This is a genomic window from Exiguobacterium sp. s149 (assembly GCF_018618395.1).
Classification (GTDB): Bacteria; Bacillota; Bacilli; order Exiguobacteriales; family Exiguobacteriaceae; genus Exiguobacterium; species Exiguobacterium chiriqhucha.
This window is the reverse complement of record NZ_JACSLZ010000001.1, coordinates 1-57340: the sequence shown is the minus strand read 5'-3', so window position 1 is coordinate 57340 and position 57340 is coordinate 1. Positions and strand designations below refer to the sequence as shown.

Below are 57340 nucleotides of genomic sequence, written 5' to 3'. Positions count from 1 at the left end.
CGACGCGATGGCTCTCGGTCTTTCGGTCGTCGACCCGGGTCATCATGTCGAGAGTGTCATGAAGCAGGGAGTCGTCGACGTCATGCGGCAAAAAGGAGAACGTGCGAAGCTCGATGTCGAATTCTTCGTGTCCGAAGCCGATACGAATCCGTTTCGTTTCTATTGATTATGCGAAAACCCCGTCCTCTCACGAGGACGGGGTTTGATGTCACTTACGGAGCGCCTTCACTTTCGGGAGGATGCTACGGAGTTCGAGATAAGGGGTCTTGTCATGTGTGCTCAAATCGAGCGGGTCATATTGGCTCAGGAAGTCGATCACTTTCTTCGTGATCGGCGTCGGTGTAGACGCACCTGACGTGACGGCGACCGTCTCGACACCATCGAGCCAAGCAAGGTCGAGCTCGCTCAAATCACCGATGCGATAGGCATTCGTGCCGGCAATCTCTTTAGAAACTTGGGCCAGGCGGTTCGAGTTATTCGATTTCGGGTCGCCGACGACGATTAACAGTTCGCAATCGCCGGCTTGTTCGGCCACCGCTTCTTGACGGACTTGCGTCGCGTTACAGATTTCATTATGCACTTCGACATGCGGATAACGCTCTTGAATCATTTCAATCAAGGCCGAGACGTCCCATTGACTCATCGTCGTCTGGTTCGTGACGAGGATTTTCGTCTCATAGAGATGGGCTGGCAACGCCTCGAAATCTCGTTCATATTGTACGAGATGAACTTTGCCCGGGGCGACGCCCATGGCACCTTCTGGTTCCGGGTGTCCGTGCTTCCCGATATAGATGACCTCATAGTCGAGGGCCGTCTTTTCACGAATCAAATCGTGCGTGACCAAGACGTCTGGGCACGAAGCATCGACAATCGTCAATCCCTTCTCGATGGCACGTTTACGTACGAGCGGCGAGATGCCGTGAGCGGTAAAGACGACCGTACCGCGGTCGATGGTCTCGAGTGCTTTCATGCGATCCTCGCCGTCGACCGTCTTGACGCCGAGGTCCTCGAACGCTTGGGTGACATGTCGGTTATGGACGATCATGCCGAGTATATGGATAGGACGCGGTAAATCTGGGTTGGCCATCGCTTCGTTGGCGAGCTTCATGGCATCGACGACGCCGTAGCAGTATCCGCGTGGACTGATTTTTTTAACTTTCATTTTTTAAGGAACGCTCCTTTCGCGATGCTTTCATACGTATTAGTCTAACATTGTTTCGAAAATACGAAAAGAATTGCGTGTATTCATGCTATAATCTTAAGGTTAGAAAGGAGGGACACCGTGGAACGCTTGAGAACATTGCTTGAAGTTCGAAAATCGTACTTCTTTCAGATTACATTTATTATCTTCATTATACTAGGACTTGTCATCTCTTCACTAGCGTTCTCTGCCGATCGTGTGACGGTGTCCCGGGCGGAAGAGCTAGCGAAAGAACAATTTGATTATGCGATTGACGGGAGTATCGAGAACCTAGAGACGCGACTCGGTAAACTGTATGAAGACTTGGTCTATCTCGGCGCCTACGTCGGAAACGAGACGTATATCGAAGAACGGATTCGAACCGGCTATTTGAATCAGCGCACGAGCTTTACCTCGATTTTTTATTACGATTTACAGGACGATGCCTTTAAATGGTACTCGCAACGTCGAGTGCCGACCACGACACTGAAAGCCGATGCAAAGTTTAACGAAGTGCTCAACGGTGGAGGCAACGACTTATTCATGAGTGAACCGATTTCCATCTCCGGTGACGTCGGGACGTTTTTGTACGTACCGGTCCTTGAGGATAACCGGTTGGTCGGGATGTTCGGCGGCAGCATCAGCGTGCTCAATTCCGATTTATATCGACGCATGCTCGAATCGGCGAACGACGATATGATTCTTTACTTGTTGAACGAGCGGGGCGAGGTGTTATCGACGTCGTTCAATCTCGTCACGGACGCGGAACGTCGTCTGCCTCGTTCGATTATCGAGGCGACGGACGACTATGCGGTCCGGACGATTTTCAGCACTAAGGATGACGTCATCATGTATGAACCGGACGCCCGCGTCACCGGCTGGAGCGTCCTCGCCAAACATAGTACTGATTCTGTGTACGAGGCGGTCTATGCGACGCGCTGGCAATATTTAATGATTACGCTCGTCACGTTCTTTTTAAGTATCATGGTCGGTTTGCTCTTGTCGAAGACGTTGACGAGCCCGCTCCTCGAGCTCGTGCAAAACATCAAGAAGCAGCAGTCGCTCGAACCGATTCAACTAGAACGGACCGGCTCCAAAGAAGTCGAGACGTTGCTTGATACGTATAACGACTATTCCCGCCGCATGGAGACGGCACGACGGGAACAGCTTAGCCAGCAACAATTGTTGCTTCAGCAAGAGAAGCTCGCCTCGCTCGGACAGCTTGCGGCCGGAATCGCTCATGAGATCCGCAACCCGCTCACACCGGTCCAAATCACGTTACAGATGGTGAAAGAGGGGCATAGCAGCCAAGAAATGCTTGACCTCGCCCTCTCAGAGCTCGACCGGGCCAACCATTTGATTACGACGATGCTCACGCTCGCCAAGCCGGATCAGGCGAAACTGCAAGAAGAATGGCTCGATATGACAGAGTTTGCGAGTCGCCTTGAATTCTTGCTCGACGCCGAGTGTTATAAACGGGTCACGAATTGGGAGTTGAACTTCCCGAACGACATGCCGCCGTTTTACTGCTCGAGCGACATGCTTATTCAAATCATTTACAACTTGTTCAAAAATGCGGTTGAAGCCGTCGACTCGAAAGGGGCCGACGGGAATGTGACGGTCACCATTCAGTTCACGGAGCGGGATTATCGCTTCTTGATTGAGGATAACGGCATCGGCATGACCGAGGCTCAAGTCAAATCGGTCGGATCGGCGTTTTACACGACGAAAGAGAACGGCAACGGCTTAGGTCTCTACATGATCCGCGAATACTTGAAAGCCGTGAACGGTGACATGAACATCGAGAGCGTTGAAGGAGAAGGTACGGCCATGATAATTAAAATCCCAAGGCGGTCGCACCCATGACGAAAGGATTCAAACATTACTGGTTATGGCTACCTGTCGTCTGGGCGTTGACGATTTTACTGATCACCTCGATTCAATTGCCGGAACGTTCGAGTGAGAATAACGAAGTCGGTTTCGTCTTCGTCAGTGAAAAGCATGAGCACGCCAATAAATTGTTGGCCGCTTTTGTCAGGACGGCGAATCAAAAAGGGTTCATCCCTGTCCCGACGACGAGCGAGGATTCACGGGTGTTAGAGAAAGAGAAGTTGGACGCCTTGATTGACCGCGGGGTCGAAGCGATTTTTGTGACGACGCTCGACGAGGCGTTCATTCGTCCGTCGCTCGAGCGTGCCGAGCGGGAAGGGATCCCGATTATCGCGATTGACCGCATGATTGACCATGAGAGCGTCTTGACGTCCGTCATGTCCGACAACGTCGAGATCGGCCGCATGGCGGCGAACCATATCGCCGCCCAACACGCCGGGCTCGACCGTCCGATTCGAGTCGTCGAAGTGCGCGGGACGGCCAAAGTCCGCTCGACGATTGACCGAAGCCTCGGATTGACGGAATATGATAAGGCGAACGACAACCTTCAAGTCGTCGCTTCCATCACCGGAAACTATGATACGTTCCAAGCGGAGATTGAGATGTCACGTTGGCTCGAGGCTGACATCCCGTTCGATGCCGTCTTCTCGCATAACGATGACAATACGTTCGGTGTCGTCCGTGCCCTTGAAAGTCATGGGCTCAGCGACAAAACGCTCGTGTCGGTTGACGGGGTGACAGAAATTTATCCGCTCATCCACAACGGCAAAGTGAATGCGACGGTCGTCCAATCTCCGAACGAGATGATCGAGGTCGGATTTAAAGCGCTCGAACTACATTTGAGCGGCAAAAAAATCGCACCACACTACTACACATCGAGCTATTTATATGAAGGGCTCGCAAAAGATTAATTGACAAATGATTAGATTCCGCTATGCTAGGAAAAGTGGAAAGAAACAGGAGGTGTATCGATTGAACAGCTTCCAACAGTTCAAATTGTTACCGTTTATCGTCGATGCCTTGACAGAAAAGCGCATCACAGTACCGACGGACATTCAGGCCCGGATTATTCCGGCTGCGATGAATGGCCGCGATATCATTGGGAAATCACAAACCGGGACGGGGAAGACGCTTGCGTTCCTTTTACCTATTTTAGAAGCAATCGATCCGAAAGAAGAATCGGTCCAAGCCATCGTCGTCGCACCGACGCGCGAACTCGCTTGGCAGATTCACGAAGAGTTGAAAACACTCCTCGTCAAACAGCCGGACTATATTAAGACAAGTCTGATTGTCGGAGGAACTGACCGGGAACGACAAATCGACAAGATGAAAAACCCACCACAACTGATCATCGGGACACCAGGTCGTTTGCTCGACTTGATGAAAGTCCAAGCGTTATTCCCGCACAAAGTCACGCACTTCGTCGTCGATGAAGCTGACCAAATGCTCGACATGGGCTTCTTGCCTGAAGTCGACCGCATCGCGCAGGCGTTGCCAGAGAAACTTCAAACGATGGTCTTCTCAGCGACAATCCCTGAGAAGTTACAGCCGTTCTTGAAGAAATACTTGCACGACCCACGCTACGCGGAAGCGAGTGAAGAGCACCGTGTCGTTCCGAAAATCAAGCATCACGTCATCCCGGTCCGTCACCGTGACCGTAAGGCGTTGACGGTCGAAATTGCAAAAACGATTAACCCGTTCGTCTGTCTTGTGTTCACAAACACGAAACAAGATGCAGATGAGTTGGAGACGTCGTTCCGCGAGGCGGGACTCAACGTCGGCACGCTTCATGGGGACATGCAAGCCCGTCGCCGGAAGCAAGCCATCAAAGACATTAACGACGCGAAATATCAGTTCGTCATCGCCACCGACTTGGCGGCGCGCGGCATCGATATTAAAGGTGTGTCGCACATCATCAACTTCGGGATTCCAAAAGACCTTGACTTCTATACGCACCGCGTCGGCCGGACGGGCCGCGCCGGTGAGACGGGTGAAGCGTACACGTTGTATGAAGATCACGAGAACGGTCCGATCAATCGACTCGAAGAGCGTGGTTTCACGTTCAAGCACGTCGATGTGAAGAACGGGTCACTTCAAGAGATTAAGACACGCAAACGCCGCACGACCGACCGGAAGATGAAAGTCTCGCAAACGGCGCACAGCCGGATGGCGGGCGAAATCAAGAAGGCGAAGAAAAAGGTCAAGCCTGGTTACAAGAAGAAGTTCAAGTATAAGTTGAAAGAGACGGCCTCACGTGAGCATATGCAGAGCCAACGTCAGGAACGTCGCGAAGTTCGTAAGAAGAACCGTCGCTAAGCAAAAGAAGAATCGACTTCGTGGAGTCGATTCTTCTTTTTGTGTACACTAAAGACAGATGAGAATGAAGGAGAAATGACTATGTTAAAAATTGGTTCCCACGTTTCAGTTTCCGGTAAGAAGATGTTGCTCGCAGGAAGTGAAGAGGCCGTATCTTACGGTGCCAACACGATGATGGTGTATACGGGTGCGCCCCAAAACACGCGTCGCAAACCGATTGAAGACTTGAATATCGAGGCGGCGCTCGTTCATATGGTGGCGCACGACATCGAGGAAATCGTTGTCCATGCCCCTTATATCATCAACTTGGGCAATACGACGAAACCCGAGACGTTTGAACTCGCCGTGTCGTTCTTAGCAGCCGAGATTAAACGGGCCGAGGCGCTCCAAGTCGCGCGCCATGTCGTGCTCCATCCCGGTGCCCACGTCGGTGCCGGTGAAGAGGTCGGACTCGCCCGCATCATCGAGGGCTTGAACGAAGTGCTCACTGGCGATGAAACAGTTAAAATCGCGCTCGAGACGATGGCTGGGAAAGGCAGCGAGCTCGGCAAGACGTTCGAGGAGCTGGCGACCATCATCGATGGGGTGACGCATAACAATCGCCTGTCGGTCTGCTTCGATACGTGTCACGTTCATGACGCAGGTTACGACCTCGTCGGCGATTTGGACGGCGTCATCGAACAGTTCGACCGAATCGTCGGACTCGAGCGTCTCGGTGTCATCCACGTCAACGATTCGAAGAACGTTCGTGGCGCGAAGAAAGACCGACATGAGAATATTGGATACGGGGAAATCGGATTCGAGACGTTGAACCGCATCATTCATCACGAGGCGTTCACCCACTTGCCGAAAATTTTAGAGACACCATATATTCCAATCAGTGAGAAGACGAAAGTGGCACCATACAAGCAGGAAATCGAGATGTTCCGGGCGAACCGCTTTGACGCCGAATGGCGCGAACAGTTTACGCTCGCGCACCAATAAGATGAGCCTCATTCGGATCGACCCGAACGTATATGATGTCTGGTCTGCGCTTCCGACATATTTTCAAGAAGCGAGCCCGTTTTATGTGGAAGGGCAAATTGACGAGGCGACAGCATGGATCGAGATTCTCGAGTATGGAATCGTGGCCGAAGTCGAAGTCATGCTCGTAGAGACGACGCAGCGCCCGTTTGACCGTTATTGGCGGATGGAGGCAACGCCCGAGGTGACGGCGTATAGTCTCGTTGATGTGGTCGGCCTCGACTTCCATCATCCGCTCCTCCGAGCCGGGATGTATGACGGGGATACTAACGATGTCATCCGCGCGAAATGGGAACAAGGATACCGCGTGCCTTCTGCCAAGTGGACCCGGGAGTCGTTTCGCGCCCACTTGGCAAACGAACAGGCGATGTTACAACTCGCCCCGACGACTGTCTGTGAGGCATGCGGGGATGATTTGAATCGTTTTGGAGCATTCGGGGTTCGTCTGATGGAGTATCATTTTGAAGCAGGAAGCGGCACATGGCTATGCCCCACGTGTCACAAAGCAAGACATTACGATATGTAAAAAAAAAACGGAGCCCAGGGGCTTCGTTTTTTGAATTAAAATGGCCAGTTCGCGAGTGCGAATTGATATACTTTCATCCCAAGAAACACGCCGAAGATGCCGATGACACCAGGTAAAACGGGTGGAGCAGGGAGCGGCAACTTCAAAGCGGTGAAAATCATGCCACAAATAAGACCAGCGAGCAATGACAATAGGATTTCTTGCATGAATGATTCCTCCATAATCGAAATGAAAACGCTTTATTAACAGGTAACCGAGTTCATTATACAATGTTCATTCTCGTTTGAGAAGTCTAACATCAGTCATCTGTCATTTTCTCATTTTCAGCTCGTAAGCGAAGGACTTCCCGTTCGGCCCAGTTCGAAGGTTCCCGTTCGAACACGCTCGGAATGTTGTTCCAACGACCGCCCGTATATTGATGGATGATGATTTGTGATTGAATTTGTTCTTGTCCGGCTTCTTGTTTCAAATACACATAACTGCCGTCAGCACGCTGGATTCTGGCTTTCACGTTATCGACGAGTTGCAGCGCGAGCATGTCTTTAATGTACGACTTATGTCCCGCATCGAGGATTGGGAAGAGAATCTCAATCCGTTTGCGCATGTTACGGGTCATCCAGTCGGCAGAGGAACAATATAAGTCTTCTTTCCCGTTTTGATAGAAGTAGAAGATGCGTGAGTGCTCCAAATAGCGATCGATGATGGAGGTGACACGGATGTTTTCCGAGATGCCTTTAATGCCTGGACGCAAACAACAGATGCCGCGGATGATTAAATCGATTTTGACGCCGGCCTGTGAGGCGTCATATAGTTTCGTGATAATTGGCTTGTCGGTGATCGAGTTCATCTTGGCGACGATGCGGCCGTTGCCGTATTTCTCGTGCAACTTAATCTCGTCCTCAATCTTTTGAAGGAAGAAGTCGTGCATGTCGTCCGGTGACGTCTCGAATTTATGCCACGACGGACGTTCTCCGTACCCCGAGAGCCAGTTGAAGAAGTTGGTCGCGTCCTCGGCGAGTTCTTCGTTCGTTGTCAACAAGCCGATGTCCGTGTACAGCTTGGCGGTCGAGTCGTTATAGTTGCCGGTACCGAGATGGACGAACCGTTGCAAGACACCGCCTTCAAGAATACGGACGACGAGCGTGATTTTCGAGTGCGTCTTTAACTCTTTATAGCCATAAATGACGTGGGCGCCGGCTTTCTCGAGCTGTTTTGCCCATTGGATATTCTTCTCTTCATCGAACCTGGCCTTCAATTCGACGAGCACCGTCACCTGCTTCCCGCTCTCGGCGGCATCGGTCAGCGCCTTGATAATCGGCGAGTCACCGGACACCCGATATAACGTCTGCTTGATGGCGAGGACGTTCGGGTCTTTGGCCGCCTGGGCGATGAAGCGGACAACCGGGTCGAACGAATGGTACGGATGGTGGAGCAAGTAATCTTTTTTCAGTACCGCTTGGAACAAATCTTTCCCCGGTTCAAGTCCTTCCGGGACGAACGGAATGAGCGTCTCGTTAATCATCTCATCATACTCAATCCCGATTTTATTATAGACACCGAACAAGAACGTCAAATCGATTGGACCATCGACGAGGAAGATGTCCCGGTCATGAAGGTCGAGCACGTCCTGGAGCATGAAAAACAGCTCTTTACTGAGCGACCGTTGCTGAACCTCGAGCCGAATCGCGACCCCGTAGCGTCGTTTCTTCAACTCTTTCTCGATTTGTTTCAAGACGTCGCGGCTACCTTCCTCATGGAACGGCATATCCGCGTTCCGTGTGATCCGGAACGGCATAGTCGACTCGACTTCAAAACCTTTGAACAGCGAGTCGATGAACTGGATGATGACGTCCTCGAGCAACATCAAATCGGTATGGTCCTCGTCCTCTGTCGGCAATTCGAGATAACGCGGCAACACGGCAGGTACCTGGACGAGGGCGAGCCGTTTTTTGCCTTCATCGGTCGAGGCGATCTCGACGGCGATATTGAGTGATTTGGACAACAGCATCGGGAACGGTCGATAAGCGTCGACGGCAATCGGCGTCAACACCGGGAAGACGTGGGTCCGGAAGTATAACTTGACGAAGTCGAGCTGTTCTTTGTTCAAATGTTTCGGCCGTAGGAAGCGGACGTTCTCCGAGGCGAGCTGTTTGACGATTTTCTTATATGTCGCGTACTGGACCTCCACGAGTTCCTGAGCTTTGATGGAGATGGCTTTGATTTGCTGTTTCGGTGTCAACCCGGCCTTGTCTTCCGGACGGTTGAAGCCGGCGAGCACTTCATCTTTCAATCCGCCGAAACGGACCATATAAAACTCATCGAGGTTCGAGCTGAAGATGCCGAGAAACTTCAGCCGTTCCATGAGCGGATTGCGCTCGTCCATCGCTTCTTGCAAGACGCGTTCGTTGAAGCTCAGCCAGCTGAGCTCACGGTTATTGAAATGTTCGGGTAAGTAGATGGTCATGAATCTCTCTCCTCTACGCGTAACTCGATTGATTGGTCAATCGCACGTTCCAAATGTTTTTTATGGCGGATGCCGCGCTGCAGTTCAAAGCGCGGGGATGTGTGCGTATGAAGCGTGAAGACAAGTCCTTCCTCGGTCGAGGATACGTCGACGTTCTCTACGACTTGACGTTCGGTCAAATCGAGCGCGTCGACGAGCTTGACGATGGAGCCGAGCAGCTCTAAGCTCTTCAACATCTTCGAATCGAACCATTCGGGGAAGCCTTCGATATGTTGTTCGAGCAGGCGTCGTGATTTATATGACGTCACCAAGGCGAGGGCGAGCCGGTCCTCGTTGTTCATCCCTTTAAAATCGTTCGTCGTAATCAAGTGGAACGTGTGGTCGCTCTTGTTATTATGGTCGATATATTCCCCGAAATAAGCGAGCCGGCACGCCCCTTCTAAAAGACCGGGTTCGAACGGTTTCGGCTTAATCGTCTTCGTCTCAATCAAACCGGTGTAAATTTGGCGGGCGAGATGAATCAAGTGTTGATGACGAACCGGGTCGACGGCATACTGCTTCTCGAAATGACGGAAACTTTCTTCTTTGACGTCACCGAAACGGACCAGATTGTTTTCCTTTAAGTAGTACTCATAGAACAAGCCCTCGCGTAGTCCGTTGTTGCTCATCATGAACTCAGGAACTTTCAAATACTTCGCCAGTTCATCGATGGCGGTCACGGCCGGGGCGATGATGTCCATCCGGTCTTTCGACAAACCGTCGAGACGCCCAAGTTGTTTCGGCGACATTTGAATGAGTTCGTCGACGACATCATGCAGGCGGTCGGCCCCGAGCGTGTATTGATGAATTCCCTCGAGTGGGAACAAGGACATCGACTGTTCGACCCGAACGAGGTTTCGAGCCGTGCCTCCGACACCGACGAGCGGTATACCGTGCGGCTCGAGCCAGTCGATCTCTTTGAACGACTTTTTCAAGAACGTCGTCAATTGTTTATGCTCGTCTTTCGTAAGCGTGTCACCCTTCATGAAGTCCTCGGTCAATGTGACGGCTCCGAACGGGAAGCTGTGATAGAAGACGAGTTCACGATCTTTGAAGTAGGTCACTTCCATTGAACCACCGCCGATATCGACTGAATAGCCGTCCTCGATATACGTCGAGTTGATGATGGCCGAGTAGCCGTAAAACGCCTCCTCATAGTCGCTCAACAACCGAATCTCCATGCCGGTCGCTTGCCGCACTTCTTCTAAAATGGCCTCGGAATTGCTGGCGTTGCGGATGGCGGCCGTCGCGACGGGCAACACTTCTTTCACTTCGTGATGCTCGTTCAAGCGATTAAAGTGATTCAGCGTCTCGATGAGCGCCTCGATGCCAGAATCGGACAGTTCATTGTCATCGGTGATATGGCTCGACAGCCGTGCCACTTCTTTCACGTTCAACCGTTCAAAATACTGACCGTGGCCGTTCACTTCAAAAATGACGTTACGAATCGAGTTGGACCCGATATCGATGACTGCTAGTTTTTTCTCCACGGAAAAACCCCCTCTGCGTTATCTCTAGTGTACAACGAAGATCATAAAATTACATACGGATTTCAGTTCGTGCGCCGCCAATCGGCTCGCATTGCCTCTATACTTGAAGCATAGACTGATATTCTGTATAATACAGACGCCAAGCAAGTAGAAATGATTACGATTTATCACACGAGAGAAGGGTAGCTTATGACGACATCCGTCGTAAAATTAAATCATGTTTCCTATCATTACGATGGGACCGCCGCGCTACAGGACGTGTCCATCGATATTAAACAAGGCGACTTTGTCGCCGTCGTCGGGGAGAACGGTTCCGGCAAATCGACGCTGATTCGGACGATTCTCGGATTGTTATCGCCGCAAACCGGATCGGTCGAACTGTTCGGCCGTCCCCAAGGACAGTTCAAAGACAAGTCTCGTATCAGTTACGTTTCCCAAAAAGCCGCGTCGTTTAACTCAGGATTTCCGGTGACAGTCGAGGAAGTCGTCGCTATGGGCCGTTACGGACGCCTCGGTCTGTTCAAACGGTTGAACATCGAAGACAAGGCGGCCATTCAAAATGCACTCGAGACGGTCAATATGTGGCAGTTTCGACATCGGAAAATCGGCAGCCTGTCCGGCGGGCAACAACAGCGCGTCTTTATCGCTCGAGCGATCGTCAACCAACCGGACTTGCTCATCTTGGATGAGCCGACGGTCGGGGTCGACCAAAAACATTTGCGTGATTTTTATGAGGTGCTCCATCTGTTGCGCGAGCACACGTCATGTACGTTCATTCTCGTGACCCATGACTTGAACGTCGTCACCGACCTCGTCACGAAAGTCGTCCATCTCGATCACGGACGTATGGCCTGCAACTGTGGCTTGAAAGAATATAGTGAGCTCGGCGAATTGACGGCGATTAAACCGTACCCGGTCAAAGTGCTCGTCCATGAAGGTACGTCATGATCACGGATCTGTTCACGTACAGCTTTTTACGTTATGCGTTCATCGCAGCTGTCGTCATCGGGTTCACTGCGCCGCTCATCGGCTCGTTCGTCGTCGTCAGACGGATGAGCTTGATTGCCGACGCGTTGTCCCATATGACGCTTGCCGGAATCTCGTTCAGTCTGTTCCTCGGACAGTATATTCTGCTGTTCAGCGACTTGAACCCGCTTTACTTGGGGACGCTCGTCTCCGTGCTCGCCGCGCTCGGCCTCAATTGGCTCCGCGGAAAATACGTCCATTTCCAAGAGTTGTCGATTCCGATCATGATGTCGGCTGGGATGGGGCTCAGTGCGATCTTTATCTCGTTGTCGCGCGGGTTTTCCATCGATTTGTCGACGCTCCTGTTCGGGTCAATCTCAGCGGTCAGTCTATCAGACATCTGGATGATTTTGGCGGTGGCTGGTTTCACGCTGCTCGTCATCATCGTGTTCTATAAACAGCTGTTGTTCTTGTCGTTCGATGAAGAACAGGCGAAAGTGTCGGGGCTGCCGAGTACGATGCTCCACGTGCTGTTCATGTTCGTCGTCGCGCTCGTCATCGCCGTCAGCATGCGCATCGTCGGCACACTGCTCGTCTCGAGTCTGATCACATTACCGGTAGCGGCTGCGCTCCGGTTCACGAGCAGCTTCAAGCAAACGATTCTCTGGTCAATCGTGTTCGGAGAAGTCGCGACGATTGGCGGACTCATCCTCGCCTATGAGCTCGATGTCGCCCCGGGTGGTGTCATCGTTCTGCTCGCCGTTATGATTTTAGCCGTCGTCATGCTGGCTGAACGACTCGGACTCGCTCGGAAGAAGGAGGTTCGTTATGAAGGAAACTGAACAATTGACCCGTCTGCAATCGTCGTCGCTCAAAGTGACACCGAAACGGATTGAGATGTTTGCCTTTCTCGCGGCGGAAGAGCGTTACGTCAGTGCCAAGGATGTGCTCGACTATATGCGCGCGAAACATCCGACGATGAGTTTTGACACCGTGTACCGCAACTTGAAGTCATTCGCCGAGGAAGGATTGCTCGAAGCGACCGAATTGAATGGAGAGAAGGCGTTCCGCGTCACGTGCGGGTCGAATCATCATCATCACCATTTGATTTGCCGCGGTTGCGGTAAGACGAAGCTGCTCGAGCTCTGCCCGATGCGCTATGTCGAGACGCTCGATCCTGATTTTGAGGTCGTCGATCATAAATTCGAGATTTACGGGTATTGTAAACAATGTAAGTGACGAGAAGGGATTGTGGATGCAATCCCTTTTTTGTCGAATCAAGAGAGGGGGAGTCGAGATGATTTACACCGCAGCCGAAACCAAACAAGCCGATACGACGGCGCTCCGGCAAGGGATGCCGGCCGACGTGTTAATGGAACGGGCAGCATCGGCCGTGGCGGCCCGTCTGACCTTCCGGCCACGCTCGTCGGTGCTCGTCATCTGCGGCGCCGGCAATAACGGTGGGGACGGCTGGGTCGTGGCTCGAGAATCGGCACAGCGAGGGTGTGACGTCTTTGTCTATGCCCCATTTGGCGAACCGAAGTCTTCGGAAGGGGAACGGCATGCGGCGTATGCGCGCCGTTTCGTCACCATCGTCGAGGAGCCCCGAGACGCCGATTATGTCGTCGACGCCTTGTTCGGGGTCGGATTCCGTGGTCCGGTCACCGGAAAGGCGAGGGACGTCATCACTTGGATGCGTGAACAGTCGGCGCCGGTCATGGCGATCGATGTGCCGTCCGGTGTCCCGAGTGATGAGGCGTCAGAATTTGACGGACATGCGGTTAAGGCGGATACGACGTTTTCGCTACACGGCTATAAGCGGAGTGCCTTTTTAACACAGACGGCCCCATATTATGGGACGGTCGAGGTAGTCGATATCGGACTGCCTCACACGTCTGAATGGCGCGTGTTGACGGAGTCAGACTTTGACCGGGATTTGCTCGAGCGCGACCCGTACGGTCATAAGAATCGATATGGGCATGGATGTTTGATTGGCGGGAGCCGTCATTTGATTGGAGCCCCGTTCTTGGCGGCCCGGGCGGCGTTACGGACTGGCATTGGCTTACTGGACTTGGCCATCCCATCGGAGGCGCACATCATGGCATCGAGTTTACCTGAGGCGATGTATTATGGCATCGATGAGTTGCCGGACAAGGAGTATGCAGCTACGGCGATTGGGCCAGGTCTCGTCGACGATGAACGGTCGGACCGTTTATGGCAAACCGTCAGTCGTCAATCGAAACCGCTCATCGTCGATGCGGGCGCCTTGACGACGGAACATCTCGCAGCGGAAGGTCCTCTCACGTTGACGTCGCACCCGGGAGAGTTCGCTCGCTTGACGGGACGGTCCGTCGCCGAGATTGAAGCGGACCGGTTCCGTATCGCGTCAGACTTCGCACGGCAACATGGGATTCACCTCATCTTGAAAGGGACGCATACGCTCATTGTCAAACCAGACGGGACGGGAGCGGTCAATACGATTCAAGCCGCGGCGCTCTCGAAAGGAGGGAGCGGCGACGTGTTGACCGGAATGTTGCTCGCGCTCTGGGCGCGGACGGACCGAATTGACACCGAGTCGTCCCCGAACGAACAAGCCGTCCTATGGCACGCCTTGGCGGCACAAGCCGCGAGTCGGCAGATGCATCCGGCGAGTGTCCTCGCAACAGACGTCATCGAAGCAATCGGACACATATAAAAAAGCCCTGTATACAGTGGATATTCCTATCCAACGTATATGGGGCTTTTTTTAAATGGTGATGGACTTGGTCGTCTCGAAGCGATTGACGATGTGGAGCGCCTCGTTCCAAGATGTGATCCGTTTCACCCCATCCGGTAACGGTTTGCGATTATACGGCGCGTCGAACAATAGGACCGGGATGGTCGTCTGTTCATGGATCGAGATCGCGTTCTCATAACGGTCCTCCATGAATAGGTCGAGTTCGAGCTGTTTGACGACGCCGACCTTGTCATGGCTCCCTGTCATGATGAGCGAGTCGAGTGGGAGTTCATGCTGCCGAATCCACTCCTCGGTGACGGCGCGGACGGCTTCGCTGCGGGCCGTGACGTAATGGAGGCGGTGCGACTTGCGCATATTCCATAAGACGGCGTTCACTTCGGAATGCGGAAGTGAGCGACGATAAATCGCTTCCTCATGACCTTGTTCAATCATGAAGCGCCAAAACGCTTCTTGTGTCATATCTGTATAAGTATGCAGCTCGTATTCGGTCGCCTGATGATAATCGATGGCGTATCCGAGCGCATCGTTCATATAATGAAAACAACTTTGCGGATCCGTGACGGTTCCGTCGAGGTCAATTCCAATGTGCATATTCGTCCCTCCTTGCTCATAACCCTTATTGTACCAAAAGCCCGCTCGGTTGCAACCGAGCGGGCAAAGGATTAGTTAGATTGGTTGGCGAGCTCTTGCTCTTCAAGTTCACGTGCGGCCAATTTTTCGGCGACGATGGCGTCGATTTCTTTTTTCAATTCTTCGACCATCGTGGCTTCCGGTACTTTCCGGATGATTTTCCCGTGACGGAAGAGAAGGCCTTCGTTGCGGGCGCCGGCGATCCCGATATCAGCTTCACGAGCTTCCCCAGGTCCGTTTACTGCACAGCCGAGGACGGCAACTTTAATGTTGACGTTGATGTTTTGGATATACTCCTCGACTTCTTTAGCGATTGAAATCAAGTCGATCTCAATGCGACCACATGTTGGGCATGAGATGAGTGTCGCTGCGTTAGCCGCGAGACCAAACGATTTGAGCACTTCTTTGGCAACTTTGATTTCTTCGACCGGATCGTCCGATAACGAGACGCGGACCGTCGAACCGATACCGAGCGAGAGAATCGCACCGAGGCCAGCTGCTGACTTGAGTGAGCCTGAGAAGAGAGGACCCGACTCGGTGATCCCGACGTGGAGCGGGTAGTCAAACGTCTTGGCCGCGAGCGTGTATGCTTCGAGGGCGAGGTTTACGTCAGACGCCTTGAGCGAGATGATCGTGTTATAGAAGCCGAGATCTTCCAAAATCTTGACGTGGTGCATGGCACTCTCGACCATCCCTTGGGCCGTCGGGTAACCATATTTCTCGAGAAACTGCTTTTCGAGCGAGCCGGCGTTGACACCGATTCGAATCGGGATACCTTTTGCTTTAGCAGCGTTGACGACCGCTTCAACTTTCTCGCGGCGACCGATGTTACCCGGGTTGATGCGGATCTTATCTACACCGCTCTCGATGGCTTTGAGCGCCAGTTTATAGTCAAAGTGAATATCGACGACGAGCGGGATATTGATGCGGCTCTTGATTTCAGCGAGGGCGTCAGCCGCACGCTCGTCAGGACAAGCGACGCGGACGACTTGGCAACCCGCTTCTTCGAGACGTAAAATCTCAGCGACGGTTGCTTCGACGTCATGAGTTTTTGTTGTCGTCATTGACTGGATGACGACTTCATTGGATCCACCGATGATGAGGTTGCCGACACGGATCGGACGGGTTAATGAACGATGCAAAATTTCTGACATATACGTAATCTCCTTCTTTTGGAAAGGTTCCAATCGATTTCAGATGAGTGGTTTCCTTATTATCATAACGAAATGTTTGTGAAAAAGCACCCAGCAAGCGCTTGATCGGTGTGCTCTTACGAAACGCTAACGTTATCTTAACAGATGCTTCATAATTTTCCACCGTCTGAAGACCGATATATTCAATGAAATGACGTGTGAAGAGGTGGAATGAAGGATGTTGAAGCGATTTAAACGATTGAAGAGGATGAAGCGTCGAAACGAGTGGACGATGGCAAGTCGGTTGACTTGGACGTTGATGCCAATCATGCTCATATCATTTTCAATTGTATTCGGTTGGTTCGCCATGAAAGCCGAACAGTTGATGACCGACGAAATCGAAAAACGGTTGCATCGAGAAGCGACTGTGATGCGGGAGACAATCAAGACGACGTATGGGGCGTATGTCGCGAACGAAAAGATGTTAACCCGTTCTTTAAAGTCGACGTATATGCAACAGGCTTCGATCCTAGCTGCAGACGGACTCGAAGCGAGTCAGTATTTGGTGACCAATGATAATATCGAAAAATTGAGCGGGAAAAAAGTTGAAGACCGGTTTAGCAATCGCCTAGATGAGATTTTAGTGGAAGACGTGAGTGTCAGTGATCAACATGATGAGTTTATCGTTGCGACGCCGATTCCTGAACTTCAGGCTCATTACATCATTGTTGTGACGAAACAGTCGGTACTCGGTTCGATGTGGGCACTACGAGAAATCGTCTTCGTTGGCCTGATCAGTATGCTCGTGTTCATGATTGGCTTGTTTGCCGTCATGATTCGTCATGAGGTCAAGCCGTTGACGCAGTTTGCCGAACGATTGCGTGAGTCGGTGGCGACGCGCTCATTCACAGCAGTCACATTAGACGCCAACTCAATTGAAATGCGAAGTCTAGAGCAGGCATACAATACGTTAATTGGATTATGGACGCGCTCGCTCGTGACGATGACCGAGACGTCAACAGCATTCGAATCAAGCTTGCCGCTGTTCAGAAGACAACTGGAGGCGAATGAACAGCAAATCGTGGGCTTTAAGGAAGTAGCGGCCACGGTCGCGCTGACAAGTCAGTCTTACCAGTCGTTCACGACCGAGTCGACCCATCGGTTTACCGATATCGCTGCCCACGTTCGTTCATTCGAAAAAGATATCGCTGCAATCGATCAACGGACAGAGTTACTAAATCGAACGATTGCGTCAGAAATGGAATCGTTCTCGAGCGTCAAAGGAGCGAGTGAATCGTTTGCCATCAAAGCGGCAGCGGTCCAGCAACGATTATTAGACAGCGAGGCGACATCAGAGCGAGCGGATGATGCGCTAAAGAAAATCCTTTCTGTCGCGGCTGCGACGAAAATGTTAGCGCTCAACGCCTCGATTGAAGCAGCACGTGCCGGTGAACATGGTAAAGGATTTGCCGTTGTCGCCAGCGAAGTCGGACAGTTGGCGAAAATAACGAACGAATCGACGTTATCCGCTGTGGCTACGATTGAAGCCATTCGGCAAGAACTAAGCGAAGTGTTCATGGAAATGGAACGCTTCGAATCCGACATTAAATCATTAGGGGCGGCATTGCGTAATGTCGAAGCGGGGATCGAGAAAATTGATCATGAGGTCACAAAACAAATGAGCCAATTCCAAGCGATCACGGAACAGACATCGCTGACCGGACAGCAGTTGCTTGAAATGGCGGAAGCGAATGGTCAATTGACCGAAATCGGAATGATGCTCGAGCAAAAACTGCATGACTTACAAGACGGTGTCGAAGAATGGACGGATACACAACGAGCTTTACAAATGGCAGGAACCCATCTCGGCAATCAAAGCGAACGTCTTCACGACGTCTTGCATGATTTGGCACCACTCCAATAAACAAGGCCGGACGAGCGCATAGAAGCGTTCATCCGGCCTTGTTTTATGATGTTCGTTTAATCGGGATTAGCGATAATGGAACGACTACATAAATGAATAATAGAAGAATCCCGAACCACGACGCGGACGGCGAAACGTGATACAGGACGACGAGACTGACTGTCGGAATGAGCGACATCGCGACCGCATACGGCCAAGCTTGGCGATACGGCCACATCTTTTTCGTACGCCATTTCGTGACGAGTTGGACGAGGAGGGCACTGAGGGCGACGAGTCCCATATAGAAGAAGAAAATCGCAAACGCATGTAAGAACAACCACATCGGCCAAAAGAAATTTGGTTGTAACACGATGTAATCGAGTGCCGTGACGGTCAACGTCAACACTAAACTCGCCATCATATAGGCGTGGAGTGGGGCCAAGCGGAGACGTAACGCCTGCTTGGACGGGTAAAGGCTATGGCGGATAAACTGAATCGTTGTCTTGAACATAAATGGAACTCCAATCTGTTATAGTACAAAACTAGAAAAACAAACAAAAATCATACAGTGGTTTAATAAAACCTTAACATTAAACCTGTTTACATCGAATGGGTGATGCGGGCATAATGAGTAGGGCATTAAAAACCAAGCAAACACAACTAATTCACAATCAAAAGGAGTACAAAAATCGTGGAATACAATTTGCAAGAAATGTTATTCATGTTTTTTGGAGGATTAGGGATCTTCCTCTTCGGTATCAAATCGATGGGAGACGGCCTCCAAAAGTCAGCAGGTAACCGCCTGCGTGACATCCTTGATAAGTATACATCGAATCCGTTCCTCGGAGTACTAGCTGGTATCATTGTAACAGTCTTGATTCAGTCATCGTCAGGTACGACTGTCATCACGGTCGGTCTTGTCAGCGCCGGGTTCATGACGCTCCGTCAAGCAATCGGGGTCATCATGGGGGCGAACATCGGGACGACAGTGACCGCGTTCATCATCGGTTTCGATGTCGGCGCCTACGCGTTGCCGATTATCGCTATCGGTGCGATTCTTCTTTTCTTCTTTAAAAAAGAGAAATTGCAACATTTGGGTCAAATCTTCTTCGGTTTCGGGATGCTGTTTTACGGTCTTGAACTTATGGGAAGCGGCATGAAGCCGCTCCGTTCGAGCGAATACTTCATCGACTTGACGCAATCGATGAGTGACAACCCGTTCCTCGGTGTCGTCGTCGGTACGGTGTTTACCGTCATCGTTCAATCGTCATCAGCAACGATCGGGATTTTGCAAGAGTTGTATGCCGGTGGATCAATCGACTTGGACGCGGCACTTCCGGTCTTGTTCGGAGACAACATCGGGACAACGATTACAGCGGTACTCGCTTCAATCGGTGCTTCGGTAGCAGCCCGTCGTGCGGCAGCAGCCCACGTCATCTTTAACATTGTCGGGACGACGATCTTCATGATCTTGTTGATCCCGTTCACACAATATATTTACTGGATCACAGATGTTTTAGCGATTGAAGACAAGATGCAAATCGCCTTCGCCCACGGGACGTTCAACGTCGTCAACACGTTCATCCAGTTTTGGTTCATCGGAACGATTGCTTGGATCGTAACGAAAATGGTTCCTGGTGAAGATTCAATCGTCGATACGAAAGCACAGCATTTGGATCCAATCTTCATCCAACAGTCACCATCGATTGCCGTCGAACAAGCGAAGTTTGAAGTCATCCGCATGGGCGACTTCGCAAAACTTGGCCTTGATGAAGCGCGCAACTACATGACGACTGGCGATAAGAAACATGCCGAGAAGTCAGCGCACATTGAAGAGGCGCTCAACTCGCTTAACTCAAAAATCACAGATTACCTCGTGAAACTCGCTGCCGTTGATTTGACGGAGCAAGAATCACAAGAACATAAGACACTCATGCATGCCATCAACGATATCGAGCGAATCGGTGACCACGTCGAGAATATTATCGAATTGATCGATTATAAGACGGCGACACGTGTCACACTATCGACCGGTGCTCAGAAAGAGTTGACGGAAATGTACGATTTGACACGGGCCACGCTCGAGAAGTCACTTCAAACGTTGGCGAGCGGAGACATGGTCGAAGCGCGTCAAGTCATCGAGATGGAAGCGAAACTCGATATGCTGGAGCGTCAGTTCCGTAAAAATCACGTCGTCCGCTTGAATACAGGCGAGTGTGACGGCCAAGCCGGAATGTTCTTCGTCGATATGCTCTCGAACTTGGAGCGAATCGGTGACCACGCCATGAACATCACAGAAATCACGCTTGAAGATAGAAACGAAGCAACAGTCTAATCCAACGGTCCTTCCGGCTCATTTGAGACGGAGGGACTTTTTGGTTCAATGTGACTTTTGATTGACAGTGACGCGTTCATTCAGTATATTATTACTGTATAACAACGTGGCGGTGTAGCTCAGCTGGCTAGAGCGTACGGTTCATACCCGTGAGGTCGTGGGTTCGACTCCCTCCGCCGCTACCAATAAAGGACCCTTAGCTCAGCTGGTTAGAGCAGACGGCTCATAACCGTCCGGTCGTAGGTTCAAGTCCTACAGGGTCCATTTTGTGAACAGCTTTCTGATGAAAGCTGTTTTTTGTTTTCATTTTTAGTTTTCAAACTCGAAGTCCTGGGTAAATATCCGTTAGCATTTTGTTTTTTGAAAAATATGAAATGAGGCGAAGCGAGATGGAACGAAATCATACGATGATGCAATTTTTTGAATGGCACGTCCCGGCTGACCAGAAACATTGGAAGCGATTGAAAGAACGAGCTTCTGAATTGAAGGAAGTCGGAATTACCGCATTATGGTTGCCCCCTGTCACGAAAGGACAGAGCGACGAGGATACGGGATATGGCGTGTACGATTTGTATGATTTAGGGGAGTTTGACCAAAAAGGAACGGTCGCGACCAAATACGGAACAAAAGAGGAATTACTCGAGGCGACGAAGCATGCCCAAGAACTTGGAATGCAAGTCTATATGGATGTCGTCTTAAACCATAAAGCCGGGGCTGATGCGACCGAGAAGTTCGATGTGCTCGAAGTTGACCCGGAAGATCGCACGAAAGTGCTGTCAGAAGAGCCGTTCGAGATTGAAGGGTGGACCAAGTTTGATTTCGAAGGTCGAAACGACAAACATTCCTCTTTCAAATGGAATTTCCATCACTTTAACGGTACAGATTATGACGCTGCGAACGACCATAGCGGTATCTTCTTCATCCTCGGTGAAAACAAAAAATGGAACGACAACGTCGATGACGAGTTCGGTGTCTATGACTATTTGATGTTCGCCAATATCGATTATCACCACCCAGAAGTCCGTGAAGAAGTTCTCAGCTGGGGTAAGTGGTTCATCGAAGAGACGCAATGCGACGGGTTCCGACTCGATGCCATTAAACATATCAACTATGATTTTGTAAAAGAGTTCAGCCAGAAAATGAAAGCCGAAAAAGGCAACAACTTCTACTTGGTCGGTGAGTTCTGGAAGTCAGAGCTCGATGCATGCCGTGAGTTCCTCGACAACATCGATTATCACGTCGATTTGTTCGACGTGCCGCTCCATTACAACTTGCAGCGTGCCTCGACGGAAGGGGAATCGTTCGATATGCGGACGATCTTTGACGATACGCTCGTCCAGTCCCACCCGCTCCACTCGGTGACGTTCGTCGATAACCACGATTCACAACCGGCGGAAGCACTCGAGTCATGGGTCGAAGATTGGTTCAAACAAATCGCCTACGGTTTAATCTTGCTTCGCCAAGACGGGTACCCTTGTGTGTTCTATGGGGACTACTACGGCATCAACGGACCGCACCCGGCCGATGGGAAGAAAGTGGCAATCGATCCGCTCCTTTATGCACGCCGGGAGAAAGCGTACGGTCAACAGGACGACTACTTCGATGACGAACACGTCATCGGTTGGGTCCGTCAAGGTGTCGAGGAGATCGAGCGTTCGGGTTGTGCTGTCCTCATCTCGAACAGTGAAGCAGCCGAGAAACAGATGTTCGTCGGCGAGCACCGTGCCGGCGAGAAATGGGTCGATTTGACACAGACCGTCGATGAGGTCGTTGAGATTGATGAAGATGGAAATGGGGTATTTAAAGTAGCGGCAGGTTCGATTTCGGTTTGGGCGTTACCTGAACAAGACGTCGAGTGAAGCATTACAATTGAGTCGACCGTCACAAATCTGTTACATTTAAAACGAACGTTGTTCAAACCAATTTAAGGGGGATTTTAGTTATGGCTAAATTTGAATTACCACAACTTGATTACGCATACGATGCACTTGAACCACACATTGACGCACGCACGATGGAAATCCACCACACGAAACACCACAACACGTATGTCACGAACGTAAACAATGCACTCGAAGGAAAAGACGTGAACTACTCTTCACTCGAAGAGTTGCTTCAAAACCTCGATTCACTTCCTGCTGACATTCAAACAGCGGTCCGCAACAACGGTGGCGGTCACTGGAACCACTCATTCTTCTGGAAATTGTTGAAGAAGAACGAGAAAGGTGCTCCGACGGGCGAACTCGCTTCTGCAATCGACGAAGCGTTCGGCAGCTTCGACGCGTTCAAAGAGGAGTTCACGAAAGCAGCGACAACACGCTTCGGCTCTGGTTGGGCTTGGCTCGTCGTGAAAAACGGCAAACTCGAAGTCACATCGACTCCAAACCAAGATTCACCGATCATGGAAGGCGTTCAGCCAATCCTCGGTCTCGATGTTTGGGAGCATGCGTACTACTTGAACTACCAAAACCGTCGTCCGGATTACATTCAAGCGTTCTTCCATGTCATCGACTGGGATTACGTCGCGAAGCTCTACGCAGACGCAAAATAATGACACAGTCCCGGGATTCGATTGAATCTCGGGATTTTTTCTACATTTCATTATTTTGTAAACAAATTATGATATAGTGAAAATCGAGTCGAAAAATAGAAATAACACTGACATATACGTCACCTATACTTATAGAAGGAATTGAATCAGAAAGGAGACAACTGAATTGGCCAGAAACCGTGTGAAAGTGCCGAAGAAACGGCGCAACCACCTTCCGTTGCGATTGAACTTATTGTTCTTTATCGTCTTCATCTTATTCGCGACACTCATTTTCCGTTTAGGCGTCGTCCAAATCGTCAACGGTGAGTTGATTGCCCGTGAAGTTCAGAAGACCGAATCAAGCAAAATCAAGTACGAGGTACCGCGCGGTAAAATTTATGACCGCAACGGCCAAGTGCTCGCCGACACCATCTCGAACTACTCGGTCATGTATCGCCGGTCGCAAGTGACGAAGACGGAAGAGCGCCTCGAAGTCGCCATCAAGCTCGCGGAAATCGTCGATGTGCCGGAGAAGGACCGCAAAGTGACGGAGCGGGACCGCAAGGATTATTGGATTGCCATCGATCCGGAGCGCTCGCAAGAACGAGTCCAAAACCTACTGGCTGATTTATCGGAAGAGGAACGGGCCGCCTTGTCGAACCAAGACGTCGACCAGTTGTTGCTCGATTCAATCACGGACGCCGAAATCACGTTCGATGATGCGACCGAAGAAATCATCGCCATCAAACATAACATGGAGTCGGGCTATGCGCTCGACCCACAAGTCATTAAAATCGGGGCGTCTCCAAAAGAGATGGCACTGATTGAAGAAAACTTGGAGTTGCTTCCAGGCGTCAGTGTCGAACCGTATTACCAACGGGATTATCCGTTCGGCGAGACGTTCCAAAGCTTCCTCGGAAGTTATCGTCAAATCCCGGCCGAACAACGCGCCTCGTATCAAGCGAAAGGTTACGGTTTGAATGATCGGGTCGGAACGTCTTATCTCGAACAACAGTATGAGGACGTGCTACGTGGGACACCAGCCTATGACGTCTTCACGACGTATAAAGGGGAACCGGTCGGAGAACCGACCCGCGTCAGCGGAAACCCAGGGAAAGACATCATCTTGTCGACGGACATCGAATTCCAAAAAGAAATCGATGAGATTTTGAAGAAAGCGATTCGAGCCGGCCGTTCGGGCAGCCCGCACTTTGACCGAGCCTTCGCCGTCGTCATGAACCCGCAGACGGGAGAATTGCTCGCCCTCTCGGGACAAGAGCTCGACTATGAAACGAACGAATTCAAAGACGTCTCGACCGGGACGGTCCTGCGGGCGAGTCAAATCGGCTCGACAATCAAGGGAGCGACGGTCGCGTTCGGACTTGAAGAAGAAGTCATCCAACCGGGTGAGTATATTTATGACACGCCGATCCGTATCGGTTCGTCACTCAAGTCGTCGTACCGGAACATGGGCAACATCAACGACCTTGATGCCCTCGCCTTGTCATCGAACATCTATATGTTCCAAATCGCCCTGCGGCTCGCCGATTACTACTCGACCGGCCAAATCGTCGGAGAGAACGTGACCGAGGCATTCAATACGATGGAACATTACTATAAGCAGTTCGGACTTGGAATCGAGACTGGGATCGACCTCCCTTATGAATCAATTGGATTCCGTAGCGTACCGGACCGTGTCACTCTCCTCATGGATATGTCGATCGGCCAGTTCATCTCGTACACGCCGATTCAGCTGGCACAGTATACATCGACGCTCGCGAACGGCGGATACCGGATTCAACCGCATCTATTGAAAGAAATCATCGAACCGGGCTCGCTCGACGAGTCAAACAAGCAAGTCGTCAGCACGTTCCAACCGAACGCGCTCAATAAAGTCGATATTCGCGATGAATTTCTGCAACGGGCGCGTCAAGGATTCCGGCAAGGAGTTGAGAGCGGAACGTCACGCATCCTGCAACAGACGGGAATCACGGCGGCCGGTAAGACCGGTACCGCTCAGGCAATCGCGGAAGGGCCAGATGGCCAGGCGAAGCGAAATGCGAACGGAGAACCGATTAAGACACTCAACTCGAACCACGTCGGTTGGGCGCCGTATGATGACCCGGAAATCGCCTGGGCCATCATCATGCCAGGCCTCGAGGCGGAAGGAATCAACACCCGTGTCGCGCACGATATCATGAAGGCGTATTTTGATTTAGAAGACGTCCAAGCACAGATTCAGTAAAGAAGTCACTTCGGTGGCTTCTTTTTTTCGTCTTTACAATTCTTTTACGTTCCGTTTATTTCTCGTTAATAGTAGTTTATTAGGATGTTAATTGTAGGACAGAACAACGAAGCCACAACATAAATCAAAGCAAACTCAAGGAGGACGTCAGAAATGTCTTGGATGAAAAAATCAGCTTTAGTCGCTTCAATTACTTCGGTGGCCGTTATCGGTGCCGCGTGTGGGAACAATGAAGAGGGCGGCGCAGCCGACGGTGAAGGACTTTCAGGTAAAGTCGTCATGGACGGTTCGTCAACAGTCTTCCCGATCATGGAAGCCGTAGCCGAAGAATATTCAGCTGAACAGCCAGACGTTGAAGTCACGGTCGGTGTCTCTGGTACGGGTGGCGGATTCAAACGTTTCGTAACAGGCGAGACGGACTTCTCGAACGCATCACGTGAAATCAAAGAAGAAGAAGCGGCTGAAGCCGAGAAGAACGGTGTCGAGTACACGCAACTCGCTGTCGCACTCGATGGTCTTTCGCTCGTCGTCAACCCAGAGAACGATTGGGCGCAAGATATCACGATTGAAGAACTTAACAAGATGTGGACAGATACAAATGTGAAGACATGGAAAGACGTTCGCTCAGACTGGCCGGATGAAGAAATCTCATTCTTCTCACCAGGTAAAGACTCAGGTACGTTCGATTTCTTCAACGAAGCGGTCCTTGAAGACACGGACATCCGTGAAGACGCACAGTTGTCAGAAGACGACAACGTCCTCGTGACTGGTGTCGCCGGCACGAAAGGTGCAATCGGATTCTTCGGTTACGCATACTATATTGAAAACCAAGATACGCTTCGCGCGTTGAACGTCGAAGGCATCGAGCCGACGACTGATACGATCAACGATTTGTCTTACCCGCTCTCACGTGAGATTTACACATACGTGAACAATGCGTCATTGAAAGACAAGCCACAAGTCGCCGACTACACACGCTTCTTGAATGAAAATGCGGCGGTACTTGCTGAAGAAGTCGGGTATGTCGGAATGGAACAAGCACGATATGATGAGAACGCTGAAGTAATCGACGAGATTGCTGGCGAATAATAGCGCAGAAGGCAGAAGGTGAGAGTCGCTCTCGCCTTCTCGCCGTGCTTTCTAGTATGAAGAGGTAGGGAGCGATACACGAGATGAATCAACCAAACAAAGGGTTCTCAATTCGAGAGATGATTGAAACCAATAAGAAAAAGAAATATAGTACGACGAACGTGTTTGATAAAGTCATGCCGTTCTTATTATTCTTGAGCGCATTCGTTTCGGTCGTCACGACGGTCGGCATCGCGTTCACACTCGGTTTCGAACTGTTCAAGTTTTTTGAGCGCGTACCGGTCGCCGAGTTTTTAGGCTCGACGGAATGGTATCCGCTTAGTGCCGATCAACGTTTCGGCGTCTGGGCCCTCGTCATGGGAACGCTCCAGATTACGGTCATTGCCATGATTGTTGCTGTACCGCTTGGTTTGGCGTCAGCGATTTATTTGAGCGAATATGCGTCTGAACGTGCTCGCACGATTTTGAAGCCGATTCTTGAAGTACTCGCCGGTGTACCGACGATTGTCTTTGGATTTTTCGCCTTGTCGTTCGTCACACCAATCTTGCAAGCAATCATTCCTGGATTAAAGATTTATAACGCGCTTAGTCCGGGGATTGTCGTCGGGATTATGATTATCCCAATGATTGCATCGATTTCGGAAGACGCGATGAGCGCCGTTCCGAAAAAGATTCGTGAAGGTGCGCTCGGCCTTGGCGCAACACGTTTGGAAGTTGCCATCAAAGTCGTCATGCCGGCCGCGCTGTCAGGGATTATCGCCTCAATCGTCCTTGGGATGAGCCGTGCCGTCGGTGAGACGATGATCGTAACAATCGCGGGTGGGTCACAACCGAACTTCGAGTTCAACCCGCTGAACGCGATTCAAACGATGACGGCTTATATCGTCCAAATCGCCAAAGGTGATGCAGGCTACGGAACAATCGAATACTATAGCATCTATGCGGTCGGCGCATTGTTGTTCATCTTTACGCTCGTGATGAACTTATTCGCGAACTGGGTGACGCGCCGCTTCAGAGAGGAGTACTAATATGGCATTGCCGAACAGTGAGTTCAAGAATACGAAGAACTTGATGGACCGTGATTCCGTTTCACAACGGATTAAACGTCGTCTCCAATTAAATGAAATCTTTAAGTACGTCTTTTTAGCAGGACTCGTCTTTGCCCTGCTCGTATTATCGACGTTGATTTATGACGTCGTCTCTAAAGGTGGCGGCTGGGTGAACTTGGACTTCCTCCGCAACTTCCCATCCCGTCGTCCGGAACAGGCCGGTCTCTATCCAGCCTTGATCGGGACGTTATGGTTGATGTTCCTCATAGTGCCGATGGTATTTATCGTCGGTGTTGGTGCCGCGATTTATCTTGAAGAGTACGCGCCAAAAAACCGTGTCACGTCATTTATCGAAGTGAATATTTCGAACTTGGCTGGTGTTCCGTCAATCGTTTTCGGATTGCTCGGGTTGACGATTTTTGTGCGTGTAATGGAACTCGGAAACTCGATTATGGCCGGTGCCTTGACGCTTGGGCTGATGAGTTTACCGATTGTTATCGTCGCGTCACAAGAAGCGCTCCGTTCCGTCAAGATGGAATTGCGCCACGCGTCGCTCGCACTCGGAGCCTCGAAGTGGCAGACGACGTTCAACGTCGTCTTGCCATCGGCGATTCCAGGGATTATCACGGGAATCATCTTGGCCATATCGCGAGCAATCGGGGAAACAGCCCCATTGATCATGGTCGGAGCGGCGACGTTCATTTCGACGACGCCGAGCAATGTGTTCTCTGATTTCACAGCGCTCCCGATTCAAATCTACAACTGGACGAGCCGTCCGCAAGCCGAATTCCAAAACTTAGCCGCTGCCGGAATCATTGTATTGATGACGATGTTGATCATCATGAACTCGGCTGCCATCTATATCCGTAACAAGTACACGAACCGACATTAAGTCATAGCAGTAAACGAGGAGGACTCTCGAGATGATGAAACAAAAAGAACTCAAAGGAGATCATGAAGTGAATACAACGACGACTCAACCGAACGAAACGGTGATGCAAAAAGAAAGTGCCTATGTCGTGAACAACTTGAATTTATGGTATGGCGACGATCAAGCGTTGATCGACGTCAACCTCGACATCAAGAAAAACGAAGTGACGGCCATCATCGGTCCGTCGGGTTGCGGGAAGTCGACGTTCATCAAGACGTTGAATCGGATGGTAGAGCTCGTGCCGTCTGTCCGTACGAACGGTGAAATCTTGTATCATGGTCGCAACATCTTTGACCGCGATTATAAAGTCGAAGATCTTCGCACGTCGGTCGGCATGGTGTTCCAACAGCCGAACCCGTTCCCGAAATCGGTGTATGACAACGTGGCGTACGGGCCACGTACACACGGCATCAAAAACAAAAAAGTACTCGATGAAATCGTCGAGCGCTCGCTTCGCGGCGCCGCGATTTGGGATGAAGTGAAAGATCGCTTGAACGAGAACGCCTATGGCCTCTCGGGTGGACAGCAGCAACGTCTCTGCATTGCCCGCACACTCGCCATCGAACCGGACGTTATCCTCATGGATGAGCCGACGTCAGCGCTCGACCCGATCTCGACATTAAAAGTCGAAGAGCTCGTCCAAGAGTTGAAAGAGCAGTACTCGATTATCATTGTCACGCACAACATGCAGCAAGCAGCTCGTGTATCGGATAAGACGGCGTTCTTCTTGAACGGAGAAGTCGTTGAGTTCGATGCGACCGATAAAATCTTCTCGAATCCAACGGACAAAAGGACTGAAGATTACATTTCTGGCCGGTTCGGTTAAGAAGGGGAGACAATCATGGCACAAAATCGCACATTTTTTGATACGAAGTTAAACGAATTAGAAGACAAGGTCGTTCGCTTGGCGAATTTGACGATGCGTCAAACGGCTACGGCTATCGAAGTGCTTGAAAAACATGACCTCGTACTCGCTCAGGCGGTCATCGACAACGATAACGAACTCGATGACCTCGAGCTCGAAATCAATGACGAGGCGATTCTGTTGATTGCGAAACAACAACCGGTCGCGACCGACCTTCGTCGCTTGATCGTGACGATGAAGTCGGCGACAGACCTTGAACGCATCGCGGACTATGCGACAAACATCGCCAAAGCCGTTGCGCGCATCGAGCACGTCCCGTACGTGTTAGATATCAAGCCGCTCAAACAGATGGCCGAGCAATTGATTGACATGCTCGAGCTGGCGACTCGTGCTTATCGTAAAGGCGAGGTCAGCCGGGTGCGTGACTTGAACGAGATGGACAAAGTCATCGATGACTTGAACTTGCAGGTCATCAAACAATACATGGGATCTGTGCCGACGATGGCTGTCGGGACGAACGATGTTTATGAGTTTTCGAACATCGCACGCTATTTAGAACGCATGGGCGATCACGTGACAAATTTTGGGGAACACCTCATTTTCCTCGAAAAAGGGAAACATTATGATTTAAACCAGTAAGAAGAGTGGTAAAGAACAACAGACCAGTTGTTCTTTACTTTTTTTTGTGCAGGAATTCACGGGTTGGAGGCGAATAGTAGAACACATGGATTTTTTTTAGGAAGGGAGCCACAAATAGATGGAAGAGAAAATCGTTTCCTTGAAACAACAAGGACTAACGTTAAAACAGATTGCAGAACAATTAGACATGCCAATCGGGAAAGTCCAGTACGCTTGGCGCAAATGGCGTTCCCAACACGGTGAACCAGCCAAGCCTGTAGCCGCCGCTCCAAAAAGAAAGACCGAAGGGAAGAAAGCAATGACACCGAAATCGAAGCAAGTACCCGCCTCATCTGGGACGCAGGTCGCTTCGACGCTGCAACATGAGCTGCCAGTCCAATCACCGCTGTTAGATAAAGGTCCAGACGGATTCTGGAAGCTCCCAGACCGCTACGATCAAGATGTGATGCATGCGGTCGTTCAATCGCCGAACGCGGTCTACGTCTTCTGGGAAGTGTCGGACAGCGTCAAAGAGACGTTGTCGATGCAGTTCATGCGTCCGTGGGAAGATTTGCCGAAGGCGTTCCGGATCCTCGACGTGACATTGCTCGATTACGCGAGCGGACATGCGAACCGGTCGTATACGTTCGAATTGCCGGAGATGACGAACAGCTGGTTCGTTCGACCGCTCGATCCGAACACGACGTACGTGTTCGAGTTTGGGATTCGGACGATGGAAGGGGAGTTCCTTCCGTTGCTCGCAACTTCACCGATCGACACGCCACGGGCGGAGCCGGCCGGCCATGGTCGTTTCGCCGAACCGGTTCGACGTTGGCAATACGGGGAAGTCGAGTCTCCTGAACTGCTCGACACGCTACCTAAATATTCTGCATACCGATTCGTGCGCTGAGGAGGATTTATTTGATGAAACCAGGTTATTTTTCACTCGTCCTTCATGCCCACCTTCCGTACGTGCGACATGAAGAGAAACATCGCTTAGAAGAGAGATGGGTGTATGAAGCCATCTCCGAGACATATATCCCGATTCTTTGGCAAGTCGACCGTCTGCAAAAGCCGCTCCATTGGACGGTCAGCATTTCACCGCCCGTCGTCGAGATGCTCGCCGATCCGCTCGTCCAAGACCGTTACGTGGAACATTTGGATGAGATGCTCGAATTGATTGGCATCGAACTCGCTGAAGAGCGGAGCGAACCAGAAATCGAGACGCTTCACTTTTATCGTCAGCGCTACACCGATTTGAAAAACACGTTCCTGCATTGGGAAAAGAACTTGAACCATGCGTTCCGTACATATCGTGAGCAAGGGTTCATCGATATGGTCACGTGTACGGCGACACACGGCTTCAACCCGCATTTGTTCACGGAACAGGCCGCTCGCGCGGAAATCCGTACCGGCTTGAACTGTTTCGAGCGTCATTACGGGTTCCGCCCGACCGGAATCTGGTTACCGGAGTGTGCCTATACCCCGGGTGTCGACCGCATCTTGTATGAAGAAGGTGTCCGCTATACGTTCGTCGATGAGCACGCCTTGCTCGATGCCGATCCGACGCCGGACAAAGGCATCGGGGCACCGGTCTACTCGCCGCATGGCGTCGCTTTGTTCCCGCGTGACCAAATCATCTCCGGGAAAATTTGGAGCTCGATGATCGGGTATCCGGGCCATCCTGACTATCGCGAGTTTTATCGTGACCTCGCCTATGATCGTGACTGGACGTATATCGAAAAGTTCATGCACCCGGAAGGCATTCGTTTTGATACAGGCTTGAAGATGCACCGCATCACCGGCGACACGGATGAGAAAGACTATTATGTCCGTGCCTGGGCCGAACATCAAATCGACAACCACGCCCTTGATTTCGCACAGACGCTCGAAGGGCATCTCGAGGCCCACGGTGGACAAATGTTCCCGCCGTTCCTCGTGACGGCACCGTTTGACGCCGAGCTGTTCGGTCATTGGTGGTTTGAAGGACCTGAATTCCTCGGCAAAGTCGCCGAGCGGCTCGAAGAGTTCGGGATTGAGACGATTACGCCAGCGCTGTTCCTCGAGCGCCACTTCCAAGACCTCGAGACGGTCCACGTCTCGATGAACACGTGGGGACGCAAAGGCTATGGTGATGTGTGGATCAACGAGCGCAACGAGTGGATGCTCCGTCACTTGCACATGATGGAGACACAGCTCGTCAAAGACGTGGCCGATTATCGTCACGCTTCACCGCTCGTCGATCGGGCGCTCATTCAACTCGTGCGACATTACGTCCTCGCCGTATCGAGTGACTGGGCCTTCATCCTCGACGGACAGACGACGGCCCAATATGCAGCCGAACGCTTCCGCGAGCACACACGCCTGTTCGCTGAGCTCGAGACCGCCCTGTATCAAGACAAGTTATCGGATGAACTGCTCGCCGACCATTATCGCGCGTATCCGTTCCTTGATGATGTGGACATTGACATCGACACGTTCCTGTCTCCGCACGACTATTACGTGACTGAGGAACGTGGCAGTGAAGGCGAGGCGATTCTCGTCTTGACGCCAGAATATACAGGCAACGTCATCGGTGATCTCGGACGCCGTGTCATCGACGAGGTCGAAGCCCGGGCGGCGGAAGGCGAGACGGTGTACGTCTTGACCCCGTTCAAGGAAGGGTTACCGGAGTATGAACGTCACAACCACGTCCACGTGTACCGCGTCCGTCTGACGAGCCCGTTCTTAGAGCACGTGATGAACCAAGTCGCGGCCCAAAACGTGGCATACGTCAAACTTGCGCATGAGCTCGTGGCCAAAGTTCCGTTCAAAGCAATCCATCAATTTGATTGGATGACGATTCCTGCGGCACGTTCGCTTGCGAAAGCACTACAAGTTCCGTTATACTCAACTATGTTGTCCTTTGAAACGACCCGCAATCCGCACGGACACGGCGGTCTGTTCGATGCGATTCACCGAATCGAGAACAGCGTCCTCGCTGAAGCCGACACGGTGTACATCTGCGAACAACTATCGACTGAGGAAGTCGGAATGCGCTATGCGATTGGTGATAACGTAAAAACCTGCCTGCCGCTCGATGCTTCGCCATACGGGCAAAAACGTTTGAAAAAGAACACGAAATAACCTTGCTTTTTCAAATAAAAATTGGTAGGATAATTGAGTATGCTTAGACTGTAAAGCAAAAGCACTTGATACAACATTAGTAAGATGGGAGTGAAAGAAATGCGCGTTAAAATCACACTAGCTTGCACAGAAACAGGCGATCGCACGTACATCACGAAGAAAAACAAACGTAACAACCCAGAGCGCCTCGAATTGCGCAAATACAACCCACGTCTCCGTCGTCACACGCTTTACCGCGAAGTGAAATAATGAGACTGGCCGTCACTCATGTGGCGGCCTTTTTTTTGAACAAGGGGGAATTGAAGTGATTGAAAAGAAACAACTTCGGCAAGACGTACATCGTCAAATCCGTGAACTCGACGACCGGTCGGACCGGGACCGCGTCATCATACATACATTGACCGAACTGAAGGCGTGGCAAGAGGCGGACACGGTGGCTGTCACGCTCGCCCTCGATTTAGAGATTGATACGTTGCCGCTCATCCGCTTAGCATGGAAGGCAGGAAAATCAGTGTTTGTGCCGAAAGTTACGAAACAGGGACTCACGTTCCATGAGATTCATTCGCTAGAAGACCTCGAGCCGGGCGTCATGAATATATTGGAGCCGACGACTGAAGCGACGATGCGCTCGATTGACGTATGTATCGTCCCCGGCCGCGTGTTTGACCGGTCCGGCTATCGAATCGGATGGGGAGGCGGCTATTATGATCGCTACCTCGCCACGTACAATGGGACGACCATCGCGTTGGCCTATGACGTTCAACTGCTCGATGAGATCCCGATTGAGCCACACGACATTCCTGTCGAATTCATCGTGACGGAAAGGGAAACGATTTTATGTTCGCCATCTTCGTTGTAACTTGTTTGGTGGCCTTTGCCGGCTATCGATTGCGCTCGTTGACCCGCTCCGGTGCCGTCTTAACGGTCGTGACTGGGACGGTCATCGGCTACAGTTTCGGTTGGTTCGGGCTCTATTTACTCGGTGTCTTCTTCTCGACATCGTCGCTCGCCTCGAAATATCGTGCCCGGGACAAGGCGCCTGTCGATGAGATTGTTGAGAAATCGGGTCCCCGTGATTTCGTGCAGGTGCTCGCCAATGGGGGTGTCGGCATGGTGACGGCGCTTGGAATGATTCTTGCGCCAAACGACGCCTGGTTATTCGCCTATGTCGCCTCGATTGCCGCGGCGACGAGTGATACGTGGGGATCTGAGTTCGGCGTCCTCGCCAAGCAGAAACCGCGCTCGATTCGGACGTTCCGTGAAGTCGAACCGGGAACGAGTGGTGGGGTGTCCGTGTTCGGTACGGTCATGTCGATTGTCGGGGCAACGGTCATCATCCTCGCCTTGCTTCCATTTATCGAGATCGATGTGACGTTCGCGCTCGTCTTGATCGCCCTTGGATTGAGCGGCAGCGTCGTCGACACATTGTTAGGGGCCACGGTGCAACGGAAATACCGATGCCGTGTGTGCGGCAAGTTGACCGAGAAGAAAATGCATCATCGTGAGCCGGCGGCTTATGTGTCGGGCTGGCGTTTTCTCGGCAATGACGCCGTCAACTTTTTGTCGATCGCCGCGGCCGCGACGATTAGTTTCCTCTTGTTACGATGAGGGTAGTACAGAAAATGTAGATGTTTCAAACGAATGTGAATTTCGTCACAATATCGCCAAAGTGAAAACGGTTTCCTTAGTAGTGAGTGTTTGTGAATGATGTTACAATCTTTATGTAACAGACATAACAAAAACATGAAACAGATTGTTCGAAGGGTGGAGAATCAATATGGAAACATTAAATCATGCAAAAGTAACACGCGTCGCGCTCGTCGGTGCCGGAGCGGTCGGTGCCAGCTTTGCGTACCAATTGACGACAGCAAGTCTTTGTGAGGAACTCGTCATTATCGACATCAACAAATCGAAGGCGGAAGGCGAAGCGATGGACTTGAACCACGGCGTCTCGTTCGCTTCTTCACCGATGCGCGTCTGGGCAGGGGACTATACGGACTGTGGTGCAGCAGATATCGTCGTCATCACTGCCGGTGCACCACAAAAACCGGGTGAAACTCGCCTCGACCTCGTCGAGAAGAACGCCAAAATCATGAAATCGATGATTGGGGACATCATGGCATCTGGATTCGACGGCATCATCATCATCGCCTCGAACCCGGTCGACATCATGACACATTTGGCTTGGAAATACTCAGGTTTACCGAAGCACCGCGTGTTCGGATCAGGAACGGTACTCGATACGTCACGTCTCCGGTACATGCTCGGTGACTATTTCAACGTCGATCCACGCAACTGCCACGCCTACATCATGGGTGAGCACGGAGACACGGAATTCGCGGCCTGGAGCAACGCCCGCATCTACGGGAAGTCGGTCGAGCAGTTGCTTGAAGAGAACGACGAGTATACATGGGAAGACCTCGAAGACATCTACGTCAACGTTCGGGACGCGGCGTACCACATCATCGAGCGCAAAGGCGCGACGTACTACGCCATCGGCCTCGGTTTGCTCCGTCTCGTCAAGGCCGTGCTCCGTAACGAGAACACGTTGTTGACGGTCGGCGCACATTTAGATGGTGAATACGGCTTGAACGATATCCATATCGGTGTACCGGCCATCATCAACCGCCAAGGAGTCCGTCAAGTCGTGGAAATCGAGTTGTCAGACGAAGAAAAACAAAAGATGCATCATTCGGCAGAAGTGTTATTGAAAACGATGCAGCCTGTCTTATAAAAACGATTACTCGTTCTGTCATGACCGTAGTTGGCTCCCGCCACTACGGTTTTTTTTTGGCTGACGGAAGAGCGGGGCAGATTGGGGCGATGCTCGATTTTGTCGTCCCGCCTAAATTCCTTTAGAATGAAAGTATGGAAGGAGGTGAGCCAACATGACAGAACCAGCTTGTTTTTGGGAAGATGTATATCGTGCCGTCGAAGCAGGAGGACGCATCGAGGGCGTCTTAGAGCCGTCGCGGGCACTTTTATTGTTTGACACGAAAGCGGGGGATGTCTATCACCTCTACATACGGACAGATAAGGCGTGGGCGAACCATGTCGCCTTGGACGTCGAGGCGGTCATGAACTCGTTTCGCTTGGCCCGAATCGGCCGCGAGAAGCTCCATGTCCACATTTATGGGGACCCGCTCGTCGATGAAGAGCGTCTGTCGTCGCTCACGTTCCCGATTGCGGCAAAAGTGAAGCTCGAGATGCGGCCGTGCGCCGAAACGGAAACGTCATATCGCCCGCGTGCAGTCGCTCTCGACCAACAACGAAAAAATGAACTGAAGCAACGGTTCGCCTTTGGGAAGCCTCAGTTCGTCTATGCGATCATGTTTGTGACGTTCCTCGTCATGTGGTTCGCCGAATCAATCGGCTCGACGCTCGATCCGAACACGCTCATCCGCTTCGGTGCGAAAGTGAATCCTCTCATCGACGAAGGAGAATGGTGGCGTCTGATCACACCGATGTTTCTTCATATCGGTTGGTTCCATTTCGCCATCAACATGTTCGCGCTCTGGTCACTCGGCCCGCTCGTGGAACGAATGTACGGGTCGACGCGTTTCGCCACCATTTATCTGTTGGCAGGTGTCATCGCCACGGTCGCGTCGTATGCGTTCAGCGAAGCCATCTCGGCCGGCGCGTCCGGGGCATTGTTTGGGCTTGTCGGCGCACTGCTCTATTTCGGACTTCGCGACCGCTCCTTATTTATGAAGACACTCGGCCCTCCACTGTTTATTATGTTAGGATTAAACGTGGGACTCGCTTTCGTCCTTGGCGCTAGTTTGGACCATTCCGCACACGCGGGTGGACTCGTCGGGGGCTTTCTGATGGCGGGAGTGGTCGGCTTACCGGATGAACACGTGAAGAAACGTCGCTTGCTATTTGCTGGGGTCGTGTTCGTGGCGTCCGGCGCATTATTTTGGCTCGGCTACAATCGATGACAAAGGAGTAAGGGTATGATTGAAACGTTGAAGCAATTGGTTGAAATTCCAAGTCCGTCCGGGATGACGGACGAGGCGATCGGATTCGTCGAACAAGAACTGACTGCACTCGGGATCCCCACGAAACGCTTGAACAAAGGAGCGCTTCTGGCGACATTTGAGGGCAAATCGGATCGTGCCCGTCTGTTGACGGCCCATGTCGATACGCTGGGCGCGATGGTGAAAGAAATCTTGCCGAGCGGCCGCTTGCGCTTGACGCAAGTCGGCGGATACGCCTGGACCGCAATCGAAGGGGAGAACTGTCTGGTTCATGCCGAGACGGGTGCGCCGATTGAAGGAACGATTCTCATTCATCAATCGAGCGTTCATGTCTATAAGGACACGAATAGCGCCGAACGGACGGCGTCAACGATCGAAGTGCGCTTGGACGCGGACGTCCATACAGCCGAAGACGTGAGGACCCTCGGTATCGAGGTCGGGGACTTCGTCTCGTTCGACCCGCGCTTCCGTCAGACCGACGCCGGTTATATCAAATCACGTCATCTCGATGACAAGGCGTCCGTTGCCATCTTGCTCGATTTGGCGAAAGATCTGGTCGGGGCGGAGTTGCCGCACCCGGTCCATTACTTGATCTCGAACTATGAAGAGGTCGGGTTCGGGGGCAATGCCGGGATTCCCAAAGCGGTGACTGAATATATCGCTGTCGATATGGGTGCGCTCGGGGACGGCCAACACTCGGACGAGTACACAGTTTCGATTTGTGCGAAAGATTCGTCAGGCCCGTATGATCTCGGGTTGCGCCGTCAATTCACCGCGTTATGTCGGGAACATGACATTGCCCATAAAGTCGATATCTATCCGTACTATGGATCGGACGCATCGGCTGCAATCGGAGCCGGCTACGATGTGCGCCACGCGCTCGTCGGACCAGGCATCGAGTCGAGCCATAGCTATGAGCGGACGCATCTCAAATCGCTCGAAGCGACGCGGGAACTGCTGTACCGTTTCGTGCTCACCACGATGGAGGACGAACGATGAAGAATTTTTATGACGTCCAGCAATTTTTGAAATCGTTCGGCACGATCATTTATATCGGGGAGCGCGATGCCGAGATCGGGCTCATGATGATGGAACTCGATGAGTTGCATGCGGGCGGAATGATTGAACAACGGGAATATGACACGGCCAAGATTATTTTGACCCATGAATTGAAAAATTCAAGAGATTGACAGAAAACCCCTAGTGCAAAGGTTTGCACTAGGGGTTTAATAGTGTAAACTATGGGATGAAAGCGATTTAATCGAGACGAGGAGTGGAACACATGAAGTGGTTATTAGGAATCGACATTGGTGGAACGACGGTGAAGATGGCCGTCCTCGATATGAACGGGATTATTTCTGACAAGTGGGAGATTACAACGGATATTCGTGAGAACGGGGTACATATTCCGACTGATATTGCCGCTTCATTCGAAGCCTATTTAGAAACGTCGGGCAAAGCGAAGCAAGATTTCGCAGGAGCGGGCATCGGGGCACCAGGCTTCGTCAATTTTTCAGAGGGTGTGGTCGAATATTCACCAAATATCGGCTGGAAAAACTTTGCGCTCGTCAGCGAGTTCGAGAAAGCGGTCGGTTTGCCGGCCGTCTTAGAAAATGACGCCAACGCTGCCGCACTCGGTGAAATGTGGAAAGGGGCAGGCGAAGGCGCGTCAGAATTGCTCGCCATCACGCTCGGCACAGGCGTCGGCGGCGGTGTCATCACGAACGGCAATATCGTCCACGGGGCTGCCGGTATGGCTGGGGAGATTGGCCATATCACGGTTGAGCGTGACGAGTCGAAAGCCGTCATGTGTGGCTGCGGCCGTAAAGGTTGCATCGAGACGATTGCTTCGGCTACAGGTGTCGCCCGTCTGGCGCTCCAAAAACGTAAAGGTCGGACGACGTCATTGAACGAACTAAACGAAGTGACGGCACGCGATGTATTCGAAGCGTATAAAGCGAATGATGTCGTTGCGACAGAAGTCGTGAACGAGATGACCGAATATCTCGGATTGACGATTTCGAATATCGCCAACACGTTGAATCCGAAGATGATCGTCATCGGCGGAGGCGTCTCGAAAGCACGCGAAGCACTCCTCAAGCCGCTCGATGAGCAATTCAAACGGTTCGCCCTCGAGCGCGTCTATGCGTCGACGGCGTTCAAAATCGCGGAACTCGAGAACGATGCGGGTGTCATCGGTTGTGCGTGGCTCGCTCGTAAACACTTTATCCCGACTCGTGTATAACGTTTGTCCATGTACGCCTGCGATTTGACGCAGGCGTGTTTTTTATTTGGAACGGGTATGGGATAATGTAAAATTTGTAATGACGGAGTTGATTTTTTGTTAAAAAAGGGGTAAGATTTGGACTTGATACCGGACTGTTATCGTACGTGAAATGGATAACAAGCCAATTGGACTTATAAAAAAATAGGGGGACGCGAATCAGTTCATATCGTCGCCCGTTGAACAGAGGAGGAGGCCGTCAGATGAAGTCATCTCAGAGCTTCTCGAAGCTTACTATGCGACTGAATGATACGGTCCGCGCTTCGTTTCATGAATATCGGTTATTTTGGATTTTCTCGCTATTACTTTGGACGAAGACGTACGTAGTTTACCAATTTTTCTTCAATATCCCGATTGAAAACACCGCTCAGGCATTCATTTTGCTGATCAGCCCGATCAGCTCCACTCTATTCCTATTCGCGTTCAGTTTCTTCTTTAAAGGAAATAAGCAGAAATGGGTCTTGTACGTGCTGTATGCCGCAGCATCGTTCATCTTGTTTGCGGATGCCGTCTATTACCGCGAGTTTACCGACTACTTGACGATGCCGGTCATCTTGCAACCGTCGAACATGGAGACTTTGTCGACATCGTTCACGTCACTGTTGGAATGGAAAGATTTGATTATCCTCGGGGACGTTCTCGTCTTGCCGTTCATCCTATGGCGCATCAACGCGACAGCGACGGCGGCCTCTCATCGGAGAGCGCTCGTGACGTTCGCGACGGCCGTCGTCGTGTTCTTGTTCAACTTGTCCCTCGCTGAAACAGAGCGTCCGGAACTGTTGACTCGTTCGTTCGACCGAGAACTGTTGGTCAAGAATATCGGGACGTTCAACTTCCACGTCTACGATGCGATGCTCCAAACGAAAACGTCGGCCCAGAAGGCGATGGCTGATGGGTCAGAACTCGCCAAAATTGAGAAGTACACTCGTCAACACTATGCAGCACCGAACCCGGACTACTTCGGGAAATATAAAGGCAAGAACGTCATCGTCGTCTCGTTCGAGTCGGCCCAAAACTTCACGCACAATATGAAAGCGTCGAACGGTGAGTACATCACACCGAACTTGAACAAACTGATCGAAGAGTCCCACTACTGGCCGAACTATTACCATACGGTCGGTCAAGGGAAGACGTCGGATGCCGAGTTCGCACTCGACAACTCGCTATACGGACTTCCGCGTGGTGCCGTCTACTTCACGAACGCCGATAACGAGTATCAGGCACTCCCTGAATTGATTAAGGAAGATAATTACTACTCGGCCGTGTTTCATGCGAACAACAAATCGTTCTGGAACCGGGACTTGATGTATAAAAACATCGGCGTCGACCGGTTCTTCGATGAGAAGAGCTATGACCTCGGCAACCCCGAGGACATGACTGAATGGGGACTGCTCGATGACAGTTTCTTCGAACAGTCGATTCCGATGCTCGAGGAGCTACCAGAACCGTTCTATGCGAAGTTCATCACGCTCACGAACCACTTCCCGTACACGATGCCGAGCGAGGACTACGAACTCGTGCCCAAATTCGAGACGAGTTCGACGACGCTTAACAACTTCCCACAGGCGCTCGCGTATCAAGATTACGCGCTCGGCTTGTTCATCGACGAGTTGAAGGCGAACGGTATGTGGGACGACACGATTTTCGTCGTCTACGGTGACCATTACGGAATCTCGACGAACCATAATGACGCGATGGCCGACTTGCTCGGCAAAGACGAGTTGACGCCATACGACGTCGCCAAGCTCCAGTCCGTCCCGTTCGCGGTTCATCTACCGGGACAAGACAAAGGTGAAGTGCACGAGACAATCGGCAGTCATGTCGATATGAAGCCGACAATCTTGCACTTGCTCGGGATTGACACGTCGGACACGGTAGGTTTCGGAAGTGACTTGTTATCGGAAGACCGGACGAGCCGCGCCATCTTCCGGGACGGTACCGTCATCACCGACGAATACGTCTGGACGCAATCGACATGCTATGACGCTTCGAGCGGTGAAGTCGTCGAGGACGTCTCGCTCTGTGGACCGGATAGTGCAGAAGCAGAGAAGCTTCTCCAAATGAACGATGATTTGATTTACTCAGATTTGCTCCGCTTCAAAGAGCAGACCGAACAATAACCAATAGCGCCGTCCCGCTTAGCCGGGACGGCGCTATTGGTTATACAAAAAAAGACGACCAGAGTCGTCTTCGTGCTCATTAGCCTGGGATTCCACCGTAAATCAATGTCGCGACGCCGAAAAATCCGAATACGAGTACAGTGACCGCGGCGAAAGCAAGTGGAAAGAATTGGCGCTTCTTAAACGAACGGGCCATTCCCCAGATTGCAACGAGTGCAACGATGAGCGAGATCCATCCAAATGGTTCATACAAATGCATGACGAGTTCCCCCTTTATTATACGTCATGAAATTCATAAAAATTTCACTGAAATATCATTATTATTTTATCCGATAATGTAGACGCTGTCGAGAAAAGAAAGCCTCCGCTACAATTTTGCCACAATATCGATTAGAATGATGGGGGAGGTGTTCTGAATGAACATAGTAAGAATCACATCGGGCCTGGCCCAAGAGAACGGATACGTACTCGAAAAAGAAGGTACGGTCCTCATCGTCGACCCGGGCACGGATGACCCGAAATTCTTCGAGGCAGTGGAACGATTCGGTGGCTTGAACGCCATTCTGTTGACACATGCCCACTTTGACCATATCGGGGGAATCGATGCCTTGCGTGACCGTTACAACGTCCCGGTCTACGTCCATGAAGCGGAACGGACGTGGCTGATGGACGACGAGAAGAACGGGGCGGCGAAGTTTCATCTGCCAAGTGCGGCGATGCGACCGGCCGAACGGATCTATCAAGGCAAGACGCTCGAAATCGGTGCGTTCACCATCGAGTTGCATCACACGCCGGGTCATTCGCCGGGTAGCGTCACGCTTCACTTCCCGACCGAACGCATCGCCTTCTGTGGGGATTTGATTTTCAAACAGTCGGTCGGACGGACCGATTTGTACGGTGGTGACCAAGCGACGTTGCTTGGATCGATCGATCGCATGCGTCAGTTATTACCGGGTGAAACGGTGCTCTATTCAGGTCATGGGCCGAAGACGACGCTCGAGGCCGAGATTCGGACGAATCCGTTTTTCGACAGATAACTAAAAAAAGATTGTCTCACGAGGAGACAATCTTTTTTTACATTTGGAAGTTACTCCAATACGTGAAGACGACGAAGAAGACAGTTAAATAAGCGCCGAACACGTATACATACGTTTTTTCAGTGAGTTTCAAGTAGCCTAGTGCGACGAAGAAAATAGTTTGAGCTAAAAAGACAAGACCCATTACGACGAAGTCACCACTATGTTCGCTACTGCTTTGATCTCCACCGAGTGCGCCTACGAAAGCAAGCGCCGCGATCAACCCAGTCCAAAAGCCTAGGACACGGAACATTCTCGCCATGTTAATCCCCCCATACGTGCATTATTCCATTCTCATTCACTATTTTACCAACACATTCAGAAAAATGCTATGAAAACGTGTGAATTGAGCAAAATAATCGTGAAAAATATGTGAAATGAAAACGTTGGGCAAGGTTGTACAAAAAAATTAAAAAACTTGTACAAACTATGTACAAAACGGGTATAAGGTTGTATAATCAACTTACACACATCGAACGAATCGTTCCACACATTATAGAGGAGGTATTGAAATGGCAAATGAATTGATGTTCTACACGTACCCGAGCTGTACTTCATGCCGTAAGACGAAAGCGTTTTTACAGGAGCAGCACCTTGAGGTAAGCGAGCGCCATATCTTCCGCAACGCTCCGACCGTGGACGAATTGAAGACGCTATTGGCACTGAGCGAAAACGGAGTCGACTCGCTTCTCGCAACGAGAAGTCAGGCGTTCAAGCAATTAGACATTGACGTCGAAGATTTAAAGCTGAGCGAGTTGCTCAAGTTGATGAGCGAAAATCCGAAACTATTGAAACGCCCGATTTTGACGGATGGCAACGAAGTCATTGTCGGTTATGACAAGGCGACAATCGAAGCGTATGCCCGCCGTTTCGAATCGACAACTGCAAACGTTTCATGACGCAAGTCCACTTTCCAACGAGTGGGCTTTTTTTTATGCTCATGTTGAGGTGGCGGAGATGATGCGAATAGTTGAGCGAGTGATTGATGCGGCACGTACGTTGCAGGCAAGTGATGTCCATTTCATGCCGTTAGAGGACGAGGTGATGATTCAAGTACGGCATGGGGCACACTTGCAACGATTGGAGATGATGACACACACAGACTATGAACGATTGACCTTACATATGAAGTATTGGTGCTCATTGACGGAAACAGATCATCGCGTGCCCCAGTCCGGTATGTACGCCGGGTCAGTTGAGGCAATCCGGGTTACTTTCCTACCATCGTTCGACCGTACGCTCATGTCGTGGCGGCTTCCGAACCCCTCGTTCCACTTAGCGGAGTTGTTAGATGACAAGGACGTCCATCGGTTCAACGAATGGTCGACGTTGAGGCAAGGTCTGCTCTTAATCGGGGGCGCGACCGGGGCGGGGAAGACGACCGTCCTATATGCGTTTTTACAAAGTTTGGCCGGTCGACGCATTGTCACGATTGAGAACCCTCCGGAGAAGCAAGTGCCGGGCGTGATTCAACTCGAAGTCAATCCGAAAGCGGGACTCGACCATCGCACGTTGCTGAAAGAGACGCTCCGGGCCGATCCGGATGTGATTGTCATCGGAGAAATCAGGACGAGTGAGGAGTTGAGGGTGGCGCATGATGCGGCACTCAGCGGTCATATGACGATTGCGACGTTCCATACGGCGAGTGTGACCGATGGCGAACGGCGACTCGAACAGCTCACGGGGAAGATGGAAGTCACACGGCATTGGTGCATCCTGCACCGGGAAGACGAGGTGAGCTGTACGTGGTCCGAGACCAATTGAGCAAGGAGTTGGCCATCATTCGCCGCTTCCTCAGACTCCAGTCACGTGGAGTCGGGTTGAAGAAGACGTTCGAGACGCTCGAACTGCATGAACGTGGAAAAATGAAACTAGTCATCCGTGAGATGCGGAATCAACTTGAGCAAGGACGCCCGCTCGCCAACGTGTTCGAGGGACTCGTCATCGACCCGAGGATGCGAGAGATGCTCGTCACAGCCGAACGGGGTCATCATTTTTTGGAAGGGCTTGAGCAAGTGCTCGTCTTATCGACGATGCGCCGCAATCTACGGCAAGAACTCAGCCAGTTGGCACGGTACCCGCTCGTGATTTTGACGATGCTGCTCGGGCTCGGTGCGATTTACGCCCTGTATATCTTCCCAAAGCTGTTGACGATGGTAGAGGTCGATACGCTCGATGGGCTGAACGCGATTCTTCTGTCGCGATGGTTTTTCCCAGGTCTGTTCGTCGGATTGCTCGTGACTGGGGCCGGCCTCTATTGGAACGGCCGACTCGGCCGACTCGTGCCGCTACGTGTCGTCGAGAGAGGTAGACGGCTGTATGTGACGTACTTGTTCGTCAGTGAGTTAGCCTTGTTGAGTGAAGGACAGGGTTCGGTCCGTCACATCATCGAGCGGCTGTCACGAGGAGACGGTGAAGTGGCGAGCATCGCGAGACGGATGCATGAGCGCATGTCGGCCGGGTGCGAACTCGAGGCGGCGGCGCGGCAAGAGCGTTTGCTCGAGCATGAAGTCGTCAGTCTGTTCGGCGTCGGGACGGTGAGCGGGGAGCTCGGATCAATCATGATGATTCATCGGGATCTCGTGTTCGAAGAGATGGAGCTGTATTGGAAGCAGCTGATCGCCAAGGCCGAACAGATGTTATACGGATTTTTAACGGTGATGGTCACGATGATCTTTTATACGATTTATTTGCCGGTCAAACTAATCATGTCTCAACTATGACAAGGAGGAATCTGATTATGACACACTTCAAATCAGAACAAGGATTCACGCTCGTCGAAATGGCCGCCGTCTTGCTAATTATCTCGGTGTTGCTCTTGCTCCTCGTCCCGTCGATGTCAGACGGGAAGTCACGAGCGGACAGCGTCAGTTGCGAGGGCAGTGTGCGCATCGTCGAGTCCGAAATCAATTTGTATTACGCGGAACATAAAGCGTACCCTGAGACGTTAGTGGCGATCGACCGTGCCACGACTGAGAGTCCGCTCGAATACAGTTGTCAGTCGCTCGTGTACACGTATGCGCCGACGACCGGTACGTTGACAAAACAGTGAGGCGAGACGGCTATACGTTAATCGAGACGGCGGCCGTCCTCGTCATTTTGGCACTCCTGCTCCTCATGGCGACCCCGGTCGTCCGGTCGATGGACCGGTTGGCATTATTCGATTTCACGGAGGCGCTCGTGAGTGACATCGCCGAAGTGGGACAAGCGCCCTACGTCGCCGCCGACGGCTCGTGTGTGCCGCGTTTACGTTGGTATCTCAAAGAACGGCGCTACCAAATCGCTTGCGGGACGACACCAATCGTGTCCCGCGTGGTGCCGGAAGGGGTCGATCTGAGTTTGCCGACCAATAGTGAAATCGTCTTTTCACGCACGGCAGCGACGTATGCGGGACAGTGGAAGTTCTATTCAGGAACGACGATGGTGACGTTGAAATTCAGGATGGGGACGTACGAGCCGGAGGTGTTGCGCGTTGAAGGGAAATGAGCAAGGAGTCACGTTTTGGGAGATTTGCCTCAGTCTGGCGCTCTTACTGGCTTGGGTCGGTGTCGTTGCCCCATTCATCGAGGCGGCGACGGAACGGGTCGAGCGCCTCGAGACGACCGTCCGTACGTATGAACGGCTCCAAGGGGAGGTGCTGCGCGATGCCGCGAACCCGAGCGGACGCCAAACAATCTGTGACGGCGACCTTTGCCTGCCGACGCTTTGATTCGGGCTTCACCTTGCTCGAAGTGAGTCTCACGATGTTGATCATCCCGCTCTTCATCGGGCTGATGGTCCACTTCCTCGTCCTCGGACAAGCATTTTATGAACAACCTCGGGCGAAAGTCCAGACGACGCCGCAACTGATGGTGCGGAAACTGTTCGAGAGCCGCGATTGTGACGTCGTGTCGGGCCGTCTCGTCGGTACGCATGTGCGCCCGGACGGGACGACATGGACGTGGACGCTCAAACAAATCGACCGGAACTTGGTCATGGTCGGAGACGGGGGAGGGAATTTGCTATTTTTAAGAGGAATCGAGGCGTACCGGGTCGAACCGGTAGGAGAAGGTTTTCGAATTCAATGGAACGATGCGACCGGGCCGCGCGAGAAGAACGTGATGTGCATGCGCGCGGATACTTTGTGATGTCGACGTTAATCGTACTGACGTGGTTACTCGGCGGGGCAATGTTTTGGTATACTGATATCGAACGAAGCACTGAACAATTGGCGCTCGATGCCTTGGCGATTCGCTTCGAGGCTCACGTGATGGTGGCGGAGCGGACGTGCGGGTCGACCGCGGTCGCGTTGACGAGACCGACCGGCACAATCCAATGCCGTCCGCTCGGCACTGGGACGATTGAGGTCGACGTACGCCTTCAGACCGGTGAACGACATAAAGAGGTGATTTATTTCGATGACTAAACCGTTTTACATCATTGGATTTATGGGTACAGGTAAATCAAGCTTAAAACAATATCTTGCAAAATCGAATCACGTCATCGATTTGGACGAGTTGTTTGAAACAGATACCGGTATGGACATCCCGGCATATTTCGATCGTTACGGCGAAGCAGCGTTTCGGCTCCAAGAGAGTCGACTGTTACAAAATGCGCGCGCTGACTATATCGTGACGGGCGGAGGGATTGTTGAACGGGAAGCGAATATGGAATGGATGCGAGAGCAAGGTGTCATCATCACGCTCGACTTGCCGTTTGAAGTGTGTTGGGAACGGATTAAAGACTCAGACCGTCCACTCGTTCGTAACGGAAAAGCGGCCGTTCACACGTTGTACGAACGTCGTCGACCGCTCTATGCGCGCGCAAATCACGTGCTTGACGCTTCGCTCTGCACTGAGGCCATCGCGCATACATTGAATCAGTTGAAGGAGGTAGAAGGATGATTTGGATTAATCTTGGGATTATCGTACTCGCACTTGTCGGGCTCGGCTTGTATGGCTTCTTATTGTACCGTAATAAAATGAAGGCAGACCTTCGTCGCGTGAAGCGCTTGACGGAACGGTTCCAAATCCGTGCCGACGTCATCCAAGGGCTCGTCAATGAGATTAAACAACACGTGGATACGGTCAATGCATCGGTGAAACAGATGAAAGCCTATTCGGTGAAAGTGAAGGACGAGACGATGGAGCTGAAACAAGCGACCGTCGGCTTGACGAAAGAAATTAAACGGACCGCTGGAATCGAACGCCCAGACGTTTCCACTGAGACTAAAATATGAAATAATGAGGATGAAAACGTTTTCGTTTTCCATCCTCTTTATTTTTGCCCATTTTGGCTAGGCAGAGCCGCAAAAAATTGATAAAGTGGAATAGAAAACGAAATATTTCACGAAATACATTATTTACGTTCGGGATTGGGGGATAATATGGAGAAAGTATCGTTAAAACGTACGCCTTTATATGATTTGATTTCCGTAAAGGCGAAGATGGTGGATTTTGCGGGGTTTGAGATGCCGATCATGTTCTCATCTATTAAAGAAGAGCATCAAGCGGTTCGCAACAACGTCGGGATGTTCGATGTGTCACACATGGGGGAGATTCGCATCGAAGGACCGGATGCGCTCGAGAACGTGCAACGTCTTGTCACGAACGATGTGTCTAAATTACAGATCGGTCAGGTGCAGTATAATCTGTTCTGTTTACCGAACGGCGGTGTCATCGACGACCTGCTCGTCTACCGACTCGATGAAGACGCATTTTGGCTCGTCGTCAACGCCTCGAATATCGAAAAAGATGTGGCGCACGTCCGTGAATATGTCACAGGGGACGTCACGGTGACGGATGAGTCGAACGCCTATGGTCAAATCGCCATCCAAGGACCGATGGCTGAACAAGTGCTCGGCCGTTTGACGGATTTGCCGCTGGCCGACATCAAGTTTTTCCGGTTCATGACCGGCGACGTGGCCGGCGTGTCGACCATCGTTTCACGCAGCGGCTATACGGGGGAGGACGGGTTTGAATTGTATGCCCGCGCCGAAGACGTAGCCGCAATTTGGTCAGCGTTAGAAGCTGAAGGCGTCACGCCATGCGGGCTCGGCTCGCGTGACACGCTCCGGTTCGAAGCGTGCCTCCCGCTCTATGGGCACGAGCTTGATGAGACGGTCACTCCGTTCGAGGCGAACTTGAACTTTGCCGTCAAACTCGATACTGAGTTCATCGGTAAGGACGCCCTCGTGAAGCAAAAAGAAGACATCCCGCGCCGATTGATCGGCTTGCGTTTGCTCGGGCGCGGTATCGCTCGTCAAGGCGCGACGGTCGAAGTTGACGGAGAGACGATTGGTGTTGTCACGACTGGTACGATGCCGCCGACGGTGAACGAATCAATTGCCTGGGCGCGCGTCGATCGCCGTTTCGCGGAGGCGACACACTTTATTGTTGAAGTTCGGGGTAAAAAAATAGAAGCCGAACGTGTACCGACACCGTTTTATAAACGTAAATGAAACAGGGGGATTCAGAATGAATAGAATGGAGTTTCGTTATTTACCGATGACAGAGCAAGATGAGCGTGACATGTTGCAGACGATTGGCGTAGAGTCGATTGAAAACCTACTCGAGGATATCCCAGCATCGCTCCGGGAGACTGCTTCTTTAGCGGCCATCGGTGCGCCGCTTCCGGAAGTTGACCTCGTTCGTCATATGACGAAGCTGGCTGAGAAAAACGTGCACACGAAATCGACTCCGAGTTTCCTCGGGGCCGGGATGTACGATCACCTCTCTCCGAGCGTCATGAACCATATGCTTCTCCGTTCCGAGTTCTATACTGCTTATACGCCGTATCAACCTGAAATCTCGCAAGGTGAACTCCAAGCGATGTTCGAGTTCCAAACGATGATTTGCGAATTGACGGGGATGGACGTGGCCAACTCGTCAATGTATGACGGCATCACTGCCCTCGCTGAAGCAACGTATCTGGCGAGTGCCCATACAAAGAAAAAACGTGTCGTCGTATCAGGAGCGGTCCATCCGGAAGCGAAGGATGTCATCCGAACATACGCAGGTGGGCCAGGGCTCACGGTCGAATATACGGACGTGAGTGCGGGAGTGACCGATATATCTGACATCGATTTGACGGATGCCTCGTGCCTCGTCGTCCAATATCCGAACTTCTTCGGTCGTGTCGAGGACTTGTCAGCCCTCGCGAAAGCAGCGCACGACGCCGGCGCCTTGTTCGTCGTGTCGAGCAATCCGCTCGCGCTCGGTATTCTGGAATCACCGGGTGCGCTCGGTGCCGACATCACAGTCGGTGACGCCCAACCGTTCGGAATCCCGCAAAGCTTCGGCGGTCCTTCATGTGGATACTTCGCCGTCAAACAAGCACTCATGCGCAAACTTCCAGGCCGCCTCGTCGGTCAAACGGTCGATGAGGATGGGAAGCGCGGTTTCGTCTTGACGCTTCAGGCGCGGGAACAACACATCCGTCGTGACAAAGCGACGTCAAACATCTGCTCGAACCAGGCGCTCAATGCGCTCGCGGCATCAATCACGATGTCTGCCCTCGGGAAGTACGGGATTCGTGACATGGCCGTCCGTAACATTCAAACGGCCCATTACATGAAAGAAGCACTCAAGACTGCTGGATACACGGTAATCGATGAAGGGCCGATGTTCAATGAGTTCGTCGTCGACTTCGGAGTCGATGCGGAAGATGTGTCGCGTCATCTGCTCGAGGCCGGCATCATCGGCGGCTTGCCACTCGGCTCGTATGAGACAGAACGGCAGACGCAAATGTTGCTCTGTGCGACGGAGCTTCGGACGAAAGAAGAAATCGATCAATTTGTTGAAGTGGTTGGGGGGATGAAGTGATGCAACACGAACAAACATTAATTTTCGAAGTGTCACGTGCAGGACGAACGGGCTATAACTTACCGACACCGACCGTGCCGGAAGTCGATTTGGACACGCTCTTACCGGCTTCGATGATCCGTCAAGAAGCGGCCGAGCTTCCGGAAGTATCGGAACTTGATGTCGTCCGCCATTATACGTCGCTGTCGACACGCAACCACGGTGTCGATTCCGGCTTCTATCCGCTCGGCTCGTGCACGATGAAATATAACCCGAAAGTGAATGAAGATATGGCCCGCCTCCCCGGCTTCGCCCATATCCATCCGTTGCAGCCGGTCGAGTCGATTCAAGGGGCGCTCGAGCTCATGGTCGACCTGCAAGAACAACTTGCCGAAATCACCGGCATGGATGAAGTGACGCTTCAACCGGCAGCCGGGGCCCATGGAGAATGGACCGGTCTCATGCTCATCAAGGCGTTCCACCATCACAACGGTGATATGGAGCGGACAAAAGTACTCGTGCCGGATTCGGCACACGGAACGAACCCGGCCTCGGCCGTCGTTGCCGGTTTCGAGACGGTGACCGTCAAATCAGATGAGCGTGGGCTCGTCGATTTGGAAGACTTGAAGTCAAAAGTCGGGGCCGATACGGCAGCGCTCATGCTGACGAACCCGAATACACTCGGTTTGTTCGAGGCCGACATTTTGGAGATTGCCAAAGTCGTCCACGAGGCCGGCGGTAAGCTTTATTACGACGGAGCCAACTCGAATGCGATTTTAGGCATCGCCCGTCCTGGGGATATGGGCTTCGACGTCGTCCACTTGAACTTGCATAAGACGTTCACGGGCCCGCACGGTGGTGGCGGTCCAGGATCTGGACCGGTCGGAGTGAAGCGTGATTTGATTCCGTACTTGCCAACGCCGATTGCGCGCCGTGCCGAAACGGGCTTCACGCTCGATTATGATCGCCCGCAATCGATTGGCCGCATCAAACCGTTCTATGGCAACTTCGGGATTAACGTCCGTGCCTACAGCTACATCAAGACGATGGGCGCGGAAGGGTTGACGCGCGTCTCACGCGAAGCGGTATTGAACGCCAACTATATGTTCGCCCGCTTGAAAGATGCGTTCGATGTGCCGTACGATACGTTCTGCAAGCATGAGTTCGTCTTGTCTGGAAAACGTCAAAAAGCGCTCGGCGTGCGTACGCTCGATATCGCCAAACGATTGCTCGATTTCGGCTACCATCCGCCGACGATTTACTTCCCGCTCAACGTCGAGGAGTGCATCATGGTCGAACCGACGGAGACGGAATCGAAAGAGACGCTCGACGCATTCTGCGACGCGATGCTCCAAATCGTCAAAGAGGCAGAAGAGAATCCGGAAATCGTTCAGACGGCCCCGCATACGACGGTCGTCAAACGACTCGACGAGACGCTCGCTGCTCGCAAGCCGGTGCTCAAATACGAACGACGCCAACCGTCGTCCATCAATTGAAACCGAACCCGTTCGCTATAAGCGAGCGGGTTTTTTGGCGCAAAAAAAACGTCCATCTCCGCTAGAAGGAGTGGACGTAGTGAGCGGGTCAGTCTTTTTTGACTTTCCCTTTCCAGTTTTTGAAGCCGCCGTCGAGCATGTAGATGTCCGTATAACCATTTTTCATGAGCAGCTTGGCCGCTTGGTTCGTACGTGACTTGCCTTGGCAATACATGAGGATCGGTTGATCTTTGCGAAGTTCTTTCATGCGCAGTTTCATTTGTCCGACCGGGATGTTACGGGCGCCGACGATGTGGCCTCCCTTGTACTCGTTCGGTTCACGGACGTCGATCAATTGACCTTTACGGAGCGATGCACGGAACTCTTCTTGCTTCATTTTCTTCAAACCGCGAGCCGGCAAGAAACGCCAGACGATGTATGCGATGAGCGCAGCCCATAGGATGATGACGAGGATAGTTTCGATTCCCATTGATGTTCTCCCTTTCTCTATTAAGTTTCACCAACATCCATTATAAAGAATTTAAGGTCATGAGACAATGATTGACTGATGGATTTCCCCGTTCTGCTTTCGGTTTCTAAATGGTTGCGTTAAAATAGAGATTGCAGAACGGAACATAAGGGGAGGCTATGCCCATGCCGACACCGAGTATGGAAGATTACTTAGAACGAATTTATTTGCTGATGGTCGAGAAAGGATACGCCCGCGTATCCGATATCGCCGAACATTTAGGGGTGCATCCCTCCTCTGTCACGAAAATGGTGCAAAAGCTCGACCGGGAAGACTATTTGATTTATGAGAAATATAGAGGTCTCATGCTGACGAACAAAGGCCAGAAAATCGGGAAACGGCTTGTCGAACGGCATGCGATGCTCGAGTCATTTCTACGCTTGATTGGCGTCGACGAAGCTCACGTCTATGAGGATGTCGAAGGGATTGAACACCACTTAAGCTCAAATACGCTCGACTGTATGACCCAATTCGTCGAATTTTTCGAAGACAAACCGGAACTGATGGCACAGTTTCGTGCGTTTCGAGAGGTGAACCGCTCTGAAGACGAGTGAATATAAACGACCGCGACCGATGAATCGAATCGGAAGCGGTCGTTTTTTTACGTAAATCTAACCTAAAACCGAACGATGACTTCGTATTTTTCAAGTGAAGTCTATTTTTAAGCCGTTTTTATGATAGAATGGGTGCTGGTAAGAATGATAAGGGGGTGACGGCGAACAATCGCCGACATTATGGATATTCAAATCAAAGGGAAACTGTTTGACGAAGCGCAGATTAAACAACGTGTGGCGGAACTCGCCCAACAAATCGAACGCGATGCGGCAGGGACACCGATCGTCCTCGTGGCCGTCTTGAAAGGGTCGCTCGTCTTCGCAGCCGACTTAATGCGCGAGATGACGGGCAGTGTCCAACTCGACACAGTCGCGACGTCGTCGTACGGAAAGAAATCGGTCTCGAGCGGGAACGTCCAACTCCGTAAAGATTTAGATCTCGATGTCGAAGGGAAATACGTCGTCATCATCGAGGACATCATCGATACGGGACAAACGCTCAAATTTTTATGCCAGCACATGACGTTGCATCAACCGGGAGAATTGAAGATTTGTACACTCCTCGATAAACCGGCCCGCCGGCTCGTCACGTTAGATGCGGACTATGTTGGTTTCGAGATTCCAGATGAATTCGTCATCGGGTATGGCATCGATTATGCCGAACAGTACCGCAATCTGCCGTATATCGGCTTCGTCGAGACAGAATGAAAAACGAACCAGGCCGGATATGGCCTGGTTCGTTTTCACATATTGGCTTTCTTTTTCTTCTTGCCTTTCTTGCCTTCGATGACGGTCAAGTGTGGGGCGTCGCTGCGATGCACCGAGCGGGTTGGACGCTTCGATAGTTTCGTCACGTTTGAACTGGGCTTCACTTTCTTCTTGGCCGCAGTGGACGGCTTGACTTTCGGATTCGCACCTGGGCGTTGCATCCGTTTTTTCGAGGCTTGAGCGGTCTTCCGGTAACGCATATCCTCAGCCGAAATTTTCGGCGCCATGAACACTCGATAAATCACGTAGAAAATCAACCCGAAAATCCCGATGAAGAGCAACTGTCTGAACAATCGACCAGGGTCGGTCGCGAGCATATGTCCGACACCGATGAAGCCTAAGATGAACACGATCGTGGCTGCGGTCGAGCCGATTCTTTGTCTGATCATGGTGCTTTCCTCCTCTTTATCCCTCTCTTTGCACGGCCGGTTGACCTAGTTCTGAACGTTCCCATGTCTCGAACGCCTCGATGGCGACACGGATTTGTTCGTCATTCGGTTCGCGCGTCGTCAACAATTGTAAAGACAACCCAGGCTTGCCGAGAACGGACAAGAAGCGATGTTCACGGAAGCGGTTTGTAAATTGGAGCACCTCGAACGAGATGCCGATGACCACTGGCAACAAAGCGATGCGGCTGACGAGTCGGACCCAGAGGGGGTCGATCGGGACGATCATGTAAACGCCGATGCCGACGAAAACGGTGAATAGGATGAAACTCGATCCACAGCGATAGTGGAGGCGTGAACTTGCCCGAACGTTATCGACGGTAATCGGTCGTCCGGACTCATAACAGTTGATCACCTTGTGCTCGGCCCCGTGATATTGGAACACGCGCCGGATGAGTGGCGTCAAGGAAATCAAATAAAGGTAACTGAGCAACAATACTAATTTTATTCCCCCTTCGAGGAGGTTTTGAATCACATGACCGGACAATGCGGGCACGCTTTGGAACATAGCGGCGAGAAGGGCCGGGGTGACGTTGAAAATCAGCTTCCCGAACACGTATGAGATGACGCCGACGATGGCGATCATGACGACCATCAAGATGTTCTGTTTTTTCTCTTCTGGTTTCGTTGTCTCGTCCTCACTCGGGTCCACGTCATAACGATCGCTTGCGAACGTCATATGGGCCGAACCATTTTTGAGTGATTCATATAGCGCGACCACACCACGCAGGAATGGGATTTTTTTTAACGATTGGACCCACGGGACAAGAATGCGGGGCTGCTGGAACGTCTCGATAGACCCGTCTTTCCGTCGAATCGCCGAAGCGCTCTCGGCGCGTCCTTGAAACATGACGCCTTCCACGAGCGCCTGGCCACCGACGGGAATCATTGGTTTAGTTTTCATGTCATTTCCTCGATTCCTACAGTTATATAGTTGAATTATACCGTGATTCACGTAAAAAACGAAACCTCACGAACGTCGATTGTCGCACGAACCGTTAAATTTGTTACAATAGAGGCGACTTGACGAACAGGGGGGAAGACTTGTGCATATACTCGTCTTAAATGGACCGAATTTGAATCTGCTCGGGAAGCGGGAACCGGACGTATACGGGGACGTCTCGTTGAAGGGATTGACGGCGGAGCTATTGCTCGCCGCCCCGGAGGATGTTCAGTTGACGTTCGTCCAATCCAACCATGAAGGCGAACTGATCGATGCGCTCCATGAAGCGTACGATTATGCGGGGGTCATCTTTAATGCGGGGGCGTACACGCATACGTCGATTGCGCTCCGGGATGCCATCGCCGCCATCAAAGCCCCGGTCGTCGAAGTACATATCTCGAACGTGCATGCACGGGAGTCGTTTCGTCATGAATCGAAACTTGCCGCCGTTTGTCTCGGTGTCATCAGCGGTTTCGGCTTGACGAGCTATACGCTCGCGTTGCAGGCATTGCTCGTACATTGGAGGAATCGACATGATTGAACGGGTCAACAAACTGCAAGGTCAGCTAGAAGCGAACGGCATCGACGGATTGCTCGTGACGAAACGGGAAAACATCCGCTACTTATCTGGTTTCACCGGGTCGAGCGGTGTCCTCGTAATCACGGCGCAGTCGGCGAGCTTCATCACGGATTTCCGCTACACGGAACAAGCCGCTAGCCAAGTAAAAGGCTTCGACATCATCGAGCATAAGACGTCGCTCATCAAGTCGGTGGCGGAAGTCGTGACAGAGCAAGCGGTGAAGCGCCTCGGCATCGAACAAGATGACATGACGGTCGGCCAGTTCCGGACGTATGAAAAAGAAGTCGCAGCCGAGCTCGTCGAGACGTCAGGTATCGTCGAAAAGCTACGCTTGATTAAGGATGAGTCAGAGATTAAGATAATGAAGGAAGCCGCGGCGATTGCGGACGCGGCGTTTGCGCACATCCAGACGTTCATCCGTCCAGGGCGGACCGAAAAAGAAGTCGCGAATGAACTGGAAATGTTCATGCGGGCCCAAGGTGCGGACTCATCTTCGTTCGATATGATCGTTGCGTCAGGGCATCGTTCGGCATTGCCGCACGGTGTGGCCAGCGACAAGGTCATCGAAGCGGGAGAACTCGTGACGCTCGATTTCGGTGCCTACTATCAAGGATACTGCTCGGATATCACACGTACGCTCGCTATCGGGGACATCTCGGACGAGTTGCGGACGATTTACGATACGGTGCTCCGGGCTCAACTCGCAGGTGTCGAGGGCACGAAAGCTGGCATCACGGGAATCGAGGCGGACGCATTGACGCGTGACGTGATTAAAGACGCGGGCTACGGTGAATACTTCGGACATTCGACAGGCCACGGTCTCGGCATGGAAGTGCATGAGGCACCAGGCTTGTCATTCCGTTCGGAGACGGTGCTAGAGCCGGGGATGGTCGTCACGATCGAACCGGGTATCTATATTGCTGGGATCGGCGGTTGCCGCATCGAGGATGACGTGGTCGTCACGGAGACGGGGAACATCCGTCTCACGCAGTCGCCAAAAGAGTTAATTACGATTGAGGCTTGAGTCTCAGCTCATTTTAGGAGGAAATCAACATGGTATCAGTTAACGATTTAAAAACAGGCTTAACGGTCAAGACGTCTGACGGTTCGATTTGGCAAGTCATCGAATTCCAACACGTCAAGCCAGGTAAAGGCGCGGCTTTCGTCCGCACGAAAATGCGTAACTTGCGCACAGGTGCGATTCAAGAGACGACGTTCCGTGGTGGCGAGCGCATCGAACGTGCGCACATCGAACGGAAACGCATGCAGTACCTCTATCCGATGGGCGATACGTACGTGTTCATGGACACAGAGTCGTATGAACAGCTCGAATTGACGGGCGAGCAAGTGAAAGCGGCGCTCCCGTACATGCTCGAGAACATGGAAGTAAGTATCGCTGACTACGACGGTGAGATTCTCGGAATCGAGCTTCCGACGACGGTCGTCTTGACGATTGTCGAAGCCGATCCAGGCGTCAAAGGCGACACGGCATCGAACGTGAAGAAAAACGCGACGGTCGAAACGGGCCACATCATTCAAGTGCCGCTCTTCATCGAGCCAGGCGAAAAAGTAACGGTCGACACGCGCACAGGCGAGTTCACGGGCCGCTATAACGGGTAAACCAAGGGTGTCTAGACTGACCTAGCTATATGAGACACTAATAAAAACACCTTATTAGGCTGCCACCACACCATATTTTATCGGTGTGAGGTAGCCTAA

At 51.7% G+C, this 57340-nt stretch carries 62 protein-coding genes and 2 tRNA genes (1 of these 64 cut by a window edge); 52 read left to right on the top strand and 12 right to left on the bottom strand.

What is annotated here, in order from left to right:
• Positions 1–166, top strand: partial view of a Nif3-like dinuclear metal center hexameric protein gene (locus KNP81_RS00320; protein ID WP_214717402.1) — the 3' portion only. It extends 947 nt beyond the left edge of the window; the window shows 166 of its 1113 coding nt (coding positions 948–1113); its start codon lies beyond the left edge, outside the window; its stop codon occupies positions 164–166.
• Between the two features lie 42 nt (positions 167–208).
• Here the strand turns inward: KNP81_RS00320 and KNP81_RS00315 are convergent, their stop codons facing one another.
• The gene (locus tag KNP81_RS00315) at positions 209–1162 is read right to left on the bottom strand and encodes a 4-hydroxy-3-methylbut-2-enyl diphosphate reductase (RefSeq protein ID WP_214717396.1); all 954 of its coding nucleotides are present in this window, start codon (positions 1160–1162) and stop codon (positions 209–211) included.
• A 120-nt stretch (positions 1163–1282) separates the two neighbouring features.
• Between KNP81_RS00315 and KNP81_RS00310 the strand changes: the two genes are divergently transcribed.
• The 5 genes from KNP81_RS00310 to KNP81_RS00290 all read left to right on the top strand — a co-directional run bounded on the left by KNP81_RS00310 (position 1283) and on the right by KNP81_RS00290 (position 6935).
• Positions 1283–3046 (top strand): ATP-binding protein, encoded by a 1764-nt coding sequence (locus tag KNP81_RS00310; protein ID WP_214717394.1) that lies wholly within the window; start codon positions 1283–1285, stop codon positions 3044–3046.
• Complete coding sequence (locus tag KNP81_RS00305) at positions 3043–3981, top strand: sugar ABC transporter substrate-binding protein (RefSeq protein WP_021065704.1); 939 nt, start codon at positions 3043–3045, stop codon at positions 3979–3981. Before KNP81_RS00310 ends, KNP81_RS00305 begins: the two co-directional genes overlap by 4 nt.
• 52 nt (positions 3982–4033) lie before the next feature.
• Entirely contained in the window at positions 4034–5386 is a 1353-nt protein-coding gene (locus KNP81_RS00300; RefSeq protein ID WP_353048061.1) for a DEAD/DEAH box helicase, read from the top strand.
• Between the two features lie 81 nt (positions 5387–5467).
• Complete coding sequence (locus KNP81_RS00295) at positions 5468–6370, top strand: deoxyribonuclease IV (RefSeq protein WP_214717390.1); 903 nt, start codon at positions 5468–5470, stop codon at positions 6368–6370.
• Positions 6327–6935, top strand: coding sequence for a hypothetical protein (locus tag KNP81_RS00290; RefSeq protein ID WP_251130216.1), 609 nt, complete (start codon positions 6327–6329; stop codon positions 6933–6935). Before KNP81_RS00295 ends, KNP81_RS00290 begins: the two co-directional genes overlap by 44 nt.
• A 35-nt stretch (positions 6936–6970) precedes the next feature.
• Here the strand turns inward: KNP81_RS00290 and KNP81_RS00285 are convergent, their stop codons facing one another.
• The 3 genes from KNP81_RS00285 to KNP81_RS00275 all read right to left on the bottom strand — a co-directional run bounded on the left by KNP81_RS00285 (position 6971) and on the right by KNP81_RS00275 (position 10928).
• On the bottom strand, positions 6971–7141 hold the full coding sequence (locus KNP81_RS00285; protein WP_021065708.1) for a DUF1427 family protein: 171 nt from the start codon (positions 7139–7141) through the stop codon (positions 6971–6973).
• A gap of 92 nt (positions 7142–7233) precedes the next feature.
• On the bottom strand, positions 7234–9399 hold the full coding sequence (locus KNP81_RS00280) for an RNA degradosome polyphosphate kinase (protein ID WP_214717388.1): 2166 nt from the start codon (positions 9397–9399) through the stop codon (positions 7234–7236).
• A complete protein-coding gene (locus KNP81_RS00275; protein ID WP_214717386.1) occupies positions 9396–10928 on the bottom strand; it encodes a Ppx/GppA phosphatase family protein in 1533 nt (510 codons plus the stop codon). The genes KNP81_RS00280 and KNP81_RS00275 overlap by 4 nt, the downstream gene beginning before the upstream one ends.
• 189 nt (positions 10929–11117) lie before the next feature.
• Between KNP81_RS00275 and KNP81_RS00270 the strand changes: the two genes are divergently transcribed.
• Genes KNP81_RS00270 through KNP81_RS00255 form a run of 4 tightly spaced genes read left to right on the top strand, consistent with a single transcriptional unit; the run spans position 11118 to position 14589 of the window.
• The gene (locus tag KNP81_RS00270; protein WP_021065711.1) at positions 11118–11876 is read left to right on the top strand and encodes a metal ABC transporter ATP-binding protein; all 759 of its coding nucleotides are present in this window, start codon (positions 11118–11120) and stop codon (positions 11874–11876) included.
• Positions 11873–12736: a metal ABC transporter permease gene (locus KNP81_RS00265; RefSeq protein WP_058763937.1), complete on the top strand. Its 864-nt coding sequence runs from the start codon at positions 11873–11875 to the stop codon at positions 12734–12736. Before KNP81_RS00270 ends, KNP81_RS00265 begins: the two co-directional genes overlap by 4 nt.
• Positions 12723–13133, top strand: coding sequence for a Fur family transcriptional regulator (locus KNP81_RS00260; protein WP_021065713.1), 411 nt, complete (start codon positions 12723–12725; stop codon positions 13131–13133). The genes KNP81_RS00265 and KNP81_RS00260 overlap by 14 nt, the downstream gene beginning before the upstream one ends.
• 58 nt (positions 13134–13191) lie before the next feature.
• A complete protein-coding gene (locus KNP81_RS00255; RefSeq protein ID WP_214717384.1) occupies positions 13192–14589 on the top strand; it encodes an NAD(P)H-hydrate dehydratase in 1398 nt (465 codons plus the stop codon).
• Positions 14590–14640: 51 nt separating this feature from the next.
• On the opposite strand, the gene KNP81_RS00250 is transcribed toward KNP81_RS00255, so the two are convergent.
• Together KNP81_RS00250 and ispG are read right to left on the bottom strand one after the other, a co-directional pair.
• A complete protein-coding gene (locus tag KNP81_RS00250; RefSeq protein WP_251128806.1) occupies positions 14641–15222 on the bottom strand; it encodes a hypothetical protein in 582 nt (193 codons plus the stop codon).
• 71 nt (positions 15223–15293) lie between these two features.
• Positions 15294–16415, bottom strand: coding sequence for a flavodoxin-dependent (E)-4-hydroxy-3-methylbut-2-enyl-diphosphate synthase (gene ispG / locus KNP81_RS00245; protein WP_021065716.1), 1122 nt, complete (start codon positions 16413–16415; stop codon positions 15294–15296).
• Between the two features lie 217 nt (positions 16416–16632).
• Between ispG and KNP81_RS00240 the strand changes: the two genes are divergently transcribed.
• Positions 16633–18318, top strand: a complete 1686-nt coding sequence (locus tag KNP81_RS00240; protein WP_214717382.1) for a methyl-accepting chemotaxis protein — start codon at positions 16633–16635, stop codon at positions 18316–18318.
• A gap of 43 nt (positions 18319–18361) precedes the next feature.
• On the opposite strand, the gene KNP81_RS00235 is transcribed toward KNP81_RS00240, so the two are convergent.
• Entirely contained in the window at positions 18362–18808 is a 447-nt protein-coding gene (locus tag KNP81_RS00235) for a hypothetical protein (RefSeq protein WP_251128648.1), read from the bottom strand.
• A gap of 180 nt (positions 18809–18988) precedes the next feature.
• Between KNP81_RS00235 and KNP81_RS00230 the strand changes: the two genes are divergently transcribed.
• The 22 genes from KNP81_RS00230 to KNP81_RS00125 all read left to right on the top strand — a co-directional run bounded on the left by KNP81_RS00230 (position 18989) and on the right by KNP81_RS00125 (position 41469).
• Positions 18989–20632 (top strand): Na/Pi cotransporter family protein, encoded by a 1644-nt coding sequence (locus tag KNP81_RS00230; protein ID WP_214714620.1) that lies wholly within the window; start codon positions 18989–18991, stop codon positions 20630–20632.
• Positions 20633–20740: 108 nt separating this feature from the next.
• Positions 20741–20817: transfer RNA gene (locus tag KNP81_RS00225), tRNA-Met, on the top strand.
• 5 nt (positions 20818–20822) lie between these two features.
• Positions 20823–20896: transfer RNA gene (locus KNP81_RS00220), tRNA-Ile, on the top strand.
• A 125-nt stretch (positions 20897–21021) separates the two neighbouring features.
• A complete protein-coding gene (locus tag KNP81_RS00215) occupies positions 21022–22491 on the top strand; it encodes an alpha-amylase (RefSeq protein WP_214717380.1) in 1470 nt (489 codons plus the stop codon).
• Positions 22492–22574: 83 nt separating this feature from the next.
• A complete protein-coding gene (locus KNP81_RS00210) occupies positions 22575–23183 on the top strand; it encodes a superoxide dismutase (protein ID WP_214717378.1) in 609 nt (202 codons plus the stop codon).
• 166 nt (positions 23184–23349) lie between these two features.
• Positions 23350–25407 (top strand): peptidoglycan D,D-transpeptidase FtsI family protein, encoded by a 2058-nt coding sequence (locus KNP81_RS00205; RefSeq protein WP_029595242.1) that lies wholly within the window; start codon positions 23350–23352, stop codon positions 25405–25407.
• A 153-nt stretch (positions 25408–25560) separates the two neighbouring features.
• On the top strand, positions 25561–26496 hold the full coding sequence (locus tag KNP81_RS00200; protein ID WP_029595243.1) for a PstS family phosphate ABC transporter substrate-binding protein: 936 nt from the start codon (positions 25561–25563) through the stop codon (positions 26494–26496).
• Positions 26497–26579: 83 nt separating this feature from the next.
• The gene (gene pstC / locus KNP81_RS00195; protein WP_214717376.1) at positions 26580–27524 is read left to right on the top strand and encodes a phosphate ABC transporter permease subunit PstC; all 945 of its coding nucleotides are present in this window, start codon (positions 26580–26582) and stop codon (positions 27522–27524) included.
• Position 27525: 1 nt separating this feature from the next.
• A complete protein-coding gene (gene pstA / locus KNP81_RS00190; protein WP_214717374.1) occupies positions 27526–28437 on the top strand; it encodes a phosphate ABC transporter permease PstA in 912 nt (303 codons plus the stop codon).
• A 103-nt stretch (positions 28438–28540) separates the two neighbouring features.
• Positions 28541–29302 (top strand): phosphate ABC transporter ATP-binding protein PstB, encoded by a 762-nt coding sequence (pstB, locus tag KNP81_RS00185; protein WP_052013661.1) that lies wholly within the window; start codon positions 28541–28543, stop codon positions 29300–29302.
• 15 nt (positions 29303–29317) lie between these two features.
• On the top strand, positions 29318–29980 hold the full coding sequence (phoU, locus tag KNP81_RS00180) for a phosphate signaling complex protein PhoU (protein WP_214717372.1): 663 nt from the start codon (positions 29318–29320) through the stop codon (positions 29978–29980).
• Between the two features lie 118 nt (positions 29981–30098).
• The gene (locus KNP81_RS00175) at positions 30099–30869 is read left to right on the top strand and encodes a DUF4912 domain-containing protein (RefSeq protein ID WP_029595247.1); all 771 of its coding nucleotides are present in this window, start codon (positions 30099–30101) and stop codon (positions 30867–30869) included.
• A gap of 14 nt (positions 30870–30883) precedes the next feature.
• Complete coding sequence (locus KNP81_RS00170) at positions 30884–33085, top strand: 1,4-alpha-glucan branching protein domain-containing protein (RefSeq protein ID WP_214717363.1); 2202 nt, start codon at positions 30884–30886, stop codon at positions 33083–33085.
• A gap of 84 nt (positions 33086–33169) precedes the next feature.
• Positions 33170–33334 (top strand): 50S ribosomal protein L33, encoded by a 165-nt coding sequence (rpmG, locus tag KNP81_RS00165; RefSeq protein WP_255313299.1) that lies wholly within the window; start codon positions 33170–33172, stop codon positions 33332–33334.
• A 55-nt stretch (positions 33335–33389) separates the two neighbouring features.
• Positions 33390–33944: a 5-formyltetrahydrofolate cyclo-ligase gene (locus KNP81_RS00160; protein WP_029595249.1), complete on the top strand. Its 555-nt coding sequence runs from the start codon at positions 33390–33392 to the stop codon at positions 33942–33944.
• A complete protein-coding gene (locus KNP81_RS00155) occupies positions 33923–34693 on the top strand; it encodes a DUF92 domain-containing protein (protein WP_214717361.1) in 771 nt (256 codons plus the stop codon). The genes KNP81_RS00160 and KNP81_RS00155 overlap by 22 nt, the downstream gene beginning before the upstream one ends.
• Before the next feature lie 169 nt (positions 34694–34862).
• Positions 34863–35819 (top strand): L-lactate dehydrogenase, encoded by a 957-nt coding sequence (locus tag KNP81_RS00150; protein ID WP_021065732.1) that lies wholly within the window; start codon positions 34863–34865, stop codon positions 35817–35819.
• A gap of 154 nt (positions 35820–35973) precedes the next feature.
• Entirely contained in the window at positions 35974–37026 is a 1053-nt protein-coding gene (locus KNP81_RS00145; protein ID WP_214717359.1) for a rhomboid family intramembrane serine protease, read from the top strand.
• A 15-nt stretch (positions 37027–37041) separates the two neighbouring features.
• Complete coding sequence (locus KNP81_RS00140; protein ID WP_214717357.1) at positions 37042–38064, top strand: M42 family metallopeptidase; 1023 nt, start codon at positions 37042–37044, stop codon at positions 38062–38064.
• Positions 38061–38255 carry a YqgQ family protein gene (locus tag KNP81_RS00135; protein WP_021065735.1) on the top strand — a complete coding sequence of 65 codons (195 nt, stop codon included), beginning with the start codon at positions 38061–38063 and terminating at the stop codon, positions 38253–38255. The genes KNP81_RS00140 and KNP81_RS00135 overlap by 4 nt, the downstream gene beginning before the upstream one ends.
• Before the next feature lie 92 nt (positions 38256–38347).
• Positions 38348–39310: an ROK family glucokinase gene (locus KNP81_RS00130; protein WP_029595252.1), complete on the top strand. Its 963-nt coding sequence runs from the start codon at positions 38348–38350 to the stop codon at positions 39308–39310.
• A 242-nt stretch (positions 39311–39552) separates the two neighbouring features.
• Positions 39553–41469, top strand: coding sequence for an LTA synthase family protein (locus tag KNP81_RS00125; protein WP_214717355.1), 1917 nt, complete (start codon positions 39553–39555; stop codon positions 41467–41469).
• A gap of 79 nt (positions 41470–41548) precedes the next feature.
• On the opposite strand, the gene KNP81_RS00120 is transcribed toward KNP81_RS00125, so the two are convergent.
• Positions 41549–41728, bottom strand: coding sequence for a DUF2759 domain-containing protein (locus KNP81_RS00120; RefSeq protein WP_029595254.1), 180 nt, complete (start codon positions 41726–41728; stop codon positions 41549–41551).
• 157 nt (positions 41729–41885) lie between these two features.
• Here KNP81_RS00120 and KNP81_RS00115 point away from each other — a divergent pair, with 157 nt between their 5' ends.
• Complete coding sequence (locus KNP81_RS00115; protein WP_029595255.1) at positions 41886–42506, top strand: MBL fold metallo-hydrolase; 621 nt, start codon at positions 41886–41888, stop codon at positions 42504–42506.
• 37 nt (positions 42507–42543) lie between these two features.
• Here KNP81_RS00115 and KNP81_RS00110 read toward each other — a convergent pair whose 3' ends face one another.
• The gene (locus tag KNP81_RS00110; protein WP_021067727.1) at positions 42544–42807 is read right to left on the bottom strand and encodes a DUF2626 domain-containing protein; all 264 of its coding nucleotides are present in this window, start codon (positions 42805–42807) and stop codon (positions 42544–42546) included.
• A gap of 250 nt (positions 42808–43057) precedes the next feature.
• Between KNP81_RS00110 and KNP81_RS00105 the strand changes: the two genes are divergently transcribed.
• The 13 genes from KNP81_RS00105 to gcvPB all read left to right on the top strand — a co-directional run bounded on the left by KNP81_RS00105 (position 43058) and on the right by gcvPB (position 51822).
• Positions 43058–43444 carry a Spx/MgsR family RNA polymerase-binding regulatory protein gene (locus KNP81_RS00105; RefSeq protein ID WP_021067726.1) on the top strand — a complete coding sequence of 129 codons (387 nt, stop codon included), beginning with the start codon at positions 43058–43060 and terminating at the stop codon, positions 43442–43444.
• 58 nt (positions 43445–43502) lie between these two features.
• Positions 43503–44309, top strand: a complete 807-nt coding sequence (locus KNP81_RS00100; RefSeq protein WP_214717348.1) for an ATPase, T2SS/T4P/T4SS family — start codon at positions 43503–43505, stop codon at positions 44307–44309.
• Positions 44291–45268: a type II secretion system F family protein gene (locus tag KNP81_RS00095; protein WP_214717346.1), complete on the top strand. Its 978-nt coding sequence runs from the start codon at positions 44291–44293 to the stop codon at positions 45266–45268. The genes KNP81_RS00100 and KNP81_RS00095 overlap by 19 nt, the downstream gene beginning before the upstream one ends.
• 17 nt (positions 45269–45285) lie before the next feature.
• A complete protein-coding gene (locus KNP81_RS00090; RefSeq protein WP_029595259.1) occupies positions 45286–45597 on the top strand; it encodes a prepilin-type N-terminal cleavage/methylation domain-containing protein in 312 nt (103 codons plus the stop codon).
• Positions 45594–46031 carry a prepilin-type N-terminal cleavage/methylation domain-containing protein gene (locus KNP81_RS00085; protein WP_131471259.1) on the top strand — a complete coding sequence of 146 codons (438 nt, stop codon included), beginning with the start codon at positions 45594–45596 and terminating at the stop codon, positions 46029–46031. The genes KNP81_RS00090 and KNP81_RS00085 overlap by 4 nt, the downstream gene beginning before the upstream one ends.
• Positions 46018–46254, top strand: coding sequence for a hypothetical protein (locus KNP81_RS00080; RefSeq protein ID WP_021067721.1), 237 nt, complete (start codon positions 46018–46020; stop codon positions 46252–46254). Before KNP81_RS00085 ends, KNP81_RS00080 begins: the two co-directional genes overlap by 14 nt.
• Entirely contained in the window at positions 46190–46672 is a 483-nt protein-coding gene (locus KNP81_RS00075; RefSeq protein WP_165569415.1) for a prepilin-type N-terminal cleavage/methylation domain-containing protein, read from the top strand. The genes KNP81_RS00080 and KNP81_RS00075 overlap by 65 nt, the downstream gene beginning before the upstream one ends.
• Entirely contained in the window at positions 46672–46950 is a 279-nt protein-coding gene (locus KNP81_RS00070) for a hypothetical protein (RefSeq protein ID WP_021067719.1), read from the top strand. Before KNP81_RS00075 ends, KNP81_RS00070 begins: the two co-directional genes overlap by 1 nt.
• Complete coding sequence (locus tag KNP81_RS00065) at positions 46943–47428, top strand: shikimate kinase (protein ID WP_251130214.1); 486 nt, start codon at positions 46943–46945, stop codon at positions 47426–47428. Before KNP81_RS00070 ends, KNP81_RS00065 begins: the two co-directional genes overlap by 8 nt.
• The gene (locus tag KNP81_RS00060) at positions 47425–47763 is read left to right on the top strand and encodes a hypothetical protein (protein WP_021067717.1); all 339 of its coding nucleotides are present in this window, start codon (positions 47425–47427) and stop codon (positions 47761–47763) included. Before KNP81_RS00065 ends, KNP81_RS00060 begins: the two co-directional genes overlap by 4 nt.
• A gap of 147 nt (positions 47764–47910) precedes the next feature.
• Complete coding sequence (gcvT, locus tag KNP81_RS00055; protein WP_214717339.1) at positions 47911–48984, top strand: glycine cleavage system aminomethyltransferase GcvT; 1074 nt, start codon at positions 47911–47913, stop codon at positions 48982–48984.
• Between the two features lie 25 nt (positions 48985–49009).
• A complete protein-coding gene (gene gcvPA, locus KNP81_RS00050) occupies positions 49010–50347 on the top strand; it encodes an aminomethyl-transferring glycine dehydrogenase subunit GcvPA (protein WP_029595265.1) in 1338 nt (445 codons plus the stop codon).
• Complete coding sequence (gene gcvPB, locus KNP81_RS00045; RefSeq protein WP_021067714.1) at positions 50347–51822, top strand: aminomethyl-transferring glycine dehydrogenase subunit GcvPB; 1476 nt, start codon at positions 50347–50349, stop codon at positions 51820–51822. The genes gcvPA and gcvPB overlap by 1 nt, the downstream gene beginning before the upstream one ends.
• Positions 51823–51910: 88 nt before the next feature.
• Here the strand turns inward: gcvPB and KNP81_RS00040 are convergent, their stop codons facing one another.
• The gene (locus KNP81_RS00040; protein WP_081637957.1) at positions 51911–52285 is read right to left on the bottom strand and encodes a rhodanese-like domain-containing protein; all 375 of its coding nucleotides are present in this window, start codon (positions 52283–52285) and stop codon (positions 51911–51913) included.
• A gap of 170 nt (positions 52286–52455) precedes the next feature.
• Here KNP81_RS00040 and mntR point away from each other — a divergent pair, with 170 nt between their 5' ends.
• Together mntR and hpt are read left to right on the top strand one after the other, a co-directional pair.
• Complete coding sequence (gene mntR, locus KNP81_RS00035; RefSeq protein WP_214717337.1) at positions 52456–52884, top strand: transcriptional regulator MntR; 429 nt, start codon at positions 52456–52458, stop codon at positions 52882–52884.
• Positions 52885–53064: 180 nt separating this feature from the next.
• The gene (gene hpt / locus KNP81_RS00030) at positions 53065–53592 is read left to right on the top strand and encodes a hypoxanthine phosphoribosyltransferase (RefSeq protein WP_029595267.1); all 528 of its coding nucleotides are present in this window, start codon (positions 53065–53067) and stop codon (positions 53590–53592) included.
• A 35-nt stretch (positions 53593–53627) separates the two neighbouring features.
• Here the strand turns inward: hpt and KNP81_RS00025 are convergent, their stop codons facing one another.
• Both KNP81_RS00025 and KNP81_RS00020 read right to left on the bottom strand, forming a co-directional pair.
• Positions 53628–54041 (bottom strand): SA1362 family protein, encoded by a 414-nt coding sequence (locus KNP81_RS00025; protein WP_214717335.1) that lies wholly within the window; start codon positions 54039–54041, stop codon positions 53628–53630.
• A 16-nt stretch (positions 54042–54057) separates the two neighbouring features.
• Positions 54058–55002 (bottom strand): DUF1385 domain-containing protein, encoded by a 945-nt coding sequence (locus tag KNP81_RS00020; RefSeq protein ID WP_214717333.1) that lies wholly within the window; start codon positions 55000–55002, stop codon positions 54058–54060.
• A 142-nt stretch (positions 55003–55144) separates the two neighbouring features.
• On the opposite strand from KNP81_RS00020, the gene aroQ reads away from it, so the two are divergent.
• The 3 genes from aroQ to efp are packed head-to-tail and all read left to right on the top strand — an operon-like array spanning position 55145 to position 57241.
• Positions 55145–55582 (top strand): type II 3-dehydroquinate dehydratase, encoded by a 438-nt coding sequence (gene aroQ / locus KNP81_RS00015; protein WP_021067708.1) that lies wholly within the window; start codon positions 55145–55147, stop codon positions 55580–55582.
• Positions 55578–56645 carry a M24 family metallopeptidase gene (locus tag KNP81_RS00010; RefSeq protein ID WP_031200299.1) on the top strand — a complete coding sequence of 356 codons (1068 nt, stop codon included), beginning with the start codon at positions 55578–55580 and terminating at the stop codon, positions 56643–56645. The genes aroQ and KNP81_RS00010 overlap by 5 nt, the downstream gene beginning before the upstream one ends.
• A 29-nt stretch (positions 56646–56674) precedes the next feature.
• A complete protein-coding gene (gene efp, locus KNP81_RS00005) occupies positions 56675–57241 on the top strand; it encodes an elongation factor P (RefSeq protein ID WP_021067706.1) in 567 nt (188 codons plus the stop codon).
• The last annotated feature ends 99 nt before the right edge of the window (positions 57242–57340 follow it).

Bases quoted from the DNA above. Each gene is read 5' to 3' on its own strand.
- KNP81_RS00315 (WP_214717396.1), bottom strand. From the start codon at position 1,162: ATGAAAGTTAAAAAAATCAGTCCACGCGGATACTGCTACGGCGTCGTC.
- KNP81_RS00305 (WP_021065704.1), top strand. From the start codon at position 3,043: ATGACGAAAGGATTCAAACATTACTGGTTATGGCTACCTGTCGTCTGG.
- KNP81_RS00295 (WP_214717390.1), top strand. From the start codon at position 5,468: ATGTTAAAAATTGGTTCCCACGTTTCAGTTTCCGGTAAGAAGATGTTG.
- KNP81_RS00285 (WP_021065708.1), bottom strand. From the start codon at position 7,141: ATGCAAGAAATCCTATTGTCATTGCTCGCTGGTCTTATTTGTGGCATG.
- KNP81_RS00280 (WP_214717388.1), bottom strand. From the start codon at position 9,399: ATGACCATCTACTTACCCGAACATTTCAATAACCGTGAGCTCAGCTGG.
- KNP81_RS00270 (WP_021065711.1), top strand. From the start codon at position 11,118: ATGACGACATCCGTCGTAAAATTAAATCATGTTTCCTATCATTACGAT.
- KNP81_RS00265 (WP_058763937.1), top strand. From the start codon at position 11,873: ATGATCACGGATCTGTTCACGTACAGCTTTTTACGTTATGCGTTCATC.
- KNP81_RS00260 (WP_021065713.1), top strand. From the start codon at position 12,723: ATGAAGGAAACTGAACAATTGACCCGTCTGCAATCGTCGTCGCTCAAA.
- KNP81_RS00255 (WP_214717384.1), top strand. From the start codon at position 13,192: ATGATTTACACCGCAGCCGAAACCAAACAAGCCGATACGACGGCGCTC.
- KNP81_RS00250 (WP_251128806.1), bottom strand. From the start codon at position 15,222: ATGCACATTGGAATTGACCTCGACGGAACCGTCACGGATCCGCAAAGT.
- ispG (WP_021065716.1), bottom strand. From the start codon at position 16,415: ATGTCAGAAATTTTGCATCGTTCATTAACCCGTCCGATCCGTGTCGGC.
- KNP81_RS00240 (WP_214717382.1), top strand. From the start codon at position 16,633: ATGTTGAAGCGATTTAAACGATTGAAGAGGATGAAGCGTCGAAACGAG.
- KNP81_RS00235 (WP_251128648.1), bottom strand. From the start codon at position 18,808: ATGTTCAAGACAACGATTCAGTTTATCCGCCATAGCCTTTACCCGTCC.
- KNP81_RS00215 (WP_214717380.1), top strand. From the start codon at position 21,022: ATGGAACGAAATCATACGATGATGCAATTTTTTGAATGGCACGTCCCG.
- KNP81_RS00210 (WP_214717378.1), top strand. From the start codon at position 22,575: ATGGCTAAATTTGAATTACCACAACTTGATTACGCATACGATGCACTT.
- KNP81_RS00200 (WP_029595243.1), top strand. From the start codon at position 25,561: ATGTCTTGGATGAAAAAATCAGCTTTAGTCGCTTCAATTACTTCGGTG.
- pstC (WP_214717376.1), top strand. From the start codon at position 26,580: ATGAATCAACCAAACAAAGGGTTCTCAATTCGAGAGATGATTGAAACC.
- pstA (WP_214717374.1), top strand. From the start codon at position 27,526: ATGGCATTGCCGAACAGTGAGTTCAAGAATACGAAGAACTTGATGGAC.
- pstB (WP_052013661.1), top strand. From the start codon at position 28,541: ATGCAAAAAGAAAGTGCCTATGTCGTGAACAACTTGAATTTATGGTAT.
- phoU (WP_214717372.1), top strand. From the start codon at position 29,318: ATGGCACAAAATCGCACATTTTTTGATACGAAGTTAAACGAATTAGAA.
- KNP81_RS00175 (WP_029595247.1), top strand. From the start codon at position 30,099: ATGGAAGAGAAAATCGTTTCCTTGAAACAACAAGGACTAACGTTAAAA.
- KNP81_RS00170 (WP_214717363.1), top strand. From the start codon at position 30,884: ATGAAACCAGGTTATTTTTCACTCGTCCTTCATGCCCACCTTCCGTAC.
- rpmG (WP_255313299.1), top strand. From the start codon at position 33,170: ATGGGAGTGAAAGAAATGCGCGTTAAAATCACACTAGCTTGCACAGAA.
- KNP81_RS00155 (WP_214717361.1), top strand. From the start codon at position 33,923: ATGTTCGCCATCTTCGTTGTAACTTGTTTGGTGGCCTTTGCCGGCTAT.
- KNP81_RS00150 (WP_021065732.1), top strand. From the start codon at position 34,863: ATGGAAACATTAAATCATGCAAAAGTAACACGCGTCGCGCTCGTCGGT.
- KNP81_RS00145 (WP_214717359.1), top strand. From the start codon at position 35,974: ATGACAGAACCAGCTTGTTTTTGGGAAGATGTATATCGTGCCGTCGAA.
- KNP81_RS00140 (WP_214717357.1), top strand. From the start codon at position 37,042: ATGATTGAAACGTTGAAGCAATTGGTTGAAATTCCAAGTCCGTCCGGG.
- KNP81_RS00135 (WP_021065735.1), top strand. From the start codon at position 38,061: ATGAAGAATTTTTATGACGTCCAGCAATTTTTGAAATCGTTCGGCACG.
- KNP81_RS00130 (WP_029595252.1), top strand. From the start codon at position 38,348: ATGAAGTGGTTATTAGGAATCGACATTGGTGGAACGACGGTGAAGATG.
- KNP81_RS00125 (WP_214717355.1), top strand. From the start codon at position 39,553: ATGAAGTCATCTCAGAGCTTCTCGAAGCTTACTATGCGACTGAATGAT.
- KNP81_RS00120 (WP_029595254.1), bottom strand. From the start codon at position 41,728: ATGCATTTGTATGAACCATTTGGATGGATCTCGCTCATCGTTGCACTC.
- KNP81_RS00115 (WP_029595255.1), top strand. From the start codon at position 41,886: ATGAACATAGTAAGAATCACATCGGGCCTGGCCCAAGAGAACGGATAC.
- KNP81_RS00110 (WP_021067727.1), bottom strand. From the start codon at position 42,807: ATGGCGAGAATGTTCCGTGTCCTAGGCTTTTGGACTGGGTTGATCGCG.
- KNP81_RS00105 (WP_021067726.1), top strand. From the start codon at position 43,058: ATGGCAAATGAATTGATGTTCTACACGTACCCGAGCTGTACTTCATGC.
- KNP81_RS00100 (WP_214717348.1), top strand. From the start codon at position 43,503: ATGATGCGAATAGTTGAGCGAGTGATTGATGCGGCACGTACGTTGCAG.
- KNP81_RS00090 (WP_029595259.1), top strand. From the start codon at position 45,286: ATGACACACTTCAAATCAGAACAAGGATTCACGCTCGTCGAAATGGCC.
- KNP81_RS00075 (WP_165569415.1), top strand. From the start codon at position 46,190: ATGCCGCGAACCCGAGCGGACGCCAAACAATCTGTGACGGCGACCTTT.
- KNP81_RS00070 (WP_021067719.1), top strand. From the start codon at position 46,672: ATGTCGACGTTAATCGTACTGACGTGGTTACTCGGCGGGGCAATGTTT.
- KNP81_RS00065 (WP_251130214.1), top strand. From the start codon at position 46,943: ATGACTAAACCGTTTTACATCATTGGATTTATGGGTACAGGTAAATCA.
- KNP81_RS00060 (WP_021067717.1), top strand. From the start codon at position 47,425: ATGATTTGGATTAATCTTGGGATTATCGTACTCGCACTTGTCGGGCTC.
- gcvT (WP_214717339.1), top strand. From the start codon at position 47,911: ATGGAGAAAGTATCGTTAAAACGTACGCCTTTATATGATTTGATTTCC.
- gcvPA (WP_029595265.1), top strand. From the start codon at position 49,010: ATGGAGTTTCGTTATTTACCGATGACAGAGCAAGATGAGCGTGACATG.
- gcvPB (WP_021067714.1), top strand. From the start codon at position 50,347: ATGCAACACGAACAAACATTAATTTTCGAAGTGTCACGTGCAGGACGA.
- mntR (WP_214717337.1), top strand. From the start codon at position 52,456: ATGCCGACACCGAGTATGGAAGATTACTTAGAACGAATTTATTTGCTG.
- hpt (WP_029595267.1), top strand. From the start codon at position 53,065: ATGGATATTCAAATCAAAGGGAAACTGTTTGACGAAGCGCAGATTAAA.
- KNP81_RS00025 (WP_214717335.1), bottom strand. From the start codon at position 54,041: ATGATCAGACAAAGAATCGGCTCGACCGCAGCCACGATCGTGTTCATC.
- KNP81_RS00020 (WP_214717333.1), bottom strand. From the start codon at position 55,002: ATGAAAACTAAACCAATGATTCCCGTCGGTGGCCAGGCGCTCGTGGAA.
- efp (WP_021067706.1), top strand. From the start codon at position 56,675: ATGGTATCAGTTAACGATTTAAAAACAGGCTTAACGGTCAAGACGTCT.